Raw genomic sequence first — 57671 nt, forward strand, 5'->3', positions numbered from 1 at the left:
ACCAGCCCGAACCCGAAACCGCAAACCAGCCTCAACCATCCGAACCCCGCACACGCGGAACCACCACCCCCAGGAACACATCCCAGAAGCAGCGATTGGAGAACCACAACCATACCACCCCACACGCAGAACCCTCAAGCCCCAACATGTTGGACGATCAGCCATGATCCGAAGCACAACCAGCCCGGTACCGCTCCCGCGGCCCGCACTCTCGCGCTGACAAAGGAATACATTACGCACCCACCCCCCACCCCCGCAACACGAACCCACATCCCGGGCGTGTCCCCACACCACACCACCAAATCTCGGGTCTGCGCGTCGACTCCACAGCGCTCGCCCACGCTACTGGGCCCACCGAGATTGCCGGGTCGCTCGGCGCAGTCGCCCCGGCAGGCAGATCGCTGCAGAAGATCACGTCAACTGGCGATCCGCCAGATCAATCCGCTCCCGACTCCTGAGCTGCAGCCCACCGCACCTCAGCCGGATCCGTCAGTTCGGCGACGTCGACGATCTCACCGCCGTCGCATCGCAGCAGTTGAACGATGGCACGATCGGGTGTGATGCGGCCGATCTGCCACGCACCTCCCGCGTTCTCCCAGCGAGACACCACAGGGGGTGGTGTGTCCATTGCGTGGTCGCTCATGCTCTCACGCTACGCCTGCAGCGCCCTTTCAGACCAGCCGCACGCCCGCGAGGGTCTTCTTGCCACGGCGCAGCACCGCGAACCGTCCGTGCAGCAGGTCGCTCTCTTCGAGCACACGATCATCGGCTTCGATCTGCACGTTGTTCACGTAAATGCCGCCTTGCGCCACCGCACGACGGGCTTCACCGAGGCTCTGCACGAGACCGGCGTCGACGAGCAACTGAGTCACCGGAGCGCCGATCGTTCCCTCGGCCTGCGGCAGCTCACCGATCGCACCAGACAGGGTCGGTGCATCGAGCGCTGACAGTTCTCCACGTCCGAACAGCGCCCCTGACGCATCGATCGCTCCCTGCACCGCGGCGGCACCGTGCACCAGCGTTGTCACCTCAAGCGCGAGCCGCTTCTGGGCAGCACGCTTGAAGGGTTCCTCCTGGACTTGGCGTTCGTAGTCCTCGATCTCCGCCCGTGACAGGAAGGTGAAGACCTTCAGGCGGTCGATAACGTCGGCGTCGGCCTGATTCAACCAGAACTGGTAGAAGGCGTATGGCGAGCACATCTCTGCATCGAGCCAGATGGCGTTGCCTTCGCTCTTGCCAAACTTCGTTCCATCGGAGTTGGTGATGAGCGGAGTGCCGATCGCATGCGCCGAGTCGCCGGTCGTCCGGCGAATCAGGTCGGTGCCGCTCGTCAGGTTTCCCCACTGGTCGCTTCCGCCGGTCTGCAGCTTGCAGTCGTACTGGCGGAACAGTTCCAGGAAGTCGTAACCCTGCAAGATCTGGTAGCTGAATTCGGTGTAGCTGATGCCCTCCTCGGAATTCAGTCGCGCCGCGACTGCGTCCTTCTTGAGCATCGCCCCGACGCGGAAGTGCTTGCCGATCTCCCTGAGGAAGTCGATCGCGCTCAGCGGCTCGGTCCAGTCGAGGTTGTTGACGAGGCGTACACCGTTACCGCCATCACTCGAGAGGAACCGCGAAACCTGCGCCTGCAACCGCGTGACCCACTCGGCAACCGTGTCCCGGCTGTTGAGCGTACGCTCGGCCGTCGGTCGCGGGTCGCCGATCAACCCCGTCGATCCGCCAACCAGCCCGAGCGGCTTGTGCCCCTTGAGCTGGATCCTGCGCAGCAAGAGCAACTGCACGAGGTTTCCGAGGTGCAGGCTGGGCGCCGTCGGGTCGAAACCGCAGTAATAGGTGATCGGGTCGCCCTCGAGCAGTTCGGACAGCGCACCTTGATCGGTCGATACGTGAATCAGCCCGCGCCACTCCAGTTCGTCCCAGAGGGTCTCGAAGCTGTCATCGTTGCGCTGGGCCGCCATGATCTCGGCTCGCTCGTCACCATTCACGCATGACATCGTATCGCGCTCAGCACTAGAGCGACCTGTCCCCGATTCCGCTCCACAGCATGAACGCTCCTCCGAACAGGAGGAAGAGAACCGCTACCGGCTGTCAGCAGTCGATTCACTCGCCAACGGCCTCGTCACCCATGAGTTCGGCAATCACCTGCGCCGCCGACTTGGTCTCGGTGAGAAGCCCCACGCCTCTCCCGGCATTCACCGGCGCCACGTCGTGGTCTCCAGCCGCCGCCGCGGCACGGAACTCCTCCCGCGCAACCTCATCGCCTTCGAGGTCTGCCTCGTGCCCGTCCCACCGATCAACGAAGGCCGTACCCACGACGCGCTCGGGAAAGCGCTCGGGCCATGGATATCCGAGCGCCACATCAGCGACTCGAGTGACCGTTGTCTGCTCACCGTCAGCGGCCATCAGCACGCGTCGGGTGGCATCCGAGGTGAGCGCCTCGGGGCTGGCCGCGAACGCGGTGCCGACCCAGACGGCAGCGGCACCCGCTCCGAGCGCATCTGACACGTCCTTCGCGGTGCTCACCGCTCCGGCGCTCAGCACCGGCACATCGACGGCCTCCAGCACCTGGGCCAAGAGTTCGCGCCGCGGGTGCTGATGATCGCCATGCCCGCCACCTTCCAGACCCCTGGCGACTACGGCATCGACGCCGGCGTCAACCGCGGCCTTCGCCTCGGCGACGGTGGCCACCTGGGTTACGGTCTGCACACCTGCGGCGCGAGCTCGATCGATCCAGCGAAGATCGGGCATGCCTTCCCATTCCACGAAGCTCACGGAGAGTACCGCTGGGCCAGCCTCGAGCGCCATATCCAACATCTCGGGTACGCGGTCGAGCCCCCACTGCGCAAAGCCGATACCGAACGGGGCGCCCCCGGTTTCGAGGCGTGCGATCTCCCCGGCGAGCCTCTCTCGCGAAGCCGTACTGCCCATGCCGATCATGCCGAGTCCGCCCGCGCGAGACACCGCGCTCGCGAGTGCTCCGCCGGCGGTTCCTCCCATGGGCGCACAGACGATCGGAGCTCGAAGACCGAGCTCGGCAGCCCATTCGGTCACGGTCATCTCGCCCTCCAGCTGTTCTAGTGGTCGGTCTCGCGGAACTCCGCAATGCGCTCAGCGAGCACGGCGAGCTGCTCGTCGACCCGCACACGAGCGGTGCCGCCCGCACCGGTCCGGGAATTCACGGATCCCTCGATGGTGAGCACCTCACGCACTCGCGGAGTGAGGTGCTCGGACACGGTGCGGAGCTCATCGTCGCTCGGCTCATGCAGTTCGATTCCGCGTTCTTCGCAGAATCGCACCAGTTCGCCGGAGATCTCATGTGCGTCGCGGAAGACGACGCCCTGTTTGACCAGCCACTCGGCGACGTCGGTGGCCAGTGAGAAGCCCTGCGGGGCGAGCTGCGCCATCCGCTCGGTATCGAAGCTCATCGTGGCGACCATGCCGGTGAACGCCGGCAGAAGCAGTTCGAGCTGGAAGACGGAGTCGAAGATGGGCTCCTTGTCTTCCTGCAGGTCGCGATTGTACGCGAGCGGCAGCGCCTTGAGCGTGGCGAGCAGGCCCGTCAGATTGCCGATGAGTCGACCCGACTTCCCGCGTGCGAGCTCCGCAATGTCGGGGTTCTTCTTCTGCGGCATGATGCTCGAGCCGGTCGAGTATCCGTCGTGCAACCGAACGAAGCCGAACTCCTTCGTGTTCCAGACGATGATCTCCTCGCTGAAACGGGAGAGGTCGATACCGATCTGGGCGGCGATGAAGGCGAACTCGGCGACGACGTCGCGCGCCGAAGTGCCGTCGATGGAGTTCTCGAGCGGATCACCGAGGCCGAGCTCAGCGGCGACGATGCGGGGGTCGAGGCCGAGCGAGGAACCGGCGAGCGCACCGCCGCCGTACGGCGAGAACCGTGCGCGGGCGGCCCAGTCGCGAAGTCGCTCGATGTCACGGACGATCGGCCAGGCATGCGCCGCGAGCTGATGCGCGAGAAGTACTGGCTGAGCATGCTGGAGGTGGGTGCGTCCGGGCAGAATCGCTTCGGGGTGCGCTTCGGCCTGGGCGAGGATCGCATCAAGCAGTTGCAGCAACCGCTCTCGGATGACTGCGGCGTGGTCGAGCAGGTAGAGGCGCACGAGAGTCGCGATCTGGTCGTTACGGCTACGGCCCGCGCGAAGCTTGCCGCCGAGCTGCACTCCGGTGATCTCGATGAGCAGGCGCTCGAGAGCCGAGTGCACATCCTCGTCGTCCTGGGCCGGCACCGCACGGCCGTCGGCCACGCGCTCCGAGAGCTCGTCGAGGGCGGCGCGCATATCGCGCAGCTCATCCTCGCTCAGGTAACCGGCTGCGGCGAGCGCCGTGGCATGCGCCTTGGAGCCGCGGATGTCGTACTGGGCGAGTGCCCAGTCGAAGTCGGTGGACTTGCTGAGCGCGGCGAGCGACGGCGACGGGCCACTGGCGAAGCGTCCGCCCCACAGCGCGCCGGCCTCCGCCGCACGGTTGCCGACCTGATCCTGCGTGTTCTCGATGCCCTCAGTCACTCGTCCAGCCTACCTTTCGTGCCGCCCCTTGCAGACACCCGAGACCGGCACGTGCGGCATCACGCACCTCACGGATGCGTCAGGACTGCGCGAGCAACCAGGTCATGAGTGCCTTCTGCGCGTGCACGCGGTTCTCGGCTTCGTTCCACACGACGCTCTGGGGGCCGTCGATGACCTCCGGGGCCACCTCGTACTCGCGGTACGCGGGGAGGCAGTGCAGAAAGATCGCGTTTTCGGCGGCGTGCTTCATGAGTTCAGGGGTGACACGGAAGGCCCCGAAGGTCTGGATCCGCGCAGCCTTCTCGTCCTCTTGGCCCATCGAGACCCAGGTGTCGGTAATGACGGCATCGGCTCCGCTCACGGCATCGATGGGGTCGGTGAGGATCGTCACACTGCCGCCGGTGCGTTCGGCAATGCGCCGAGCATCCTCGACGACGTCGGCCCGAGGGTGATAGCCCTCTGGACCGGCGACTCGGATGTGCATGCCCGCCGTCGCGAAGCCGAGGAGATAGGAGTGCCCCATGTTGTTGGCGGCGTCACCGACATAGGTTGCGGTGAGTCCGGCGAGGTCGCCGTGCGACTCACGGATGGTCTGCAGGTCGGCGAGGATCTGGCAGGGGTGAAAGTCGTCGGAGAGGGAATTGATGACGGGCACAGTCGCGTGCGCGGCCATCTCCTCGAGCCCCGAGTGCGCGAAGGTGCGCCAGACGATGAGCGACACCATGCGTGAGAGCACGCGCGCCGTGTCGGAGATCGTCTCTTTCACGCCGAGCTGCGCCTCGCCCGGATTCACGATGATCGGGTTTCCGCCGAGTTCGGCAACACCGGCGGCAAAGCTGAACCGGGTACGCGTCGACGTCTTATCGAAGAACACGGCAGCGCTCTGCGGCCCCTCGAGCGGGCGTCGCGAGAAGGGTTCGCGCTTCAGTTCAGCGGCGAGGTCGAGCACCTCGCGCTGTTCGGCTGGCGTGAGGTCGTCGTCGCGGAGGAAGTGTCGGGTCACGAACTCAGTGTATCCGGCGCTTCGCACCGCCCGGATTCGCACGGGACCCAGATTCGTGCAGAGCCTCAGGCCGCGACCAGTTCAAGCGTCTGCCGTGCGATCTCAGCTTCCTCATCCGTGGGAATCACGAGCACGGCGACGCGCGAGTCCTCGGAGCTGATGATCCTCGCGGGTGCCGCAGCATGCTGCACGGCATTGCGGTCAGGATCGATCCGCACCCCGAACCATTCCAACTCGGCGCACACCGCCGCCCGGAGCGCCGGCACATTCTCACCGATTCCAGCGGTGAAGACGATCGCGTCTGCTCCCCCGAGCTCGAGGAGGTAGGCCCCGAGGTAGTGGCGGATCCGGTGCGCATACACGTCCAGCGCCAACTCCGCCGCCTCATCACCCGCTTCTGCGGAGGCACGCACATCACGCTGGTCGAGCGACCCCGCCAGACCGAGCAGACCCGACCGCCGGTTCAGCAGGTCATCGAGTTGATCGACGTCGAAACCCGACCGCAGGAGGTGCAGCAACGCCCCCGGGTCGATGTCACCCGAACGCGTGCCCATCATGAGCCCTTCGAGCGGTGTGAGCCCCATTGACGTGTCCACCGATGTGCCACCGTCGATCGCGCAGACCGATGCACCGTTTCCGAGGTGCAGCACCACCTGCTTCAGCTCAGCGAGTGGGCGATCCAGCAGTTCTGCGGCTCGGCGCGACACCACTTGGAAAGAGGTGCCGTGGAAGCCGTAGCGACGAATCCCATGCACGGCTGCCGTCTCGCGATCGATCGCATAGGTGTATGCGACAGGAGGCATGGTCTGGTGGAAGGCGGTGTCGAAGACGGCGACGTGCGGCGCCGTCGGGAATGCCTGCCGTGCCGCCACGATGGCCTGGTAGTGCCCTGGATTGTGCAGCGGTGCAAGACGCGACAGGTCGAGGATCTCCGCCTCGACCTCGTCATCGATGAGCGTCGGGGCGACGAAACGGTCTCCGCCCTGAACGACGCGGTGCCCCACCGCGACGATTCCGAGCTCGTCGAAGGGCGCTCCAGTGCGAGCAAAGGCAGCCACCATCTCGGCAAAGCCTGCGGAATGATCCGGGATCGGCAGCAGCGACTCATACTCGTCCACCGCCTCATCAGCACCGAAACTCCGATGCTCGATGCGCCCCTCCGACTGGCCGATCCGTTCGACAAGCCCGATTGCCAAGCGCTGTCCGGTCCCTCCGGCGATCAGCTGGTACTTGATCGAGGACGACCCGCTGTTGAGGACGAGGATGTTCTGCACCGATTACTCCTGCTGCTGATCGATGGTCTGCACCGCTGTAATGGCAACGGTGTTGAGAATGTCTTCGACGGTTGCCCCGCGCGAGAGGTCGTTCACCGGCTTCCGCAGTCCCTGCAGCACCGGCCCCACCGCAACGGCTCCGGCGGACCGCTGCACGGCCTTGTACGTGTTGTTCCCGGTGTTCAGGTCGGGGAAGACGAAGACGGTCGCCCGACCTGCGACCGCGGACCCCGGGAGCTTCGATTCGCCGACCTCGGGATCGCTCGCGGCGTCGTACTGCATCGGACCCTCGATCAGCAGATCTGGGCGCCTGGCCCGAGCGATCGCCGTCGCTTCGCGCACCTCGTCGACGTCGGCGCCCTGCCCTGAGGCGCCCGTGGAATACGAGAGCATGGCGATGCGGGGTTCCACCCCGAATCCAGCCGCGGTCTCGGCCGACGAGATCGCGATATCTGCGAGTTGCTCCGCGGTCGGGTCAGGAATCACCGCGCAGTCGCCGTAGACGAGCACGCGATCGGCAAGCGCCATGAAGAAGACGCTCGAGACGACCGAGACGCCCGGCTTGGTCTTGATGACTTCGAGGCTCGGGCGGATCGTATGGGCCGTCGTGTTCGCCGCACCAGACACCATGCCATCAGCGAGGCCTGCCTGCACCATCATGGTGCCGAAGTAGCTCGGATCGGCAACGACATCGTACGCCTGCTCGAGCGTCACACCCTTGTGGGCTCGCAGCTCCGCATACGTGTGCGCGAATTGCTCCCGAAGCGGCGATGTCTCGGGGTCGACTACCTCAGCCGCCTCGATGACGAGACCGAGCTCTGCGCCGCGCTGTCGCACCGTGTCAGTCTTGCCGAGGATCGTGAGCTTGACGGTGCCACGCGCGAGCAGTGTGCTGGCCGCGCGCAGAATCCGATCGTCCTCGCCCTCGGGCAGCACGATATGGGCATCGGCTTCGGCTGCACGCTCGAACAGTTCGTAGGCGAACATCGTGGGGGTGCGTGTACCGCCCCGATGCAGCTGCAGGCGCGATCTCAGTTGGTCGATGTCGACGTGCTCACGAAAGAGCGCGAGTGCGGTGTCGAACTTCGACGGCGAATCTGGGGTGAGCAAGCCACGCGCCGAGGTGATGGCGCGCACCGTATCGAAAGTGCCGTACGAAGTGCGCACGATCGGCAGCGCAGAGTCGATGCCGTCGAGCAGCTGCTCTACGGGATCCGGAGTGTCAAAGTCGCCGTTGAGCACGACCGCGGCGAGGGTCGGGAAGGTCGGGGCCTCGTGCGCCATCGTGACCGCGAGGAGCGTCTCTGCGCGATCCGCCGCGATAATCACGACCGCCCCCTCGATGAGCCTCGGCAGCACGTTCTCCATCGACATGCCCGCCACGACCACATCACGCACCTCGCGAGCGAGCAATTCGTCGGCACCGCGCACGCAGCGGCCATCGACCGCGTCGATCACCGTCGAGACCGGAGGAGCCACCAGCAGAACGTCTTCGGGGATCGCCCAAGTCGGCACACCTGAGGGCATCACCGCCGACACCGCAGTCACAATGTCATCGAGTGCCTCAGTATCTGCACGGTTCACCACTGCTGCAAGCAGCGTCGCATGTGCCGCGCGCAACTCTTGGGCGCTGAGCTCGGCAAGCGCCGCAATGTCGACGGCCGCTCGAGCAGGAGTGCGTCCGAGCGCCTCCGCCTCCGCCTGACTGCGCCCGCCGAGCACGAGCAGCACAGGGGTGTCGAGATTCGCCGCGATGCGGGCGTTGAACGACAACTCAGTGGGCACGGCGACGTCGCTGAAGTCTGATCCCACCACGAGCACGGCATCGCAGCGCGCGGTGAGTGCGCGAAAGGCAGAGACGATGCGGATCATGGCGGCATCAGGGTCGGCGTGCGCCTCCTCATAATTGACGCCGATGCACTCGTCGTAGGAGGCATCGGCCGTCGCGCGCTCCCGCAACATCTCAAGTACGCGGTCGCGTTCCGCGCCGGATCGGATCAACGGGCGGAAGACTCCCACCCGTGGCGCTCCCGCGAGCATCGCATCGAGCACGCCGAGGGCGACAGCGCTCTTGCCAGATCTTCCCTCGGCGGAGGTGAGGTACATGGAAGTGGCCACTGGGAACGTCCTTCGGAGTGTGCGGTCGCGGGGCGATCATGCTGCCGCCTCCATCATGCCGGATCCTGCCCGGCATGCCAGGGGCATCGTCGATCAACTGGGTTCCAGCCCGAGAGCGGGGCCCGGCAGCCCATACTCGTGCTGTAGCGCTGAGAGCGCCGCATACCAACCGCAGAGTCCGTGCACTCCAGGCCCTGGAGCTGCCGACGACGAGGCCAGATACACCCCGGGCGCAGGGGTGCGCCACGGTTCGGGCGACAGCGTGGGCCGAGCCAGCAGCTGACGCAGGTGCACCGCTCCAGCACTGATGTCGCCGCCATGATAGTTGCGGTTGTACTGCGCGAGCTCGGCCGCCGTGCGCTGCCGCATCGAGAGAATGCGATCCTGAAAACCAGGAGCGAAGCGCTCGATCTGTCTGATCACGGCGGCCCGCATATCGACGTGCGACCCTCTCGGCACATGCGTGTACGCCCAGATCGCGTGCACTCCTTCGGGGTTTCTCGCCTGGTCCCATCGTTCCGTCTGCGCGAGCATCACGAACGGAGCTTCGGGGTGCAGGCCCCGCGAGACCTGCAGCTCTGCATACGCGGTCTCGGCCCGCGACCCGCCGACGTGCACCGTCGGCGCCTCCGCCACTCGAGGATCGTTCCAGGGAATCGGCCCATCGAGTACGAAATCTACCTTGGTCGCGGCATCACCGTACGAGAATCGCTCGAGCTTGCGGCGATAGCGCTTCGGAAGCGCAGAACCTGCGATACGTGCGAGCCCGCGCGCCGAAGTATCGAATACTTTCACCCCATAGCCGCTCAGTTGACCGAAGTTCTCGATCGCAGTGCCGGTGCGAAGCTCACCGCCGTGGGCCAAGAGGTCGACGACGAGCGCATCGCTGATGGCTCGTGAACCTCCGATCGGCACCGGCCACCCACGCACATGCGCGAGTGTTCCGAGTACCACCCCGATGCCCGCCGACGCGAGGCGCGGCGTCGGTCCGATGCTGTGCGCGGCGGAGCCCGTCAAAAGAGCGGAGGCGGCCTCCTCTCGGAAGCGCAGCCCCCACAACGGACTCCCCTGTTCGAGTGCTCGGAGCGCCAACACCGCTGCCGCCCCGAGGTCGTTCGGTAGGCGCAGCATCGCGCCACCCAACGCACTGTCCACGATTTCGTTCGCCCGTGCGACGAGAGGCAGGTAGAAGCGCCGATACGCATCGCCGTCTCGGCCGAGCTCGTCGACCGTGCGCGCAAGGCTGCGGTACGCAATGGCTGCGCGATCCTGCCCGTGCCCTGCCCGCCGATCGAGTGGATTCGCGTACGACGCCTCCGGAACCGCAAATTGCATTCGCTTCTCGAGCTCGAAGGCCTGGAAGAACGGTGACGCAAGCGCCATGGGGTGGATCGCAGAGCACACGTCGTGGAACACGCCTTCGCGCACGAGCTCGTCGGTGCGCGTGCCCCCGCCTGGCGTCTCAGCGGCCTCGAAGACAGTGACGGGCACTCCGGCGCGGGCCAAGGTCACCGCGGCAGCCAGCCCATTGGGGCCCGAACCGATGACAGCGGCGGGCCGTTCGCTCATCGCGCTGCGTCTACTCCCCATGCTCCGAGCATAATGAACGGAAATACGTGAGGCCCGCCCCTCGTTCGGGTGCTCTCTGTTGACCGGCCCTTGCTTGCCCACCCTCCTCTTTCCCTGTTACCAAACCGTGACATACGATAAAGGTGTCGGGAGGGGCGGCGGAATCACTCAACGAACACCCGCGAAGCGCATGTCACGCATTGATGAGGACGCTCGAGGAGCAGGACCCGGTTCGGCCCGGTCGGGGTCAAGCCGATCCTCACACACGCCCCCCACAGGCCCCACCTCCGGGACGCGCGTGCGCACCGACATACAGGGTCTCAGGGCGATCGCCGTCGCCATCGTGCTCATCTACCACCTGACCCCGGACTCTCTTACCGGCGGTTACATCGGAGTCGACGTCTTCTTTGTCATCTCCGGGTTTCTGATCACCGGCCAGATTCTGCGCGAGCTGACTTCGCGAGGCACGATCGACCTGCCACGCTTCTGGGCTCGGCGAGCCCGGAGACTGCTTCCAGCAGCACTGGTCGTGCTGGGTCTCACACTGCTCGCGGTGCGGTTGCTCGCACCGGCCGGATTCGCTCCGTCCTTCCTCACGCAGATCGCGGCATCCGCGGCATACGTGCAGAACTGGGTACTCGCCGGCGAGGCCGTAGATTACATGGCGAACGACTCCCAGGTCTCGCCGGTGCAGCATTACTGGTCTCTCTCGGTCGAAGAGCAGTTCTACATCGTGTGGCCCGTCGTCGCGGTGCTCGCGGCGGCGATCGCGATGTGGATCGCGAAGCGCCGTCCGCGCGACGCTCACTCGAGTGCTCGGCGTGCCCCGAGTGCTCGGACAGTGCTCATCCTGCTGATCGGACTCGTCACTGTTGCTTCCTTCACGGCATCCATCGTCGTGACTGCTCAGGACCCTGCACGCGCGTACTTCGTCACGACGACACGGGCGTGGGAGTTCGCGATCGGTGGTCTACTCGCGGCGCTCGCGACCGCCCGTACGGATCCGCTGTCACGTCTTTCACCCGCCGTCCGGTCGATCCTGACCTGGGCGGGGCTCGCGGGAATCCTCGCTGCGGCTCTCCTCTACACCGAGGGCACGCCATTTCCCGGGTACACCGGCCTGCTACCGGTGCTCGCAACCGCGCTCGTCATCGTCGGCGGGGAACCCGAACTCCGTTGGTCGCCGCGAGCACTCCTCGCGGCTCGGCCGATGCAGTGGCTGGGTGATGTGTCGTACGGGATCTACCTGTGGCATTTTCCCCTCATCATCCTCGCGCCCTTCGCGCTCGGTCACACCATTCGACCGATCGACGCACTGCTGATCACTGCAGCAACGCTGCTGCTTGCGTGGGGCTCGAAGGTACTGGTGGAGGATCCGTTCCGCACCGGACAGGCACGCTCCTGGACCAATGCGCGCACGCTGGCGATCACGACCGCGGGAATGGTCGCACTTCTCATTGTCTCGCTCGTCGGCCTCGGCACCGCGAACCAACGCCTCGATTCGGCGCGGGCCGAGGTTTCAGCAGATCTCGAATCTCCGGCTCGGTGCGTCGGCTCGGGCGCACTCGATGATGTCGAGGAGTGCGAGCCGCTCGCAGAGGAGGAGCCGATCCCCGATCCGTCCCTGGCCGACCAGCCACCCGAGGACTGCCTGAGCCCCATCGCAGGGAATGAGATCAGGGTGTGCGAATACGGGGTCGGTCCGGAAGAGGCAGAACGCACAATCGCCTTGATCGGTGACTCGCATGCCGAGCAGTGGCTCATCACTCTCGATCGGGTGGCGCAGCGGCAGAAGTGGCGGCTGGTCGTCATGGCCAAGGCGTCATGCCCCTTTACTGCCGGCGAACGTGACTTCATCACGATGACGGACCTGGCCAACCAGGAGCTCAGGCAGGGCTGCTCCGAGTGGAATGAAGCCGTGCTGTCGGCGCTGGAGCAGGACCCGGACATCGACACTGTCGTGACGTCGGCGAAGTCTTCCAACCGGGTCGTTTCAGATGGCGAGGACTGGCGCCCTGCCGCTTCCACCGGCTACCTGGAACGCTGGGAGACACTCCCCGATTCAGTGGAACGGGTCATCGCCATTCGCGACACTCCGCAGCTTCGCGACGATGTCCTCGACTGCGTCGAAGAGCATGGAGCAACTGCCGCTCGAGAGTGTGCCAGCACTCTCGAAGACGCGATCCATCAGGATCCGCTGGCAGAGGCCGCAGTCGCGGCGCGAGGCGAGCACCCTCGACCGACTCCCGACCCCGGGCGGGATGTATCGCTCATCGATCTCAGCGCATACTTCATCGTCGACGATCAGGCCCCGCCGGTGATCGGCGGCGTACTCGCCTACCGCGATTCGCATCACGTGAGCTGGGCCTATGCGGAAATGCTCGTGGATCCCCTGGAGAAGCAGCTGACAGCGGTCATGCCGTCTCAGACTCCGTGAAGTATCGCGTCGCGATGACGAGAAAACTCGCCCGCCCTGCGCTGCGGGGTGAGTAGGACAGAAGACTCCCCACGCACCCGCCAGAGCCCAGGTACCCTTGCTTCGTTTCCGACCTGGGGGAGTTCCCTGAGATAGCGCCACGTGGGGAGCCAGTCCAGCTTAGCGGATCACAATCCGCCTCGCGTGCACCGATGGGCAGTGTTCAGTCATCGACGCGATCGGCATCAGGTTGATCAGCGTCAGCTCGATCAGCAGAATCAGCCTCGATCACCGAGACGGACCCCGTTACCGGCGCACCAGTGAGCAGTTCCTCCGCATGCGCTTCATCGACTTCACCGGCAAACTGCGACTGGTAAAGCTCGTAGTATGCGCCGCGTCGGGACAACAGCTCTTCATGAGAACCCTGTTCGACGATTCGACCGGCCTCCATCATGAGGATGGTGTCGGCGTCGCGGATTGTCGAAAGGCGGTGTGCGATCACAAATGAGGTACGGTCGCTGCGCAATGCTTGCATCGCGTGCTGCACGAGTACCTCGGTTCGAGTGTCGACCGAGGAGGTCGCCTCATCGAGGATCAGCAAGGACGGGTTCGCGATAAACGCCCGCGCGATCGTGAGCAGCTGCCGCTCACCGGTCGAAAGAGTCGACGCGTTCTCTTCGATGACGGTGTCGTAGCCATCCGGAAGCTGCCTGACGAATCGATCCACCATGGTCGCCTGAGCCGCTTCGATGACTTCCTCATCGGTCGCGGTGAGCCTGCCGTAACGAATGTTCTCTCGAATGGTCCCTTCGAACAAGAAAGCATCCTGCAACACCATGCCGACCTGACTGCGCAGCTCAGCGCGTGCCAGATGCGTGATGTCAACACCGTCGAGGGTGATCTTGCCCCCGTCGAGCTCGTAGAAGCGCATGATCAGGTTCACCAGCGTGGTCTTGCCGGCTCCAGTTGGCCCGACGATCGCAACGGTTTCTCCTGGAGAGGCCGTCAATGACAGCGCTTCAATGAGTGACTGCTCGGGGTCGTAGCTGAACGACACATTCTCGAACTCGACTCTGCCTGCGGAGCGCTGAGGCAGCGTCTCGAGAACAGTGTCTGATTCTTGCTCCTCGGCGTCGAGCAGTTCAAACGTCCGCTCCGCGGATGCAACACCCGACTGCAGCATGTTTGCCATACTGCCGAGCTCTGAGATGGGCTGGGCGAACTCGCGCGAGTACTGGATGAATGCGGTTACCTCACCGAGCGTGATCTGGCCCGCGGTCACTCGGAATGCTCCGACCACTGCAATGAGCACATACGTCAGGTACTGCACAAATTGCATTGAAGGCATGATGGTGCCTGACAGGGCCTGCGCCTTGTAAGCCGCCTGGAAGAGGGCCTCATTGCGCTCGTCGAACTCGCGCACCATTTCTTCGTCGCGGTTGAACACACGCACCAGTTCGTGCCCGGTGAATGACTCCTCGATGTGGCCGTTCACCGCTCCGGTTTGCTTCCACTGTGTGACAAAGAGACGCTGAGCCCGAACGCCGACGATGCCGATGATCACTCCCGAGAGCGGCAATGCGATCAACGCGATCAACGCCAACTGCCACGAGACGATGAACATCATTGCGGCGATGCCGATAACGGTGAGCACCGACTGCACCAGCTGCGAGAACGCCTGCTGCAATGCCTGCTGGATGTTGTCGACGTCATTGGTGACGCGCGAGAGTATGTCACCGCGTTGGCGGCTATCGAAGTAACGCAGCGGGATCCGATTGAGCTTGGCCTCGATATCTTCGCGCAGCTGGTAGATCACTCGCATAACGAGGTGATTCAAGATGTACCCCTGCCACCACATGAGGATCGAGGCGACGATGTAGAGACCGAGAACCGTCAAGATGAGTCGCGACAGCAGCACGAAGTCGATCGGCGCCCCGCCCTGCACGCCATCCCAGATCACATCGACGGCCTGGCCCAAGATCTTGGGGGCCAGGACTGTCAGGATCACGGAGAGCACCACAAGCACCACGACGAACGCGAAGAGCGCCTTCTCCGGTGCCAGGAGTCCGATCAACCGCTTGGCAGAGGGCCAGAAGTGCTTTGGTTTCTTCGTGGGTTGGTCGCCGAACCAATCGTCGCCGTCGGGAACATAGTCGTCGGGCAACTCAAAGTCGTCGGTCTTCGGTCCGCTGGCCTCTGCGGCCTTCTTGGTCTTCTCGGCCTTCTGTGCCATCAGACCTCACCCCCCTCTTGCTTCATTCCGGGGCTTGCTGCCGCCACGGCATCACCCGCATCGGCGGCTTCAAGTTGCGATTCGACAATCTGCTGGTAGACGGGACTGCTGCTGAGCAGCTCTTGGTGTGTGCCTCGTCCGACGATCTCGCCGTCTTCCATCACCAGGATCTGATCGGCCTCGGTGATCGTGGAGACGCGCTGGGCCACGATAATCGTGGTCGCACCTGCGGTGGCATTCGGCAGCGCTGCGCGCAGCCGGGCATCGGTCGCGACGTCCAGTGCGGAGAAGGAGTCATCGAACAGGTAGACCCTGGGCCTTGCAACGAGCGCGCGGGCGATCGAGAGCCTCTGGCGCTGACCACCCGAAACGCTCGTGCCGCCCTGCGAGACGGGCTCATCGAGACCATGTTCCTTGTCACGGACAAAGTCCTCGCCCTGAGCGACCCGTAGTGCATTCCAGAGTTCCTCGTCGCTCGCCCGCTCATTTCCGAATCGCAGATTTGTGGCGATTGTGCCGGAGAACAGATACGGACGCTGCGGTACGAGGCTGGCGGTGTCTGCGAGCTGCGCGCGCGTGAGCAGCTTCACGTCGACACCATCGATCGTGACAGTGCCCTGTTGCGGATCGAAGAGTCGCAACATCAGATTCAGCATGGTCGTCTTACCGGAGCCCGTCGACCCGATGATCGCGGTGGTGCGTCCGGGCTCAGCGGTGAAGTTCACGTTCTTGATCACCGGCACCTCAGCGCCGGGGAACCCGAAGGTCACGTCATTGAACTCGATCCGCCCGTTGGCGGGCGTCGGCGCAGTCGCGGTCTTGGCGAACGACAGCTCCGACTCCGTATGGAAGAGCTCGCGCAGCCGCTCCGCGCAGACCACGGCTCGAGGAATCATCATCGTCATGAAGACGCCCATCATCACGGCCATGAGAATCTGCAGCAGGTACTGCAGGAACGCTGTCAGCGATCCGATCTCGACGAGGCCCGCGTCGACACGATGGCCGCCGAACCAGAGCACGGCCCCTGTCGCAACGTGCAGCACCATCATGATCACCGGGAACATGAGCACAAAGATGTTGCCCACCCGAACCGACACGTTCGTGATGTTTCGGTTGGCCTGCTGATACCGACCGGCCTCAAAGCCCTCGCGAACGAAGGCCCGCACCACTCTGATACCCATGATCTGCTCACGCAGGACGCTGTTGATGTCGTCAACGCGATCCTGCATCTGCCGGAATAGTGGCAGGAGGAGCCAGACGAGCAGCGTCACGATCACCGCGAGCACCGCAACCGAGACCCAGACGAGCCAAGCGAGTCCGGCGTCCTCTCGCAGCGCCATCACGATGCCGCCGATCGCCATGATCGGCGCGGTCACCATGAAGTTGAACGTCATCATCGCGAGCATTTGAACTTGCTGGACATCGTTGGTGCCGCGTGTGATGAGTGTGCCGGCACCGAAACGACCGGCCTCAAGCGTCGAGAGGGAATCGACCTTGCGGAACACGCGGCGGCGCAGATCGCGTCCGATTCCCATGCTCGCGCGAGCCCCGAAATAGACGGCCGCGACGGCGGTGACGACCTGCCCGAGCGAGCCGAGCAGCATGAGACCACCCGTGTTCCAGATGAAGTCGGTGTCTCCGGTGGCGATACCGCGGTCAATGATCTTGGCGTTGAGGCTGGGCAGCCACAGCGCGGCGATGGTAGAGAGCAACTGCAGCACGAGTACGGCGGCGATGAATGGCCAGTACCGTTTCGCATGGTGCAGGGTCAGCTGAAGCAGAGCCACAGGATTCCTTCCAGGGTGGTGGGAGAGATGCGCACAGGCTACCTGCAACCTCAGACATCACGATCCAGAAAGTGCGATGACCGGGAGAAAGGCAGACGGAGCGGGAGAAGTGCTACTGATGACACAATGTTCGGCTCGGCAAAGCTAGCAGAAACCTTCTCCCAGCGCTACCAGATGAGCTTCCCGCGGCAGAAGTCTCTCAGCTGTAATGGTTCTCGAAGCTGCGTCTGTGAAGCCGGTGAGCATGCCCCTCACCGCACCCGGAACGAAAACAGCCCCGGATCCCTCACGGGATCCGGGGCCGTCACTTCGGACGTCAGGCCTGTTTAACGGCCCGTCTCGACCCGCTCGGGCTTCTTCGGCTGCTCCTGCTCGCCGCCGTTATCCTGATCGTCGGTGTTGTCGTCCCCATCGTCGTCACCCTCGATTGCGCGAATGTAGTGGTGGACGGTGCCTTCTTCGCCGGAGGCGCTGACCCGGAACTGGTCGCCGGGGGTCGCTCCGGTGATCCAGAGGGTGCCCTCGCCATTGCCGTTGCCGCCTACAGTGGCGGCGAAGTCGCCGACGGGTGACCACTCGCCGGAATCGGGATCGAGGACCTCGATGTCTCCAGTCAGCTTCTCATCGGGCTGGAAACCGCGGAACTGCAGATCGACGCCCTCGGCGAGCTGCGCTACGGTCGCCTCCTCTGGACCGGTAACCGCAAGACCCTCGAGGATCGTAAGGTCGATGGACTCCGCGAACACGTACTGTGTCTCGCCCGCCTCGTCATCGTAGGCATAGCTTGCTCCGGCGGAATAAACCGGGTATCCGTCTGCGTCGGGTGCAACCGGAGTCGTCTCTTCGAGCGCAAGGTGACCTTCGAAGACACCGTCTCCGTCGTCATCGGTAATCTCGGCGCTCTCGACGAGCCCGCCACCGTTCTGCCCCATCGAACCGACGCTGATCGTGACGGTGTCGACTTCCTCGGGCACGTTGTCGACGGTGAACGTGATCCCTTCGCCCCAGCTGCCGGCCTTGAACGTGTCGTTGTCGATCTCCAGACTCGGCGCATCGCCGAGTGCAGCGTAGGCCGGCGCGGCCGTGAATGCGAGGCCGAGCGTGAGCAGCCCGGCCAGTGCGGCCTTCCCGCGGGTCTTCGTGAGCATTAATTTTCTCCCCTCGCGCAGCGGGTTTCCGCAGCGCGCTTGTGCCTATCGAATCTGGCGGCGAAGCGGAACAAGGCAGGCTCGAAGACGCGTCGCAGCCTTTCTAGGCAAACACACAGCTGAGGCGAATTCAAATGAATCGGCTAAATTCCACGAGTGTCGAGGAGCTCAACACATGCCGGTCGCTACTTCGCCAGGCGGGCGACGACAATGTCGTTCTCGAACGAGTCGCCGTTCTCCTCGATGATGCAGGTGATCACGACGAGCATTCCTGCCTCGTGGTACCAGATGTCTTGGTCACCGATCGCGGACTTGTCGATCTCCATTTTCTGATCCACGAGGTAGCTCTCGCCGCGATATGTGAACTCATCGTCCTTCTCAAGGGTGCGCAATTGATCCCCGGCGCATTCACGCTCGGGGTCGTCGCATGCATGAGCAAGCACGTAGTCGGTTCCGCCGTCTTCCGGGTAACCGTTGGCCTCGTCCACGACCTGCCAGAAGCTCTCGCCCTGGTCCGGCGGGTTCCAGACCTCCGAGTAGGGCATGAACTCGGTCGACGCGATGTCGACCTCGGGCTCGGGCGTCGGGGTCGGCGTGGGAGTGGTCTCGGGGGTGACCTCGGTCGGGGTCGGCGACGGTGCCGCCTCGTCGCTCGCCGGCGAGAAAAGGCCCATGACCGCAGCGACGATCAGTCCGACGATGATGAGCGCACCGAAGCCCGCGCCTGCGATCCATGGCCAGCGCTTCTTCCGGGTCCCCTCACCCGGGATCTCCTCGTCGTTCGGCATCTCATCCATTGCGAGCACCCTTCTCCTTCGCACGCGAGAACGGCGGCCGCGGAACACCGCGACCGCCGTCACACTCTACAGAATGCAGAGCCTCGAACTCAGGCGTGATGAATCAGTACCTTCAGAGTCCTGTCTCGACGCGGGCGGGCTTGCGAGGCCCAATAGGCGCGTCCGTGTTTCCGTCAGAAAGCTCCGGATCTTCCTCAGGGTTGTCGTCACCGGGGGTCTCGTCGATCTCCTCCTCCGGCAGGCAATCTCCGGTACCGAAGGTGAAGGTGTCTCCGCCGAAGCTCAGCGACTCGACCTCGGTACCAGTAGCACCGGTGAAGCCGACTCCGAGGATCTCGAACCTATCGAGCTCTCCCAAGAACTCGATCAGCAGTGTCTTGTTACCGCCGCCGAGACCGGTGCTATCGAGGAGAGGGGTGTCATCGCTCCATGTCCCCGTGCCTGCACCGAACCCATCAACGTTGCGCACCGTTGTGAAGGTCCGGGTCTCCCGACCGTTCTCATCCTCCTCATACAAGAAGACGGGCAGCTGCAGCGTGACGCTTCCATCCACGACCTCGACCGAGAGCGAATCGATCAACGCTGAAGCCTCTTCGAGGGTGTCAGGGCGGCCATCAACCGGGAAGCCCTTGAGCACCTGGGTCACGGTGCGCTCCACCGGGGCGAGCGTCGTCACCGAGCACTCGTTGAACAGGAGGCTCGCAGAAGTCTCGGTCCCTGGAGTGTCCACGTTACCGACGTGCCACTGGTCGTAGTTGAAGCCGTCTTCGGAGCCGTTGCCTCCGATTTCGAAGCCGGCGACGTCGTCCGGCCCGAGCTGATAGTCGGCCGCATAGGCCGGCGTCATGCTGCCGAATGCCAAAGCAGCCGCGGCCGCGGTGGCGAGGCCGAGCTTGAGTGCGCTGAACTTCTTGGAGCCCATAGCAGTGATGGTCATGATCCCCCTCATGTAATGCGGGCCTGAGCAGCCCCCGATAACTGCCCTTGACCCATCACTACAGGTGAAGCGCAGACTATTCAACACTAGGGGAATTCACAGCAAACGACAACTGCAGCTCAGAAAGTTTCTGAGAAACGCAACAGGCGGGACCACCCGAAGGTGATCCCGCCTGATTCTCGCGAAATGCGAAAGCTGCTTAGACGAGCTTGACGGGCGCGCCCGCTTCCTCGAGCTTCGCCTTGGCTGCCTCAGCGTCCTCCTTGCTCGCGCCCTCGAGCACGTTCTTCGGAGCCTCCTCGACGAGAGCCTTCGCCTCGCCCAGGCCCAGGCCGGTCAGCTCACGCACGACCTTGATGACCTGGATCTTCTTGTCGCCAGCGCCCTCGAGAACGACGTCGAACTCGTCCTTCTCCTCAGCAGCGGCAGCCTCGCCACCGGCAGCGGGAGCAGCAGCAACCGCGACGGGGGCAGCAGCGGAGACGTCGAAGGTCTCCTCGAATGCCTTCACGAACTCCGAGAGCTCGATGAGGGTGAGCTCCTTGAACTGCTCGAGCAGCTCCTCGGTCGAAAGTTTAGCCATTGTGTTTCTCCTTGATGTTTGCCCTCACGCGAGCGCATGAAGAGCGGGTCTTGATGTGTACCGAACTCGAGCGAGTTCTAGGCGTCCTGCTTCTCCTGCAGCGCGCCGAGACCGCGAGCGACCTTGGCGGGCAGTGCGTTGAAGAGCTGGGCCGCACCGACCAGGGCAGCCTGCATGGCGCCGGCGGCCTTGGCCAGCAGCACCTCGCGGCTCTCGAGATCGGCAAGCTTGCCTACCTCAGCGGCGGTCAAGGGCTTGCCATCGAAGTAGCCAGCCTTCACCACCAAAAGAGGGTTTGCCTTGGCGAAGTCGCGCAGAGCCTTTGCGACGGCGACAGCGTCGCCGTCGGCCTTCACGAATGCGAGCGCCGAAGGACCGGTCAGCTCATCGTTGAAGGCATCGATTCCGGCGTTGTTTGCCGCAATCTTGGTCAGCGTGTTCTTCGCCACAGCATATGACGCGTGCTCACGGATGCTGCGACGCAGAGTCTGCAGCTCGGCAACCGTGAGACCGCGGTACTCGGTCAGCAGAACGGCGCTCGACTCTTCAAACTGCTTCTGAAGATCGGCGACCGTAGCTTCCTTCGTAGCCATGGCGCTCCCTAGCTTGTCGTACCCGGGTGACGGACGTCATCCGGGGGCCACGTCTTCCGCTCTCTTCTCATGGGAAACGAGAAAAGCTCCGGCGCGCACGCACGGAGCTTCATCAGTGTTCCGAATCGCAATCCATTACACCGGGAATTCGTACCTGCGCTGGTCCCAGATTCACTCTCGCGAGCGAAGCTGGCGTTCCGAGACTCTTGCGAGTCTTACCTGCGGTCTTGGGCCATCGAGAATACTAACACAGCACCGCGGACTACGCTCAACCCTCCGGCTTGAGCATGTAGCCCGCCGCCCCTCGCTCCGCTCCGTGGGCTGCCGCTGTAGCGGCACCGCGGACTACGCTCAACCCTCCGGCTTGAGCATGTAGCCCGCGCCACGGACCGTGTGAATCATAGGTGGGCGATCCTCATCGATCTTCTTGCGCAAGTAAGAAATGTAGAGCTCGACGACCGTAGTCTTGCCGGTGAAAGCGTAACTCCAGACCCGATCGAGAATCTGCGCCTTCGAAACAACCCTCCGCTGATTTCTCATGAGGAAGCGCAGAAGTTCAAACTCAGTGCTGGTGAGCGGGATCGGCTCTCCCCCACGTTCGACTTCATAGCTTTCTTCATTCAACGTCAGGTCGCCGACACGGATGACAGGATCCGGATGCTGTGCCAACTCGCGCTGTGAACGCCGCAGCAACGCACGCAGCCGAGCATTCAATTCCTCAAGGCTGAACGGCTTGACGACGTAATCATCTCCACCCGCGGTGAGCCCTCCAACACGGTCATCGACGGAGTCTCGCGCGGTCAGGAACAACACCGGGACATTCGAACCCGCGCTGCGGAGCCGTGAAAGCACCTGCAGCCCATCGAAGTCGGGCAGCATGATGTCGAGCACCACGACATCCGGATCAAAGCTCTCAAGCTGCTCGAGTGCCGCGGCACCGGTGTCAGCCGTGGCGACGTCCCAGCCTTCGTAGCGCAACGCCATCGAGAGGAGCTGCAGAATCGATTCTTCGTCGTCGACGACGAGAGCCCGAACGCTTCCACCATCGAGTCGCTGCATGACCTCGTCACTCAAGCCGCACCGTCCCAGATGCCGCACGCCGTACTCATATCGCAGAGATTACACCGACGAGGTGGGAGAATAGGCAGCGATGGCTCTGCGCACCTCCCACCTCGAACGCATCGTCACCGACGGCACCGACCGCTTCGCGTGGCTTCGTGCGCGGTCCCGCGGCATCACTGCCACCGATGTCGCCAAGCTTTCAACGCCACGATCCATCGAAGCTGCGGCTCGCGAGAAGTTGCACGGCAGCCGATTCACAGGCAACGCTTACACCGAGCACGGCAAGGCTCGGGAACCGGAGATCGCCTCATGGGTGCAGCAAGAGCACGGCATCGCACCCAGCCAGGCGCTCTTCCACGCACAAACCGACATCCGCCACCTCGCCACCCCAGACGGGATCGTGCAGCGAGAAGCTGGTCATCTTGAACTGGCGGAGATCAAGACCACCAACAAGGAATGGCGTTCGATCCCCCGCCACTATCTGCGTCAGATCTGGTGGCAGCAGTATGTGCTTGGCGCCGAACGCACGCTCATGGTCTGGGAGCGCCACGAGGAATTCGTCCCTGTCGGAGAGCCCGAATTTCGGTGGATCGACCGCGATGAGAATGAGATCGCGCGGCTCGTAGACCTCGCCGGCAAACTGATCGACACATTGATCGAGCGCACCAGCTAGGGTCGTTCCGCTCGGTCGAAGCGCTTGCTCGAAGCACCTGTGCTGATTCCGGCTCTGCAGGCCCGCGGTGTCTTTGGAGCGTCCTCAACAAGAGTCACCGGCGTGACGTTGTAGATTGCCGAGCGTGCGACCAACTCCTCCCAGGGAGGGGTAAACTCTGCCGGCCCGATCAGCGAACGCGCCGGATATGGACCCGATCAGCAGCCACGAGTTCCGCGGCTACGCTGCAATATGACGGCACGTCTCAGAGGCGCAGGACCCTTAAGCCCGCTTAGGAAGCGTCGCAGAGGAGCGGGTCAACGGCGAACGTATGAATGACTTCGTCGTTTGCGTCGAGTATATCGATCTGACTCAACGAAGCGCCGCTTGCGGCGTGCACTTGTAGCCTCTGAAAACCCGGAGGCGGGTTCAACAGTCTGACCCAAACGACGCGGTCGTCGAGAGCGACGCAACTGTACTCCGCCACGTAGCCATCAGAGGTCTCGGATTCTGAATCTGGCTCAGGCTCAGGCTCAGGCTCAGGCTCAGGCTCAGGTTCCTGCTCTGGCTCTGGCTCTGGATTTGGATGCGTATCCGGCTGTGGTTCTGGCTTCGGCGCTGGCACCGCTGCTGACCCTGCTTTGGTTCCGCTGCCCCGCCCCTGGGCTTCCTGAGAGAGTGCCTCCCAGCGCGGTGTCTCGTCCACCGACACCGGGTAATCCCCGGGTGCGCCTGAATCACCGAGGTCTTCAGAATTTCCCTGGTCCTCGAGATCTCCGGAGTCATCAGTGTGAACCTTGTCCGCATCTTCGCCGCTGTTCTGAGCGCTGTGAGTAACTTCCGGTGCGCCCTGGTCTGCCTCGGCCGGGGTCGTCCGCGATGTGTCCGGGTCAAATAGTTCTGGAAGTACGACGGCCGATGCACTGACGACCACGGCGAGCACTGTGGCCGCCGCAACTGCCATGAACGTCGGAGCCGCTGTCAGCGTCCCGGTAGCCGCTGCGGCACTTCCTGCGGCTGTGCTTGCGGAACCCGCGGTGCCCGCAGTACTTGCAGTACCTGCGGTACCGCCGCCCGCAGGCACTCCGGCACTGGACAACGCAGGCGAGAACGCCGCTGCGGCAGCCGGCGCCGCCGTTCCGAGCCCCGAGAGCAGGGAGCCGGCCGACCCGACTCCCACGACCAATCCGGCGATCACGAGCGCGAGTTGCCTGTTCAGGGTGCTGAGTTCTCCCGCGGCTCTCCGGCAAGACTCGCACCCGTCCAAGTGGGCCGCCACCGCGCGACTCGCGGCGGCGGGCAGCTTTCCGCGTTGATACCGCTGCAGGTCCCGGATCGTCTCGGCGCATTCTGCTGCCGCCAGCTCCCGGTTGACATGCGCCTCGACCCACGCCGAACGAAGCGCGGTACGGGCACGCGCAGCCAAGGCGGACACACTATTGGCAGAGATCCCCATGATGCGCGACACTTCGCGCGGTGGCATTCCCTCGACCTCCGTGTACCAGAGCACCGTTCGCCAGCGCTCTTCGAGAGAAGCGTATGCTTCCGCGGCTGCATTCCGATCAAATACTTGGTCCTCCCAAGGACCCACGACGTTGAGATCCGGAACAGAATCGAGCCCATCGCTCGGAGATTCCTGCTGTGTGCTCCAGTCAGACGAGAGGGACCGGATCACCCGGTATAAGTAGGGGCGGAAAGCGCCGCTTGGACCTCGCCCATCTGCAATCAGCGCGAATATCTTCAGAAACGATTCCGCGACGAGGTCCTGTGCTTCCAGGTGCGGCGCCATCCCATGAGCGGCGGCGAGACCTGCTCGATGGTGGCGATTCCAGAGTTCGGCGAACGCGAGCGAGTCGCCGTCCCTGCTGGCAGCAAGCAGCTCACTGTCTGTGTGCTTACCCCATCCAGAACGAGGAATCCCGATTTTATTCACGGCTGCCGCCCTTCACAGAGCGGCTCTGCAACCCCAAACTGCCGCTTCTACGTACGAGCCCTTCACGGGCTTCTACCGATTTCCCCATCCCCAGTATGCGCACTGGGGCCGAGATTTGCACATGCGATGGGAGTACTTGAGGAATTATTTGCAAACTCGCGTCACGATCTCCTGGTTCCCGCGTGTTATGTGTGTGCCCGGCCTCTGCGTAGATTCCCCCAACCCCATCGCAGAGGTCGGGCCCCTGCGCTCGTCAACATGACGCGTAGTTCACCAGGGGAGGAACCAATGGAATTTCAGGCGAATCGAAACAGAGGGACGAATCGCGGCCCGCTGTTGCGCCGAGTAGTCGCGGGACTACTCGGCTTCGCGCTCGCGCTTACAGGTGCGGTGACGCTGACGTCAGCTGCGCAAGCTGCTGCCGGCACGGTGAACAGCATAGACATCACCACCATCTACGACGGCGCTCAAGTGCCGAACAGCGTCGATGACGACGCAAACAACGGCATCGTTGCCAGCAATGACGTCGTGGGGTTCCGCTGGGATCTGAACGCCACTGATCTCACCGACGGGGTATTCACTCAGACACTCCCTGAAGGCTGGACCTGGGACTCGACTTCGCTAGGCTCGCTCGACAGTTCGAGCAGCGCCTACCAGGCCACCTACGTGGTCTCCGAGGATGGTCGGACGCTGACCGCGACGGTGAGCATCGGCAATGGTTCGGGTAATCCGAGCGTCGTCGGCTTCGGCACCCTCAAAGCGATTCCCTCGAGCGACGTGCCGAACGGCAGTGTGTACGAACCCGTGGTCACGGCCGCAGTGGACGACACCGTCGAAACAGGATCCACCGACCCGATCGAAGTGCGCAACACACCGATGGCGAACATGACCAAGGTTCGCGGCGCCAACAACGTTCTCTCCGAGTTCGACTTCGGTTCAGGAGCTGTTCCGGCACGGTACATCGATTTCACTGTCGGCATCAGCGACGCTCGAACGGCTGTCGGCGCCCGCAACACGGAGGTTGCCCAACCGGTCGTCATCGACGACAGCTACACAATCCATGCTCCGGAAGGGTTCGAGAACATCGAGTTCGTGGCCGAGGTCGCAAGCATCTCCGAAGCCGGTGCTTCGGTAGGAATCGATCAGACCGGGCAGGAACTCACTCTGACATTCGACGCGTTCTCCCGTATCCCGAGCGCGTCTGCTGTGATCCGCTTCTGGGTGCCCGACTCGGCGGTTCCGGTCGATTCCTTGGGCGCGGTGAGGCTCGTCAACACGGTGGCGCCCTCCGACTGGAGAGACGTCAACGGTGATCCCGTCGAAGAAGTACCGAGCGGCAACACCGCCGAGGGTACCGTGGTGAAGCCCCCGAGCGGGCCCGGTGCGATCAGCCGTGGCAAAGGCGTCTACCTCTTCAATGATCAGGAAAGCGACTTCTCGATCTCCGGCGATCCTGCTCGAAGCGGACAACCCTATACCGTCGTCAGCGGTAAGGAGGTCTCCGTGGGGAGCACCATCGCCGCTCGCACCCAGTTGCGCGCCGGAATCGACGCTTCGCTCAACACGGTCACCGGAGCCAGGGACCTCGTCGCTTACGACTTCTGGGACGCAACCGAACAGCAGATCGTCGATGGCGCAGACTTCTTCGTTGGCGCTAACGGCTCCGCCAACTCGCTCGACTCAAGCGACTACACGGTCCAGTACACCTCGGGAACCGACAGGGACAACCCGGCGAGCAACACGTGGGTGAACTCGATTGCCGCAGCCGGCGGCGTTACGAACGTTTCCGGAGTTCGCATCGCCTACACCGCCGGCGAATGGGCATCCGGCGGTGCACCCGGCTCGTCCTACTTCGTCGTCGCGCTCCCGTTCACGATCGTGGCCCCGAGTGGATCGAGCGCTCAAGACCACGCACGTTGGTCCTTCACCGATGTGGACGGCGCTTCGCGAACCGCCGCCGTCACCCAGTTCGTGAACGTGGGCCAGTTCGCCCTGTCGGTCGACAAGACTGCTGATCGCACCTCGATCGTCAGCGGCTCCGATGTGCAGTACTCCCTGAAGCCCGCGGTCGATCGCGCACTGGGTGCGATCGAAGACGTAGAGGTACGAGACCTCCAAATCGTGGACACACTTCCAGCTGGGCTCGTCGCAGTCGACACCGACGACGTGGATCCGCCCTGGCAGGTAACTCGCAGCGGCAGCGCTGAGTCAGGTCTGACGCTCACATTCACCTATGACGGGGTCGTTACGACAGGCACAGTCCTTCCTGAGATCGACTACACGGTCACGACCTCGGTGCTCGCACCTGCCGACGCCCGCCTCGTGAACACCGCAGTTATCGACGCACGTAGCGCCACGCAGACTGTCGCAGAGCGGTCGGATTCCTGGACCACCACGGTGTACCAGGCAGAGGTGATCACCGAGGAGAAGGTGGTCATGGGCGAAGAAGAGATCGAAGTAGAAGATCCGCAGGTCTCCTGGGAAACCCGATGGTTCAACTTCCAGACCTCGAGTCAGGGCGAGAGCTACTTCGTCGATGTGTTGCCGTACAACGGCGACGGGCGCGGCACCGACTTCTCAGGAACTGCGAAGCTCGCCTCCGCAATGGTCACTGATGGGACCGGGAACCCCGCGGCCGATGGGTATGGTTCTCTCCAGTACACGCTCGATCCCGCCGCGACGGTGTATGCCGCCGAGGCGAACGACGCATCCATCAACTGGATCGATGCTGACGGTGTTGACCTCAGCACCCTCAGCGACGTCACCGCTCTGCGGGTCGTCGTGCACGACTTTGAAAGCGGAGCACCCGGTATCGGCGGGCTCCTGGTGACCATGGACGTTCAGGGTCAAAAAGCCGGAGACCGCTACGTGAACAACACGAATGGTTGGCTCGGGCACAGTGGGCAGCTCGGCCTGAGCAATCCCGCCGAGGTCAATGTCGTAGCGTCTTCGATCAGCGGCGTCGTCTGGCACGACGTCAATGGAGACGGAGTGCTTGACGACGACGAGACTCGTCTCGGGTCGGTGGCAGTGAACCTCATCGATGCAGCGGACAACGTGATCGCCACCGTCGACACGGAACTGGACGGAACGTATGTGTTCGACCAGTTGCATTCCGGTGAGTACCGGACGGCCGTCGATGCGTCGACGCTCGGGTTCCCTGCGAATCACGTGGTGGCGAATACGTACGATCTCGACGGGGACCTGAACAGCGATTCAGGCGTGATCGAGCTCGGCAAGGCCACGGATCGCACCGATGTCGATTTCGGCTACGTCACCCGCGTCTCAGACATCGACCTCGTGAAGAGTGGTCACCTTGCAGGAGAGGCGCGTGCCGGTGAATGGGTGAACTGGGAGTTCGTCATCACGAACACCGGCCAGAACCCGCTGACGGCAGTCGAACTCACCGACCACCTCGACGGCGTGGTCGACCTCGAGGTCGATTGGCCGGGCGAGGCGGGCGTACTCGCCGCCGATGAGAGCGCGCCGGCAACCGCCCGGTACCAGTTGGTTCAGGCTGACCTCGACCGCGGGTACGTGCACAACACCGCGACCGTCACCGGCTTGGATCCGAACAGTACTCTGGTGGAAGATCCTGCCGATGCAACGGTGACGTTGCCGGAGGGAGGCTCGCTGCTCTTGGAGAAGGACGGTGAACTCGTCGGAGAAGCGATTGCGGGCGGTGAGGTGCAGTGGAACTTCACCCTCACCAATACCGGCAACGTCACACTCGATGAGATCGAGATCTTCGATGACCTCGAGGGCCTCCACGATATTGTCTGGGGCGACTGGCCCGCAGCTGATTTCGTTCTCGCCCCGAACGAGAGCGTAACGGCCACCGCCGGATACACCTTGACACAGGCGGACGTGGACGCCGGATTCGTGCACAATACTGCGACATCGCAAGGGACGACCCCGGGCGGCGACCCCGTCCCGAGCAATGAAGACGACGCCACGGTGACGTATACGCCAGTCTCTTCGATCAGCCTGGTCAAGAAGACCAACGGCGTCGAGTACGACAGCGCACCCGGAGCCGAACTCACGGTCGGTGACGAGGTGGTCTGGACGTATGAGATCACGAACACGGGCAATACCACGCTCACCGATGTCGTGCTCGTGGACGATCAAGAAGGCTCCATCGCAGCACCTGCTGGGTTCGATGGCGTGCTCGCCCCTGGAGAATCAGTCGAGTACCGGGCCACAGGCGTCGCGACTGCAGGCGACTATCACAACGTCGCGGTCGTGACGGCGCACACCCCGAGCGGCCTGGGCGTCACCGCGGATGACGAGTCGTGGTACCACGGGTCGCCCGCGGCCGCCCCGGGTGGTCTTTCGCTGACGGGCACCTCAGTGCTCCCCCTGCTACTGATGGGCGCGCTGCTCATTCTGGCCGGTGCTGCGGTGTGGCTGACACGACACCGTCGGGCATAGACGAGTAGGAACGCAGCAGGGTCCGGCGCGAAATGCGCCGGACCCTGCTGCGTCGGTGCCGGACTCCGCCCCGTCGGTGCGGTCACTCGTCGCGATTACGTACGATCATCGTCGTCGAGGTAAGCGTGATCCCGAGCACGAGCAGCACACCCGCCGGGACCAGGTCGCCGAAGATCCAGCGTGCAGTGACCGGCAACAAACGACTTGTCCCAGATTCGAAGCCGGCCTCGCTGCCTTCGGGGAAGACCGTCTTCCCACTCTCCGTCGCAGTGAACGGGAGCTCCGCTTCGAGGTGAGCACCGTCGGTCGCAGTCGCACGAGCGATGAGCGTGTACTCCCCGGCAGCAAGGTCACCGGGCAGCGCTTCCTCGAAGCTCAACCACGCATCGCGATCCACCGTAGCCGAAGAGACCGTCGCACCTTCCGGCTCCAGCATGAGTACGCCCTCGGATCCACGCTTGAGGTCCGACCCCCACACCGACACCTCCGGGTGCTGCATCTCCACGCTTCCGTCGGCAGTGTCGCTCTCCGCATCCCCGTCAGGTACTTCGCCCGCATACTCATCGCCGTACACCGAGATCATGAGGCTGGGTGCAATGTTCAGTCCGTAAACGGCCGACATGCCGTACCCGAGCGACATGCCGGTCACAACGACCGCGAACACGATCGACAGGACGAAGTTCAGGTTCTTGGCTCCCCGCGCCACCGACGAAGCAGGCAGCCCGATTCCGTCGCTTGGGCATGCGGAACGGGCAAGTAGCGCGCCAACGAGCACGCCCGCGCCAATGATGACCAGCACGACGACCCAGATCCAGACCTGCAGCGCGGTTCGGGTCAGGTCGTAGACGATGAGACCCAGCACGAGCGCGATCGCGGCGGCGATGATCGGCGTCGCATATGCGAAAGCCGTAGTTCGCTGCGACGCCGTGCTGTCCGGCGCTGAGGTGACCGGCGCGGCACCCATTGAATGGACTGACTCGTGGGCATCGGACTCCGCCACCACGGACGCCGGCAGGAATACGAAGCCGGCGAGGATCAGCCCCACGACGAGCACGGTGTACAACACAATCGGCAGGTACAGATTGACGATGCGCACCGACGCTTCAGGGGCCGACTCGTTCATGAAGAACCCGCTCATGAACATGACGAAAACTGCCCACGTAGCGAGCGATGCCGCGATGATCAGGGTGACGCTCGCGAGCTGCGAGACGGCATCGACGAGCCTGCTGCGCGAAGTATCTCCCGCCTTGATCTGCGCGAGTCGCCTCTTGGCGAAGAGTGCTCCGCCTCCGAGCAGCGTGATCGCCCCGACGGTGAGATAGTGACTCCACGTCATCCGCTCGATGGATCCGACATCGCCGAAGAGCTCGTCGACACCGGTGACGATCTCGGCGTACTGGCCTGCGACGAAGAGCAGCCACGCCACGATCGTAGAAATCATGATCAGTGCGAGAGCGCCGACCGCGATACGGCGTGAGTCATCGTTCAAGTACGTCATATCCACATCATACGAAGTGCTGTATGCCGTGGAACAGGTAGTTGACGGAGGCCTCTAGACCTCTGCCACTTCTAGACCTCCGCGACGTCGAGAACTGTCGGCTTGAGCATGTTCTTGCCGGCAGCGCGGGTCTCGGCCACGAGCGTTTCGATGATGCGATCGATGATCGCGTCGGAAAGAGGCCCGGGCAGCGTGAAACGGATCGCTGTGCGCGCGAGATCGGGGTCCAAACCGATCGCGAGCAGGGCGGGCGACGGTTCGTCCTTGCCTGCGGCGCAGGCGGATCCTGACGACACCGCGATTCCGGCAGTATCGAGCGCGACCAGCAGAGACTCCCCGCTGATTCCTTCCACGACGAACGAGGCGTGCCCGGGCAGCCGCTCGGAGGGATGACCGGTGAGACGTGTGCCGGGCACCTCTTCGAGCATGCGGGTGACGAGGTCATCGCGACAGCGCATGATGTCGAGTGCCCGACTGCCCACGACTTCATAGGCCGCGTCAACCGCTGCGGCGAACCCGACGATGCCGGCCACATTCTCGGTTCCGGATCTCCGCCCGCCCTCCTGCCCCCCGCCGTGCAGCAGCGGTTCGATCGGCAGCCGCCCGCGCACGAGCAAGGCGCCGACCCCCTGTGGGCCGCCGAACTTATGCGACGCCACCGTCAACGCATCGACGTCTTCCCCGGGCCACGCTCCGTTGCCCAGCGAGATCGGCAGCGCAGCTGCGGCTTGGACGGCATCCGAGTGCACCACCGCGGCTCCCCGAGCCTTCGCAGCGGCGGCCAGCGCCGGGAGATCCTGCACCGTACCGACCTCGCCGTTCGCGAGCCCGATACTGACCAAAGTGGTGTCCGATCGGACCGCCGCCGACAGCCGCTCAGGATCAACTCGCCCGTGCGCATCGACTGGAACGACAGCCACTTCGTACCCGTGGACGCGCTCGAGAAAGCGACAGCTCTCGGTGACTGAGGGATGCTCGATCCCCGTGGTGACCAGATGCCTGCCGCGCGGATTCGCGAGGGCGAGTCCGATCACTGCGAGGTTGTTGGCTTCCGTTCCCCCCGAGGTGAACACGACCTCTCCCGGTCGCACGCCGAAGGCCTCTGCCAGGCGTCGACGCGCCCCGTCGACCAGCCCAGCCGCCCGGTGCCCCGGGGAGTGCACGCTTGACGGATTCGCCGATTCGGTCTCGAGAACGTCCCGCATCGCCGCGAGCGCCTCCGGGCGCAGCGGCGCCGTCGCTGCCGCATCAAGGTAGCCGTCCGTGGGCACCGGCCGCGCGCTCATGCTGCATCCAGACCGAGATCGAGTGCGCGCACGCCGTGCGTGATCCTCCCCACCGAGATGACCTCGACCCCGGTACCTGCGATCGCCCCGACCGTCTCGAGATTCACGTTGCCGCTCGCCTCGGTGACAGCCCGACCGTCGACAAGCTGTACACCGGCGTGCAGGTCTTCGATCGAGAAGTTGTCGAGCAGCACACCCGTGACCCCGGCGGCCAGCACCGGTTCGAGCTGCTCGAGCCGATCAACCTCAACGATGATCGACGTCGTATGGCCGGCACGGTCGCGAAGCTCCGAGAGCACTGCCGTCGTGCTCTCGGCATCGACTGCCCCGAGCGCGGCCAGGTGATTGTCTTTGATCATGATCGCGTCGGAGAGGCCGAAGCGGTGGTTCGATCCTCCGCCGACTGCGACGGCATGCTTCTCGAACGCGCGCAGACCCGGAGTCGTCTTGCGTGTGTCGGCGATCTTCGCCCCCGTCCCGGCAACCGCCTCGACATACTGCGCGGTGAGGGTCGCGATCCCGCTCATGCGCTGCACGAAGTTGAGCGCGATGCGCTCTCCGGTGAGCACGCCGCGCGCGGGGCCCGTCACCCGGGCGAGCACCGTTCCCGTGTCGAAGCGCGTGCCCTCGTCTGCGAGTTCGGTCACTTCGATGCGGCCATCCGCCTGTGCGAAGCACTCCGTGAGTACCGCCCCTCCCGCGAAGACACCGGGCTCACGTGCCACGACAGCGGTCGAGAAGATGGTCTTCGCGGGAACGGCGAGCTCTGCCGTCAAGTCGCCCCAGGGCGCGTCTTCTGCAAGGGCCCTCCGTACAGCGGTGGTGATGGTCTGTTTCGTCAGCACGTCTGCGCCTCTTTCACTGTGGGGATCGTCATTGCGGCCTGGCCGGGCTCGTGCAGTGCGGCGACGCCGGCCTGTACTGCTGACGCAGCTGTCACGGCTGGCACGGCTGGTACCGAGAGCAGACGCATGGAGCGCCGCACCGCCTGGGCGGGATCCGTCTCGGGGTAGTCGAGGCGCTGGTGCGCGCCGCGGGATTCGGTGCGCGCCTCGGCGGCCGCGGCGATGAGGGTGCGCAGCTCCCCGTTCGGCTGACCGGGTGTGCTTCCGCTTCCGCTTCCGCTTCCGCTTCCGGGAGCATCTCCCCAGACCTCGAGGTGTTCGGGGAATGGGCGGGCTTCGGGCCAGTCTTCGCGTGTCACCGCCGCGCGCCCCGCCCGAGAACCGAACACGAGCCCTTCGAGCAGCGAGTTCGAGGCGAGCCGATTCGCACCGTGCACTCCCGTGCTCGCGACCTCGCCGGCGGCGAAGAGCCCCGGCACGCTGGTTCTCCCGCGCGTATCGGTGACGATGCCGCCCATGCTGTAGTGGGCGGCCGGAGAGACCGGGATCGGCTCCCGCTCCCAGTCGTATCCGCGCGCGGAGAGCGCGGCTGTGATGCCGGGGAACCGTGCGCTGAGACCGGAACTACGAAGACCGGAGCTATTCAACCCCGTCGCGTCGAGCCAGACTGTGTCCTCACCGCGCTCCTCGAGCACGCGCTGTATCTCGCGCGACACGACATCGCGCGGCGCGAGCTCTGCAGCGGGATGCGCGCCGAGCATGAATCTCCGTCCCGAACCGTCGCGCAGCACGGCGCCTGCGCCGCGTACCGCCTCCGATACGAGCACACCGGTGCCGTGCAGCACCGTCGGATGGAACTGAACGAACTCGAGATCTGCGAGCAGGGCCCCGGCTCGGCCGGCGAGCAGCACGCCGTCGCCTGTCGCGCCCGCCGCGTTCGTGCTGCGCGGGAAGACTCCGGCGTATCCTCCGGTAGCGAGGATCACGGCGTCGGCGCGGATCTCGGCGGAACCGGCCTCGGCCGCTTGCCCCTCGTCGGCGCCGGCCGCGTCGACCACGCCCGCCCGATCCGGGCGCACGACGACTCCTCGGACCTCGCCGTCTCGCACTACCAGGCGCTCGGCGATCCTCTCGGAGAGCACTCGGACCCTCCCCCGCCGCACCTCCTCAGCCAGCTGGGTGAGCAGAAAGTCGTGCAGCAGCGCCCCGCTGCGGTCGCCACCGAGGTGCACGATCCGAGCGATCCCGTGCGCGCCTTCGAGACCGAGCAGTGGTCGGCCGTCCGGGTCGCGATCCACCGGCAGGCCGGCCGCCAGGAGACGACGCACCTCGCGGCGTCCCTCATCGGCCAGCAAGGCGGCGACGGCAGGATCGACGAGACCGGCGCCCGCAGCAATCGTGTCGGCTGCGTGATGGGCGGGGCGATCTCCCTCGGCGAGCGCGGCCGCGATGCCGCCCTGCGCGAGCCGCGTGTTCCCTCCGCTGCGCAGAGACTGCGCCCCGTCCAGACGTTCTGCGGCATGCAGCAGCGGGTCGGGTCCCGGAACCACGAGCAGCACGTCGCCGCCGGCATCCGCCGCAGCGAGCGCGCTCGAGATACCGGCGACCCCCGCGCCGACGACAACGACCCCCGAGTGCGTTGCAGTCATCGCGGAAGAACTCATGGTCGTGCGGCCAGCATGCGCTCGAGCGCGATGCGCGAGTCTGTCGCGACGCTCTCATCGACGATGATGCGGTTCGGGGTTTCGCCGTTCACGAGCGATTCGAGCGTCCAGGCCAGGTACGCGGGATGGATCCGGTACATGGTCGAGCACGGGCAGACCACGGGGTCCAGGCAGAAGATCGTCAGTTCGGGATGCTGCTGCTGAAGCCGGTTCACCATGTTGATCTCAGTGCCGACCGCGATCACATCTCCGGGCGATGCGGCCGCGATCTGCTTGCGGATGTACTCGGTCGATCCCGACCCGTCAGCGGCTTCGACCACGGCGGCAGGGCACTCCGGGTGCACGATCACCCGCACGCCCGGGTACTCGGCGCGGGCTCGCTCGATCTGCTCGACCGTGAAGCGCTTGTGCACGGAGCAGAACCCGTTCCACAGGATCACCCGGGAGTCGCGCAGCTGCTCGGCGGTGCTCCCGCCGTTCGCGAGGTGCGGGCGCCACAGCGGCATCTCGCTTTCAGAGATCCCCATCGCCTTGGCCGTATTGCGACCGAGGTGCTGATCCGGGAAGAAGAGCACCCGCTGCCCTCGTGCGAACGCCCACTCGAGCACCGTACGCGCATTCGACGAGGTGCAGACGATTCCGCCGTTGCGTCCGCAGAACGCCTTGATCGCGGCCGACGAGTTCATATACGTGACTGGAACTACCGATTGCAGCCCCTCAGACGTACTCTCGTCCCCGAGCGCAGCGGTGAGTTCGCGCCAGCAGTCTTCCACCTGGTCGATCGTCGCCATGTCGGCCATTGAGCACCCGGCAGCAAGGTTCGGCAGGATCACCGCCTGCTCCGATCCCGAGAGAATATCCGCGGTCTCAGCCATGAAGTGCACTCCGCAGAACACGAAGGCCTCCGCTTCGGGATGCTGCTTCGCCGCCTGCGCGAGCATGAAGGAGTCGCCCACGAAGTCCGCGTACTGCACGATCTCATCACGTTGATAGAAATGGCCGAGGATCCGCACGCGCTCACCGAGCTCCGCCTTCGCGCGCGCTATCCACTCGTGCAGCTGCGCATCGCTCGCCCGAGTGTAACGATCAGGGAGAGGGCCCTGCCTGGGGGCGTCGCCCGGAATCACATCGTCTACCGACGCACCGGGGCCGTATCCGGGCGATCGGTCGATGCGCCACGGATCGGTCGCAAGCGCGGATCCGCACGCGCTGACGGTCTTGCCCGTCGCACGCAACGCGATCGGGCGGCGATGCGATGAGGTCTCCGTGCGCCTCGGGGCCGTACGGGTCTCCTCCTGCTCGGCCGCGGCACGGATGAGCTGTTGAACGCTGGTCATGATGTCCTCCTCAAGCTCGACAGGGATGAGTTGTCGGGCTCCTCGGCAAATCGGTAAAGCTTCGCAGGTCGGTGGGGTGTACCGGTCAGTAGTTCGCCGGTGTCGACGAGCGTGCCGCTCGCGAGCATCTGCCGGCGGAAGTTCGCGGGATCGACGGGTGTGCCGAGGATCGCCTCGTGCACTTGTCGCAGTTGCGCGAGCGTGAAGGTCGACCCGAGGAATCGGTGCGCCACCGAGGCGTACTCCGTCTTCACTCGTAGGCGCCACAGCGCGTAGGCGATGATCTCGGCATGGTCGAAGGCGAGTTCGGGGAGACGATCCGCTGAGAACCAGGCGACATTCGGATCATGGTGAGACGAGGCTTGTGCGTCTCCGGCAGTACCTGTTCCCCTCGTGTCGCCTGCGACCTGCCCGGCCTCGGAGTCTCGCCGTTCCTGGGCTTCGAGACGGGCACGGGTCTTCGCCAACCCGGTGCGCGGTGCAGTAGCCGGCGGTGCTGCAATCAGCAGTGCAGCGGCCGGCGGTGCGGCCTCGTCCCACCGAGCAGGTGCTGTCGCGGCCGCCTCCGCCGACATCTGCGGCGACGATGCCTCCTGATCCAGTTCCCGCTCGCCGTAGAGCGCCCAATAGGCGATCGTCACGAGTCGTTGCGCCTCTGCTGAGCGCTCGACCGCGCCGAACGCGTAGAGCTGCTCGAGGTAGCCGGGTTCTCTCAGTACCGCGTCGTGCACCGTGCGGAGCGCCGTGTCCGAGAGCGTCTCGTGCCACTCGGTCGGACCTCCCGGGAGCGCCCAGCGACCCTCGAACGGGGGCCGGGTGCGCCGCACGAGGGGAATCCACAGCGTGGTCCCGGGCTCCTGCTCGAACGGAGCAGTGCCGTGAAGCGCATGCCCGACATGCGCGTCCGCGGGCGGTCGAAGGGCGAAGGCGACTGTGGAGACGGCGATCGCCGGCGGCAGCGTGCGTCGCTCGCTCACGCTCAGCCGCTCGAAGATCATGCGTCTCGCTCCCGGGAATCAACTTATAGTCATTGTGACTATAAGTACAGGCACCATGATACCCGACGTGAACTGGAGCGCGGATCTGGCGAGTGCTCGCCATACCCAGGGGTCAACTGCCCCCGGGCATCAGAACTGGGAGAAGAAGCTCGTCGTGCTCGATCCTGAGCCCCCAGAGCCGGGTTGCACAGTACCCGCCGCACCGTCGCCCGAGAAGCGCCCGGTTGCGCCGGCCGAATACTGGAGACTCTCGGTGTAGTTGCGCTCGATGAGGGCCTGCAGTGCGTCGACCACGACTTCGACGCCCGGCACATCGGGGACGAGAATCGCGTCGGATCCCACCATTATTTCGATATCGCCCGAGCCGAGCATGCGCTGCACGATGCCGCGCCGCGCACGAACTTCGCGCACCCGACTGAGCGGCACTTCCGAACGGTACCGGACGAACACGCCGCGCCGCAGCACCACCCGTCGCGTCGTCACCGACACACGCTCCGTCGACCAGAACAGCAGCGGGAACGCGACGAGCAGCAGCAGCGCAAGCCCAGCTCCCACCGCCGCGAGCACGTTCTGCCAGCTCTGCGCGAACGATCCCAGCCAGATTCCCGAAGCTATCGCGATCGCGAAGAGAGCAAGCACCGGCAGCACGAGCCTGCGACCGTGCCTGCGGAGGCGCAGGACGACGACCTCCGGGCGCACAGGCGCATCGAGCTCCTCAAGTGCGTCGTTCTGGAGCCTCTCGTCTTGACGTGGACGGCGTGCCATGGAGACTATGCGTTCGACTGCTCGCCGGTGTCCGACTCAGCGGACGACGAGCTCTCGTTCGAGCGACCGACTACCCGACCCACAACGTCTTCGCCCTGAGCACGGAGCTCCTCAGCACGATCCCGGATCTCCGCGGCCCGTGCACCGAACGTCTCCGACTGGTTGGAGCGCTCGGAAGATTCTGAAGCTTCGGCACGGTCGGAAGGCTCGGCACCGTCGGTGCGCTCCCCGCTCGCCACGCGCTCTGCCCGCTCGCCACGCGAGGCCCGCCCTGCGGCGGAACCCGCGGCACTGCCCGCGACCGCGCCGTTGAGCATGCCGACAAGGTCGATGCCGACAGTGTCGCGCGCCATGTCGAGCAGTCCCTTGATGTTGCCCATCGCGTCGCCGGCAACCTTCGACGTGCCGTCGGCCGAGACGACCGTCATCGTGTCGATCGCGCTGATCGCGTTCGCGTACTCGCCCGCGATACTCGGCAGCAGCTGGATGAGCTCCTGCGCGAGGACCGCCTGGGACTGCACCTCGAGTGCACGCGCGCGAGCATCGATCGCGTCGGCTTCGGCAGTACCCTTCGCACGCAGCGCCTGCGCCTCGGCCTCGCCCTCGGCCGCGAGCGCCTCGGATGCCGCGATACGTGCAGCACGGCTCGCCAGACCCTCTCGCTCTGTCGCCTTCGCGCGTCCTTCAGCTGCGGAGACTGCGGCCGCGGCGTCTGCCTTGGCGAGCTGCTCGACTCGGTACGCCTCCGCCTCGGCGACGGCGCGCACATCGGCGTTCAGCTGCTCCTTCTTCAGTGCCACCTGACGTTGCGCGGTGAGCTCCTGCTGCTCGACGATGGCCTGCTGCTGGATCGCCTGCTCGAGCGGCTCGGCCGCGGACGCCTGCGCGCTCGCCTTGTCGGTCTCCGCCTGCACGGCGGCCTGGCGCAGCTTCAGTTCGCGGTTGCGGTCGAGCAGGTGCTGCTCGGCCGAGATCTTGGCCTCCTGCGATGCCTGGTACGCGTTGGTCTCGGCGATGTCTGCGGCCTGACGCACTTTGGCGGCCTCAGGGCGTCCGATGTTCGCGATGTAGTCGGCGCCGTCACGGATCTCCTGGATCTGCAGCGTATCGACCACGAGTCCCTGTTTCGTCAGGGCTTCCTCCGCGGCTTCGAGCACGCTCTGTGCGACGACGGCGCGATCCCGAATGATCTGCAGCACCGTGAGGCCACCGATGATCGAACGCAGCGAACCCGAGAGCACCTCCTGCGTCGACTCGTCGATCTCATCAGAGTTCGAGAGGAATCGCTGGGCGGCGGCCCGGATCATCTCCTGGCTGCCCCCGACCTTGACGACCGCGACCGCCTGGGCCTGCATCGTGATGCCATCGGTCGTCTGCGCCTCGGTCGTGATCGAGAGGCGACGCGAACGCAGCGAGATCGTGAACGACTTCTGCACGAACGGCAGTACGAACACACCACCACCGGTCACGACCTTCTGACCGGAGAGGTCGCGAGTCTTCTGTCCCTCGGGGCCCTCGACCTCCTTGCCCTTGCCGCCGGTGACGATGATGGCCTCATCGGGCTTCGCGATGCGGTATCGCTTGATAATGACGAGCGCGATCAGCACGAGCGCGATGACGGCTCCGAAGATGCCGACGATCGCCGAGCCGGCGAACAACATATGGTGCTCCGTTTCTATTCGGTGCGGAATGGTCAGTCTACGTCGACGAGCGGCACGACACTCACCGACGTCGCAGTGATAATGCTCTCGATGCGCACCTTGCTGCCACGAGGCAACGCCGTGTCACTGGTCGCGGAGAGCGACACGCGCTCTCCATGGCGGATCAGGGCAACCTCTCCCAGGCCACCCGCCGGGATCCCGAGCACGACGGCCGCCTCGGAGCCGACGAGTTCGTTACCGCTCACGGCGGTTGACGACTCCGCGCCACGAATCAGGCGCGAGAGCCACCAGGCCGCGGCGCCACCCACGAGACCTGCCAGCGCACCGAGCAATGAGGCCATCGAGGCCCCCATACCGGCGCCAGTACAGGCGAACGCGGTGAATCCGAAGATCGAAGTGAACGCCGCGATCGTCGTAAGACTCAGCGGACCGTCGCCGAAGTCGAGCACGTCGAAGATGCCGTCAAGCACGAGCGAGACGAGCAACAAGACGCCGCCGACGATGCCGATCGCGAGGAAGACGCCGCCCTCCACGAGGGTTCCGCTGAGGAGCTGGTCGAACCAGTCCAGCACTGCATCCATGCGCGCCTCCTCTCGTCGCCTACTTGAAGTGTATCCTCCGGTGCTCGCTCAGATCCGAGGAACCGAAGTGAGGAGCGCGCGCGTGTACTCCTCCCGGGGCCTCCGAAACAGTTCGCGTCCGCCCTGCTCGACGACCTCGCCGCCACGCATTACGAGCACCCGATCGCACACCTCGTGCACGACGGCGAGGTCGTGGGAGATGAGTACGAGAGTCAGACCGAGTTCGCGCCGCAGCTCGCGAAGCAGGTCGATGATCGCTGCCTGCACCGATACATCGAGGGCGCTCGTCGGTTCGTCGGCGACGAGCACCCGGGGTTCCACGGCGAGTGCCCGGGCGAGAGCCACCCGCTGGCGCTGACCCCCGGACAGCTCATGCGGGTACGCTCGGGCGATCTCCGGATCCAGGCGCACAGTCTGCAGCAGGGTGCTGATCCGAGACTTGACTGCCTCTCGTGGAACGAGTCGGTGCACGCGCAGTACCTCCCCGATCGTCTGCCCGACAGTCATCCGCGGGTCGAGCGAGGAATAGGGATCCTGCGGCACGAGCTGCAGCAGTCGACGCTGCTCTCGAGTGCGTCGCCGAGTGAGGAGAATCTCGCCCGGATCCTGACTCCCGAAGCGGATCTCGCCCCCCGCCGGAAGCTGCCCGATCAACGCACGGGCGAGCGTCGTCTTTCCTGACCCCGATTCGCCGACGATGCCGAGCGCTTCACCCTCCGCGAGATCGAACGTGGCCGATGCGACTCCGATTGCGGGCCCGTATCGAACGCTGAGGTTCCGCACGCGCAGCACCAACGGTCGGGGTGATACAGATGCGGATGGCAGTTCAGTGTTGCTCGACGGCACAGTCTCGTCTGGCAGCGCTGTCTCGCCCGGCAGCACCGCCTCGCCCGGCAGCTCGGGCAACCGCGGAACCGCCTCCAATAGACGTTGCGTGTATTCGGAGTCGGGCGTTCCGAGTACGAGTTGCGTGTCCCCCTGCTCGACGATCCTCCCGGCCCGCATCACGGCGATCCGCGAGCAGACGGAAGCGACCACTGCGAGGTCGTGGCTGACGAAGAGGAGTGTCAACCCATCCTCACTGCGGAGCTCATCGAGCAAGTCGAGCACCTGCCGCTGCACCGTCACGTCGAGCGCCGTCGTCGGCTCATCGCACAGCAGTACCGCCGGTTCTGCGGCGAGCGCCAACGCGATGACCACGCGCTGGCGCTGCCCGCCGGAGAGCTCGTGTGGGTATGAGCGGAAGATCCGCCGCTCCTCGCCCCCACCCGAAGCGAGATGCACGCGCCGCAGGAGGGCCCGGGCCCGGGCCTGTGTGCTTCGCTCGGACCTGGCTCTCGCGCCGGTCCGTGCCGTCGGTCCCATCTGTGCTGGCGCCCCCGATTGTGCTGACGCCCCCGACCGTGCTGGCATTCCAGTACGAGCTCGTCGAGCATCGGTCGCGCGAATCACCTCGACGAGCTGCGCACCCACGCGTGTGAGCGGATCGAGCGCCGTGAGCGGATCCTGAAAGACCATGCCTGCCGAGCCACCGACTGCGACAGAAGATCCTTCTGCGACCACGGTGCCCGTGGGCAGCATGCCCAGCACGGCGCGCAGTGTCAGACTCTTGCCGGATCCGGATTCACCCACGATGCCGACAGCCTCGCCGGGCTGCACGTCCAAGTTCACGCCGTCGACCAGCGGTGCAGCGTCGACGACGGCGTCACGGGCCTCGATGCGGAGGTTGCGGATCCGGATCTCACCCACCGCGGAACAATGAGGCGCAATCTGCTGCTCCGACGCTCGGATAGCAACCGATTGCGACGCATTGCCGCGGGGGCGGGAGCGGCGGCGGGGACTGTGCCGGGATCCGGAGCGGAGGTGGCGGGTACCGACGCGGGGGCGAGACACCGACCTCGCGGGCCCCGCAACCCGCAGCGCATCTCCGACCCCATCGCCCAGAAGCGACAACGAGATGCCCGTGACGACGACCGCGAGCCCGGGCAGCGCGCTCAACCACCAGTGGGTCGTGACGAACTGCTGCCCGTCGCTGATCATGGTGCCCCAGTCGGGGGTGGGCGGCTGCACGCCGAGCCCGAGGTATCCGAGCGTGACGATCGCGACCATGATGAGCACGATCTCGGTCGCAAGGAGAACGACCGCCTGTGGAAGCACGTTCGGCAGCATGTGCCGCAGCAGCACCCGGGCGTGCGACAGACCCGCCCCGCGGGCCGCCTGCACCCACCCGGCGTCGCACAGCGCCGCCACAGTCGCGGCGACGACACGCGCGTACCCGACCCAACCCACGAGTGCGAAAGCGACGATGATGCCGCTCTCACCGGCTCCCACGGCAAACACGATCGCGATCACGATGACGTAGAACGGGAACGCGATGACCGTGTCGATGACGCGTGAGGCCACCCAGCGAACCGGGCCGCCGAAGTATCCGGCGATGAGCCCCACAAGCACGCCCGTCACGAAGGGCGCGATCGCGGCGGCAATCGCAATGCGCAGGTCGGTACGCGCCGCAAACAGCACGCGCGACAGCACATCGCGGCCCAGCTGATCCGTGCCGAACCAGTGGGCAGCCGACGGTGGCTGGAGCCCACCGGAGAGATTCTGCGCGCTCGGCGAATGTGGCGCGATGAGGGGCGCGAACAGTGCGAGCAGCAGGATCGTGCCGAACAGCACGGCGCCCCAGAGCAACGCAGGGCTGATCCTGCGTCTCATGCGCATGCCGCGCATGCGCGCGACCCTCATGACCGCCCCCTCATCTGCGCCATCTTCATGCACACTCGCCTCATGCTCGCCGCCTCGCCCGAAGCCGCGGATCGAGCGCCGCCGACAAGGCCCCGACGACGAGGGTCACGATGACGACCATGAGCGCGCAGTACAGCGCCACCCCCTGCACGACCGGAAAATCGCGGTTGCTGATGGACTGAAACAGCAGCATACCGAGGCCGTTGATGCCGAAGACCTTCTCGACGACGAGCGTGCCGCCGATGAGATATGACACGTTGACGCTCAGCAGATTCAGCGTTGGCAGGGCGGCACCTCGCAGCACGTGTCCCAGCATGATGGAGCGCTCAGGCAGGCCTGCGGCGCGCAGCGTCGTCACGAAATCAGCCGAGAGCACCTCGAGCAACTGCGCCCGCAGCGACCGGATGAGCGGAGGAGCCATGCCCAGCGCCACAGCGAGGGCCGGCAGCACCAGACTGCGCAGCGTGCCGAAGGGTCCCGATCCGACGCCCCCAACCGGAAACCAACCGAGTCCGACCGCGAACACGATGATGAGCAGGAGGCCGATCCAGAAGAGTGGCATCCCCATGCCGATAGCGGGCAGGATCCGCACCGCCTGATCGACCCAGCCGTCCTTGCCGCGGGCGGCCGCGAGCGCGAGCGGCACCGTGATGAGCACCGCGAACAGCACCGCGAGGCCGACGATGCCGAGACTGACCGGCGCACGGTCGAAGATGAGCTCGCGGGTCGAGGTGCCGGTTGCGAGCGACGCCCCCGTGTCGCCGTGAGTGAGGAGACCGCTCACGAATGCGCCGAGCTGCTGGACGAGCGGCAGGTCGAGACCGAGCTCGCTACGCAGCTCCGCTACGGCTTCGGGTGTGGCCCGCTCGCCGAGAATCATGGCGGCGGGATCCCCCGGCACCAATCGCATGAGGAAGAACACGGCGAGAACGACCCCGACCATGACCGGGACGACGACGGCGAGCGTGCGAGCGATCGCGGGCAGCACTCTGGCGAGCGTGCGCAGAACGCTCAGCCCGATCCGCCGCAGCACGCCGCTCCTCTGCAGCACGTCGCCTCCTCACGTGTCCGCAACCGTGTCTGTCTCTGTGTGTCTGTGCTTGCACCTGCACCTGCACCTGCACCTGCACCTGCACCTGCACCTGCAGAAGATATGGGATCAGCACGTAGATATGCCGAATTTCCGATTTTTAGCATATCTAGGCGCTGATCCCATATCTTCGTGCAAGACCTCAGCATGCGAGACCCTGCACACTGCGGGCCGCAGCCGGCCAGAACCTTCGTACCGAGAGCCGCAGCAGGCCAGAACCTTCTTGCTGAAGTCTCAGCATGTCGAGCCCCGCGCCTACTCTTCGAGCCAGGCGTCCTCGAATCGGACGGAGTGGTTCGGCAGCACGGTCAGGCCGTGCACCTCCGTCGTCGTGCCAGTGAGCGAGGCGGGGAAGAACAGCGGGATGTACGGCACTTCGTCCGCGAGGATCTGCTGGATCTCAGCGTAGATCGCCGCGCGTTCGTCGCCCTGCGGAGTGGTGCGCCCCTCGTGCATGAGCTTGGTGACCCGGTCGTCGGTGAAGTGCGTCCAGTACGACTTGCTGAAGCCCTCCGGATCCGCCTGGAACGTGATGAACCCGTTGGGGTCGGGCGCATCCGACTGACCGCTGTTGATCATGAAGTCGTAGTCGTAGGCGAAGAAGCGCTCGCGGAATGCCGCGATATCGACCTGCTCGATTTTCACCTCGATGTCGATCTTGGCGAGCGACTCCTGGATGATCTGCGCGATCTGCGCCCGTTGCGAGTTGCCGCTCGCGATCAGCAGTGTGATCTCGAAGCCGTCAGGGAACTCGGACTCGGCGAGCTCATCTTTCGCAGCGTCGACATCGAAACCGAGCGCCTCGACACTGTCGTTCGCGGAGTACTGAATGGTCGGCGGCAGCAGCGCGTTCGCGACCTCGGCGGTGTCGAAGGTCGTCGCGGTCGCGATGCCCTCACGGTCGAGTGCGTGCGCGATGGCCCGGCGCACGTGGCGATCGGCGAAGAACTCGTTCTGCGTGTTGAAGAACACTTGCTCGGTCGACCACGCCTCACCCGAGTGCAGCTCGGTCGCAGCGTTCCCATCGATGTCTGACGCGTTCGCCGCCGGCACCGTCTCGATCGCATCGATCTGCCCGGCGATGAGTTGCTGCTGCAGCTGGTTGTCGTCGGCCACGAACTTGTAGACGAGGCCGTCGAGGGAGGGCTTTCCCTCCTGCCAGTAGTGCTCGTTCTTCACGAACGTCAGGTCGCCTTCCGGATCCCACTCGTCGACGACGAACGGTCCGGTGCCTACGGGATTTCGGAAGAAGTCCTCCTCCGAGACGCCGCCGAAATCGGCGGGCAGCACACCGTTCGAGAAGTTAGACAGCTCCGAGAGGAACGGCGTGTACGGTTCGCTCAGCGTGATCACGACCTCGCGATCACCGCTCGCCTCGACGGAGTCGACGGGCGCCCCGATCTCGAGCGGGCCCCCGAGTTCGAGGTGACGCTCGAGCGAGAACACCACGTCGTCCGCGGTGACCTCGGTCCCGTCCGAGAAGAGGAGACCCTCGCGCAGAGTGAAGGTGTAGACGAGGCCGGCGTCATCCACCGCGTACTCTTCGGCGAGCCAGGGCTGGATCTCACCCTCCGCGTCGAAGGAGACGAGCGGTTCGAAGATCTTGTCGATCGCGAACGCGTTGTTCGCCGTGATCTGCGTGTGCAGGTCGAGGTCGTTGACCGCAGCGGTGCGGCCGTAGGTGAGCGTGCCGCCGGCAACCGGCTCGCCGCCTTCCTCTGGCTGGTCGGTTCCGGAGCAGCCCGCCAGCAGCAGCGCAGCTGCGGCGAGCACGGCGACGGCGCGGAAGCGCGGCGCCTTCTTCGGGATCGGGGTCACTGGTGTTCCTCTCGGTTGGGGTGTGCGTGAATGAGTCTGGGAGGATCCGGAACGATCGTCTCGCCTCCGAGCAATATCGCGGAGATCGCGTCAGTACTGCGGGTGGCATCGGGCTCGGATGCAGCGGTGCGGGTGCTCGCGGCGCTGCTGAGTGCGCCGGGGCCCCAGGGGTTCTTGCGCAGGATCAGCGCGTCGGCGATCTCCCCGACCGCGATCCGGCCGCTCGGCGCTGAGGGATCCGCTCGGCGCAGAAGCTCGGCTCCGCCGCGTGTGGCCGCGAGCAAAGCCTCGCCAGGGGTGAGCCCGGTAGCAGGGAGGAGACGAGTAGCAGAGATGGCTCCAGGTGCGGGATCAGGACGTTCAGGAGCGTCAACCCCACCGAGATGACCAATATCGCCGACGAGTGCGTCGAATTCGAGCAGATTGGTTCCGTGTTGCTCGGTCGTGCCGTAGTCCGTTCCGAGCGCGATGTTCAGCCCTGCATCCCGAGCGCGACGGACAGCTTCGGGGTGGGCGCCGACGGCCTCGTCGACCCTGGCGCGGAGCGCGGCAGGCAGCTGACCCCGGGCGATCATTTGCTGCACGAGACGGTAGATGCGCAAGGTGGGCACGAAGGTCATGCCGTGTGCGGCAGCGGCGCTCGCCTGCTCGTCGGTCAAGAAGATTCCGTGCTCGATGCTCCAGGCCCCGACTTCGATCGCGTGATCGATAGCGGGACCGCCCCACGCGTGGACCATCACACCGGCACCCGCTGACGCAGCGGTGCGCACGGCCTCGCGCATCTCATCTTGCTCGAACACCGGCTCCAGCCCCGCCCCGGGAGGCGACGTCACCGATGCGGTTGCGACGAGCTTCACCCACTGCGCTCCCGCGTCGAGCACCTGCGCGACAGCGCGCGCCATGCTGCCCGCCTGATCGACGGCCGCGCGATCCAGCATCGAAACCGAGGTTTGCACCCGCGGCCCCTCTCCGAGAGGCGAACTTCGGGTGAGCGCAGGCGTAAGCCCACCGGCATCGCGGCAACTGGTGACGCCGGCGTGGAGCGTCGCACGCAGCGCACGGCGCGTCTCACGTTCAAGAAGGTCAGGATCGCCGCTCGGGCGATGGGGCGCATCGAAGCGGTGCCATGCAGCGTGCAGGTGCGCGTCGACGATGCCTGGGATCAGCCAGCGAGGCTCCTCGACGGACTCCGTGGTGGGCGTGATCGAGGTGAATCGCCCGCGGTCCCACTGCACGTCGCACGGTGCCGAGAACCCTCCGAGTGCGTCGAGCACGCGAACACCGCGGATTGCTCCGCTCGCGCCCACCAATTGGTCCATGCAAAAACAGTACGTCCAGGCCCAGCAATGGACCATTCTGTGTGACTTCGAGTGGACCACTCCGGCCTCGCGCGCGGTCAGAGCGCCGTCCGACCGCCGGTAGAATATCGGGGTGACCAGCCCTCAGGAACTCCCCCAGTCCTCGCGCAGCGCGACGGTTCTGCTGCTGCTCCGCTCCGCCTGCCACCTCGCGGCCTTCATCGCGATCACGGTCTGGGGCTTCGTCTCGTGGCCACTGCCCTTCCCGGGCGTGCTCACCGGCCTCGGATTCCTTGTCGCGACAGTGATCATCTGGGCGCTCTTCCTGTCACCCCGCCCCGTGCTGCGCACCGACCGCTTCGGCCAGGCGCTTGTCGAGCTGCTGCTCATCGCAGCCGCCGTCGCCGCGGTGCTCGACTTCGGCTGGAACTGGATCCTCGCCGCCGTGCTGGGGCTGTTCGCCGCAACCGTCGGCTACCTCGCCTCCACGGCTCCGCGCTGAGCCGCGCTCAGGCGGCTCAGCGCACCGACACTCTCAGCGCACCAACACGTTCAGCCCGCGCAAGCGCACACGCGCGGAATCATGATCAGTGCACCGGCGCGGGCCGTTGGTGCAGGAGGATGTGCTCGTAGTAGTCGCGCAACTCGAGTCGCGAAGCAGCTGCCCGGTCGACGATGACGGTCACCGCCGGATGGAACTGCAAGACCGTCGCCGGACAAATGCTCGTCACCGGGCCCTCCACCATGCGCGCCACGGCGTCGGCCTTCTCGAGCCCCTGCGCGACGAGCAGTAGCCGCTTGGCATCGCGGATCGTCCCGAGTCCCTGCGTGATGCAGTGCGTCGGTACTTCTTCGAGGGAATCGAAGTGGCGCGAGTTGTCGATACGGGTGCGCGGCGCGAGCGTCTTCACGCGCGTACGCGAGTCGAAGGCCGAAGCCGGCTCGTTGAAGCCGAGATGCCCATTTCCGCCGATGCCGAGCAGCTGCAGGTCAACGCCGTCGACCTCGGCTATCAACCGCTCGTAGTCGGCGCAGGCCGCGTCGAGGTCTTCCGCCGTGCCATCGGGCACGTGCACCCTCGCGGGGTCGAGACGGAGCGGCTTCGTGACGCGCTGCTCCACGAAGGCTCGGTAGCTTGCCGGGTGATCGGCGGAAAGACCCGCGTACTCGTCGAGGGCGAAGGCCTGGACCCCTGCGGTATCGAGCGATCCGTCTTCAACGCGACGCGCCAATTCCGCGTACGTGCCCTCTGGGGTGGATCCAGTGGCGAGCCCGAGTACTGCCGGGATACCCTCGGCTGCGCGTTCCCGAATGACCGAAGCCATCAGGTCGGCTGCGGTGCGTGCCACCTCGGCCGGGTCTTGAACGATGACGACGTGCATGGGTTTCTCCTTCGTCGATCCGTCGCGGCACGACCCGCGGTGCGTCTCCACAATATCGCGGCCGGGAGGGCCTTGCGGTCAAGGGGCTTGCGGTCGGGCGCATGAGCGCTAGCCTTAGGTTATGACTGATCTGCGACTCGAAGAGCTCTCCGCGACGACGATCGTCGCCGTCAACAGCCTGGGCATGAAGCCTGGCCAGGAGCAGTTCATCACGCCGGTCTCATATGCGGCAGCCGCGGCAGTCATTCGTCCGCATACCGCTTGGCAGCGTGTCGTGCTTCGCGGCGACCGTGTTGTCGGTTTCATCCACGGCAACTTCGATCCGGAGGCGCCGCAGGAGGAGTTCCGCGCAGCGCTCTGGCGTATCAATGTCGATGCCGAAGCACAGGGCGCGGGCGTCGGGCGTTTCGCGGTCGAATCGCTGATCGCAGAAGCCCGCAGCCGCCAAGTGGGGCGCCTGACGGTGCTCTGGGAGCAGGGTGACGACAGCCCCGAGCCATTCTTCCTGCGCATGGGATTCGCACCGATCGGCGAGACCCCCTACGGGGAGGTCATCGGCGCGATCGACCTCTAGTCGTTGGCGCCTCCGAGAGGGGCGGTCGCATCGTTCAGCGGACGAGGCATTGCGATCTCCCTCATTTCGTCTGTGCTCTTCGCGGGCATGTACTACGCGACGCCTCGTCTCTCACCGCTGCCGGCAGACACGATCTGGGCGGTGCGCAATCTGATCACCGTGCCATTCGTGCTGCTCGTGATCTTCGCGACACGGCAGCAGATGCACGCCACGGGGCTCCTCTACCGGATGCGCCGACGCCCCGCTCTCATTCCTGTCGTGGTGCTCTGCGGTTTCATCGTCTCGACACAACTCTGGCTCTTCGGCTGGGCGCCCTTGCACGGACGAGGCATGCAAGTCGCCCTCGGATACTTCCTGCTGCCCCTCGTGCTCGTCGTCGTCGGACGCTTCCTCTACCGAGATCGAATGGTCTGGTGGCAGTGGTTGGCCTGCGGGATCGCGGCCGTGGGCGCGGGTTTCGAGATCGTGCGCGTCGGCGGCATCTCATGGGAGACCCTGGTCGTTGCGCTCGGCTATCCCCTGTACTTCGTGCTGCGTCGCGCGATCTCCTCCGAGCACATCGGCAGCATGCTCTGGGAGTTCGTGGCCATGTCACCCATCGCCGTGTACTTCCTCATAGTCGAGCTGACGAGCGGTTCTGCGTTCGAGCAGAACTCATCACTCGTCTGGTTCGCCCCGCTCTTCGCAGTGTGGTCTGCGGTGGCGCTGCTGTGCTATCTCATCGCTTCGCGCCTGCTCGCTATGAGCCTGTTCGGCCTTCTCAGTTACGTCGAACCATCGCTGCTCGTCGTCGCCTCGATGCTGAATGGCGAACGGATCTCCTCGGCCGAAATGCCGATCTATCTCGCGGTGTGGAGCGCCGTACTCGTGCTGATCGCAGGCGGCGTTTCGGTGCTGATGCGTTCACGAAGACGCGGCTCGGGGGGAGGCAGTATCGGCGAAGCTCCTCCGGAGTCCTAGGACGCTGCAGAGCTGCAAGAAACTATGACGCCGTGGGAACCGATAGAGCCGAGCCCCGGTCTCAGATCACGGGAAAGGTGCCGGTCGATGCCTCCCCCTCGTCGTAGATCGCGCGGGGAGACCCGATGATTTTGGGGTCGGGTGTTCCGACAACCTTCTCGTCTTTATCGGGGTAGTCGAAGCTCGCGAGCACCCACCGCATCGCTTCAAGGCGCGCCCGCTTCTTGTCGTTGGACTTCACGACCGTCCAGGGCGCCGTCGCGGTGTCGGTATAGAAGAACATCGCTTCCTTCGCGGCGGTGTACTCGTCCCACTTGTCGAGGCTCGCAAGGTCGGTGGGCGACAGCTTCCACTGCTTCACCGCGTCGCTGCCGCGCGCGACGAATCGCTCGTGCTGCTCGGCCCTGCCCACCGAGAACCAGAACTTGAAGAGATGGATACCCGAGTTGATGAGCATGAGCTCGAACCCCGGGGTCGAGCGCGTGAACTCCAAATACTGCTGGGGCGTGCAGTAGCCCATGACCCGTTCGACTCCGGCCCGGTTGTACCAGGATCGATCGAACATCACGATCTCACCCGCGCTCGGCAGATGCGCGACGTACCGCTGGAAGTACCACTGACTCCGCTCGCGGTCGGTCGGTATCTCGAGCGCGACAACGCGAGAACCACGAGGATTCATGTGCTCGGTGAAGCGTTTGATCGCCCCGCCCTTGCCGGCCGCATCACGACCTTCGAAGAGCATGACGATCTTCTGTCCGCTCTCCTTCACCCACGCCTGCAGCTTGAGCAGTTCGATCTGCAGCTTGCGCTTCTCCTTCTCGTAGACGCGACGCGAGAGCTTCGTGTCGTACGGGTAGCCCTGACGCCAGGGAGCATCGGGCCCGTCATCGCGCTTCGCGCCGGCCTTCGCGCCCTTCCGTCGCAGCTCCGCGATCTCGTCGATCTCGGGGGTGACGTCGACCTCGCCCGGGGCGGCGTGCTGGAACTCGTCTTCGACCGGGGTGTCTTCTGCCATGCGGACTCCTTCATACGATGGTCGGCGCGCGAAGCGGAACACCGGGAAATCAACCGCTTCGTCGACTCATCCAGTCTATTGCGGCGGCTCTGCCCGACAGATCTGTCTGAAAGATTCGTTCGGCAATTATCGCCGGTGATTCACCGCACGAGTCGCGCGATCGCGTCAGAGGCTTCCTTCAGCTTCGCCGTCGCGTACTCGCCGCCCTCCTCAGCAGCCGCGGCCACGCAATGACCGAGGTGGTCGTCGAGCAGCTGGAGCGCGACCCGCTCGAGCGCCTTCGTCGCAGCTGACACCTGGGTCAGAATGTCGATGCAGTACTGCTCCTCCTCGACCATGCGGTGCACTCCGCGCACCTGCCCCTCAGCACGACGCAGGCGCTTGAGCAGCTCGTCCTTGTGCCCGATATAGCCATGCTGATGCTCGCCCTCTGGCAGGCCCGACCCGGTATCGCTCATGCGAGAATGATACACCCCCAGGGGGTATCATGCTCGGGAGATCACAGGCCGGAGTAGGCGTGGAGCCCTTCGAAGAAGACATTCACGATCGTGAAGTTGAAGACCACCGAAGCGAAAGCGATGACGTTCAGCCAGGCGGAGCGGGTGCCGCGCCAACCGCGCGTGGCTCGTGCGTGGATGAATCCGGCGTACAGCACCCAGATCACGAACGTCCAGACTTCCTTGGTATCCCAGCCCCAGTAGCGGCTCCAGGCCGCCTCAGCCCAGATGGATCCCGCGATGAGCGTGAAGCTCCAGAACACGAAACCGACGATCGCCATGCGGTAGGCGACGTCTTCGAGCCGCACGGCGCTCGGCATGGACGCGAGCCAGCGCAGTCCGTCGTTGTCGGAGTTCTCGCGACGCGTCTGCAACAGCTGCACCACGGAGAGCCCGAAGGACAACGTCAGGAACGCGGTTCCGAGCACCGCGACGAGAATGTGGATGACCAACCAGTAGGAATCGAGCGCCGGCGGGAGCGGCACGATCTCGACGTAGTAGTTGATCTTCGTGACCCCGAGGAACAACACAGCCATGCCCGTCACCAGCGCACCCAGGAAGCGGACGTCTACGAAGAACTGCGCGATGAGGAAGACGAGGATGATCGCGAGCGTCGCGGTCAGCGCGTACTCGTACATGTTGGCCCACGGCACTCGCTCGGCGCCGATACCACGGGTGACCGTCGCCGCAAGGTGCAGCAGGAAGCCCAGGACAGTGAGCGAGAAGCCGATTCGCAGAGCGCGCGAACGCCGCGCTTGGGGAGCGCCCTCTGCGGTGGCGAGTGCTCGATCTCCGCTGCGATTCGCGAGATCCACCACGTAGAAGACGAAGGCGATCGAATACACGATCATCGCGGAGTACAGAGCGATTGTCGAGTATTCTTCCAGCGAGTTCAGCACAGTCTCGCAGTCTAACCCGCTCGTGTCAGAGACGCCTGTGAGCGACCATCCAGGCTACAGCTGTTCACGATGGCGTTCACGCAGTTCTGCCACGGCCCGCTCAAGCGTCGGATCGTCACCGCGTGCCAATGCGGCGTACTGCAGCACGAGCCCGCTTTCCTCCGGCACGGCCTTCACCCACATCCGTCGCCGCGGCACGAAGAGCGACCACAGCAACCCGCCAAGCGCGAGCAGTGCGAACACCAGGATCCAGGTCTGCGCCGGGTTGCGCATGACATCGAACGAGGCGAAACGCGGCACCGATTCGAACTCGATGGTTCCGAGCCCGTTCGGCAGATCGACGGTCTCACCGGGAGCAAGCTCCAGGGAATCCTTGCCGATCGCCCGCCCGGTAAGCTGTTCCATCGCATCGGTGTCGAGCGAATACACCGACTGCGGCACGCCATCGTCGATACCGAGGTCACCGACGAACACGTCGAGTGTGAGCAGCGGGTTCTCGAGATCGGGGTACGACGAACTGAACGCTCCTGTGTCGAGGTCGGACTTCGTCGGGTAGAAGAACCCGCGCAAACCGAGCTGCGTCTCCTCTCCGTCGGCCGTTTCGATACCGAACGGCACCTTCACAACGCCGAGCGACGTCAGATTGTCGTCCTGCGGAATGAAGGGCATTGCCTCGCTGTAGACGATCTCACCGTCAGCGTTGCGCACGGTGAGCTTGGGTGCATAGCCGTTCGAGATGAGGTAGACGGGCGCCTGGTGCGTGCGCAACGGATGATTGACCCGGATCACCTCGTCTGACTCGGAGCCGTCAGCATGGATCAGCTTCATGTTGGCAGTGAAGTCTTCGACCTGTCCGATCGCGGAGGCGTTGCCGCTCTCCGGGGTGATGTAGGTCACTTCGAAACTCTCGAGCTTGAGCCCGAAGGGCTCGAGAGTCGACGAGTCGAAGGCGTTGCCCGAGGTCACGGTGTCGTAGTCGATGAGCTGATTCACCATGGTCTCGCCTTCGACGAGCACCTTCTGGCCGTTGAACGAGAATGCTCCGCCGATACCGACGCTGATGAGCACCCCGAGCAGCGCGGTGTGGAAGAGCAGATTGCCGGTCTCGCGCAGGTAGCCTCGCTCGGCCGACACCGAGATCTCCTCGACCGTGCCGCTGCGGCTGCGCCGCTTGGTCCGCTGCACCTCGACTCGGTACCGCTGGCCGCGCAACAGCTCGGCCGCCGCCTCGATCGCACGCTCCGCAAATGTCGCTCGCTCCACGTCGCTCGCGTTCGGGTTCTGCAACCGGATCTCGCTGTATCCCGCCATACGGGCCAGTCGCGCGGGCGTCTTCGGCGGGCGCCCGCGCCAGGCGATCCAGTGGTGCTTGATGCGTGGCAGCACGCAGCCGATCAATGAGATGAAGAGCAGCAGGTAGATCGCCGAGAACCACACCGACCCGTAGACGTCGAAGGCCTGTATGGGGAACGCGTCGAGCACCGGGAACAGGTCGGGATGCTCCTGCTCCCACTGCACCACACCATTCGGGTCTGCGCTGCGCTGCGGCAGCAGGGACCCGGGAATTGCGGCGACGGCGAGCAGCAGCAGCAGCACGAGCGCGACGCGCATACTGGTGAGCTGCCGCCAGAACCAGCGCAGCCAACCGACGAAGCCGAGCTCCGGTGACTGGGGTCGCTCGGGCGCGGGTCCGTCCGCCCCGACGTAGTCGTCGGGGCGATCACCGCGTGCCTCGGGCGCGGACCGTTCAGAGGATCGTGCCGAAGCCACCGATCACCGCCTGCAGTGAATACATCATCCGACTCCATAGCCCGGTCACCATCAGGAGACCGATGAGGATCAGCAAACCGCCGCCGATCAGGTTCACGACACGAATATGCCGTTTGAAGAATGTCATGGTGTGGGTCATCCAGCCGAAACCGAATGCAGCCAGAACGAAGGGGATCCCGAGCCCGAAACAATACAGCGCGGCGAGGATCGCTGCCCGGCCCACCGAACCCTGCTGCACGCCGAGGCCCATGATCACGGCGAGTGTCGGCCCCATGCACGGCGTCCACCCGACAGCGAACACGGCACCCAGCAGAGGCGCCCCGGCAAGACCGAAGCGCGGCTTGATCCGGAGCTTCTTCGTCGACTGCAGACGACCGAACAGTCCCATGAAGACGAGCCCCATGACGATCACGACGGCGCCGACGACCCGAGTGATCACGTTCTCCCACTCGAGCAACCAGACCCCGACGGTTCCCGCTGCAGCGAGGAACAGCACCAGCACGGCGCTGAATCCCAGCACGAAGAACGATGCCCCCAGCACGAGTCGCCCGCGCGGGGCCCGCTCGACGGGCGCTCCGGGACGAGAATCCGCGTTCGCCGAAACATAGGCCAGATACCCGGGAACGAGCGGCAGCACGCAGGGAGAGAGGAATGAGACAAGCCCTGCGGCGACCGCGATCAAGCCGGCGACGAGCAGCTGCCCATCGGCGACGAGATGCTGTACGTCCACGGCTGCTCCTCACGCTGCTTACTGAATACTGCTTACTGGTGACGCGACTTGCCGGTCGCGCGGCTAGTCGGGACGGGTGCCGCCGCGTTGCGGCGACCCATGATCGCTGAACACTGGCTACCGGGCATTCTCCGCAAGGGTCTCCTTCACGAGTGTTCGCAACTGCGACGCTCCCGCGAGCTGCCCGAGTACCCGGTGCGCCACCCGCCCCTCAGCATCGAGTACGAGCGTTGTCGGCACCGCATTGAGCGGCACTTCACCTGCGAAGGCCCGCTGCACGGCCCGACCCTCCGCGCTGTCCATGATCGACGGGTACTCGACCCCGAACTCCTCGGCGAACTGCGTCGCCTGCGCGGCCTGGTCTCGCGTGTTCACCCCGACGAATTGGACGCCCTCAGGGGCGAACTCGTCGTAGACCTCCACGAGATCCGGAGCTTCCGCTCGGCACGGGGCGCACCCGGCGTACCAGAAGTTCACGACGGTGACAGAGCCGAGCGTGTCGTCGGACCCGATTGCGCCGCCGTGCTCGGTCTCACCCGAGAAGGTCACGGGGTCACTGCGATCTTCGGGAACGATGGTCAGCGTCGAACCATCGCCTTCGATGAACCCCTTGTCGCTGCCTTCGTTCCATTGGGCCTGCAGGTCGTCACCGTCGCTGCTGCATCCCACGAGTGCGAGCCCGAGTGCGAGCGGCACCGCGAGAAGGGCGAGTCGACGGCGCCGCTGAGCGCGTCCTGCGGTACTGCTCACACCGCCCCCACGTCGACAGCATTATCGAGCAGACCTGCCGCAGGGGTGCGGTAGTCGACCTCGAACCAGCGCTCGCCCCGACGCTCGAACGTCGTGATGCTCGACAGGTCGCAGCGACGCGTCGCGGGGTTGTGGAAGAGCTGCTTACCCGTGATGTCGAGGTGCGCCATCCAGATCGGCGACTGGTGGCTGACCATGACGATGTCGCCCTCGCGGGTCGAGTCCCAGGCGTCGTTCATTGCGGCGCGCACCCGGTTCGCGACCTTGCGGTAGGGCTCCCCCCAACTCGGACGGAACGGATTCCAGAAGCGATACCAGTACCGCGGCTTCTTGAATGCCGCGTCGGGGCCGGAGTTCACCTTTCCCTCGAAGAGGTTCGTGGGCTCGATAATGCGATCCTCGGTCTGGATCTCGAGATTGAGCGCACTCGCGATGGGTCGCGCCGACTGCTGCGCACGTTCGAGCGGCGAAGCGAACAGCTTCGCGACGATCCGGTCGCTACCGGCGAGTTCCAGCGCCGCAGCCTCGGCCATGGCGTGTCCGCGCTCCGAGAGTCGGAACCCGGGCAGCCGACCGTACAACACCAGGTCGGGATTATGGACCTCGCCGTGGCGCACGAGGTGCAGGAGTTTATCGCTCACCCTCTCATTCTACGTTCGACACAGCTGAGAACCCGATGCTGACCGTGCGGACGCAGGTCACGGCGCGATCCGCTGTGCCCGCACCGCCCAACCGATACATAACGTTATCGAATGCAATTTATTAGATGCTCCACAGCAAAGTCCGCGCGCGACGAGCCGGTAGACTACCGGAGTGACTGAGCGTGTATTGATCAAGGATCTGGCCGCCCGCGAAGACGGCCCCGTACGTGTTTCCGGCTGGGTCGAGAAGGTGCGCGACCAGCGCTACGTACAGTTCGTGGTGCTGCGCGACGAGAGCGGCGCCGTGCAGCTGGTGAATGGCGGCGTTCTTCGCGAGCCCAATCCCGAGAACCCGCGCTCAGATGTGCTCGTTCCCCGCACCCGCACCATCAGCGATCTCACCCACGGCACATTCGTGACCGTGTCGGGCGAACTGCAGCACAACGAGCGGGTGAAGCTCGGCGGCGTCGAGATTCAGATCGACACCATCGAGGTCGTCACAAGCGCCCTGCCAGACAACCCGGTCGCAGACGACTCGAACATCGACGTGCGTCTCGACTGGCGCTTCCTCGACTTGCGTCGCCCCGAGCAGAACCTCGTCTTCCGGGTGCAGACCACCTTCCTGAACGCCCTCCGTCAGGTCTGGATCGAGCACGATTTCATCGAGATCCAGACGCCGAAGCTCATGGCGAGCGCCTCCGAGTCGCGCGCCGAGCTCTTCGAGGTCGAATACTTCGAGGGCCAGGCTTTCCTCGCGCAGAGCCCTCAGTTCTTCAAGCAGATGGCCCAGGCCGCCGGCTTCGGAGGCATCTTCGAGGTCGGCCCCGCGTTCCGCGCCGACCCCTCCTTCACCTCGCGCCACGCGACCGAGTTCACCTCCGTCGACTGCGAGTTCAGCTGGATCGACTCCCACGCAGACGTCATGGAGCTGCACGAGGAACTCATCGTGGCAGGTCTTGCTGCGGTGCAGGAGAAGCACGGCGAGGAAATCCAGAAGCGCTTCGGCGTCGAGGTGCGCGTTCCTGAGCGTCCGTTCCCCCGCATCCCTCTCGCTGAGGCGAAGGAGATCGTGAAAGCCGAAGGCTACGAGATTCCTCGTGCCGACGCCGACATGGACCCCGAGGGTGAGCGCCGTATCGCCGCACATGTTCAGAAGAAGTACGGTCACGACTTCGTCTTCCTCACGGACTACGACGCGTCGATCCGCCCCTTCTACCACATGCGTGACGCCGAGCACCCGCAACTCACGAAGAGCTACGACCTCATCTACAACGGGACCGAGATCTCGACGGGTGCCCAGCGCGAACACCGCATCGAGGTGCTCGAGGCGCAGGCACGTGAGAAGGGGATGGATCCGGCAGAACTCGACTTCTACCTCGATTTCTTCCGCTACGGCGTTCCCCCGCACGGCGGGTTCGGCATGGGCCTCAATCGCGTGCTGATGCTGATGCTGAAGCAGCCGTCGATCCGTGAGACCACCTACCTGTTCCGCGGACCGAATCGCCTCACGCCGTAGGCTTCGGGCTACGGACGCGACGCCTCGGAATCAGCCCGATGCGCAGCGAGCCCAGCCCGCGGCGAGTCTGCGATTTCCTGTACTTGCGCACCGGATAGTACAGGGAATCACGGACTCCCGAGGAGTGCGCGAGCGGATCATCCGGGCGGCGGCGTGACGACGCAACTCGGTGCTCCGAGACCGAGCAGCGGCCACGTGCCCGTCGCGACGAGATCCTGGGATTGCCAACCGCTCGCGTCGACGATGCGGATCGTCAGCGTGCGGGTTCCACCGAGCACGGCGCTCAGCAGAC

General features: G+C 64.9%; 46 protein-coding genes and 1 other RNA gene (1 of these 47 running past the window's edge). 7 read left to right on the forward strand and 40 right to left on the reverse strand.

Features of this window, described 5'->3' with window-relative positions:
- Positions 1-436: 436 nt before the first annotated feature.
- The 8 genes from ACUYV6_RS08540 to ACUYV6_RS08575 form a co-directional block, all read right to left on the reverse strand.
- Positions 437-643 (reverse strand): hypothetical protein, encoded by a 207-nt coding sequence (locus tag ACUYV6_RS08540; RefSeq protein ID WP_449278240.1) that lies wholly within the window; start codon positions 641-643, stop codon positions 437-439.
- A gap of 28 nt (positions 644-671) precedes the next feature.
- Positions 672-1994, reverse strand: coding sequence for a tyrosine--tRNA ligase (tyrS, locus tag ACUYV6_RS08545; protein WP_449278241.1), 1323 nt, complete (start codon positions 1992-1994; stop codon positions 672-674).
- Between the two features lie 106 nt (positions 1995-2100).
- Complete coding sequence (locus tag ACUYV6_RS08550) at positions 2101-3057, reverse strand: NAD(P)H-dependent flavin oxidoreductase (RefSeq protein ID WP_449278242.1); 957 nt, start codon at positions 3055-3057, stop codon at positions 2101-2103.
- Positions 3058-3074: 17 nt separating this feature from the next.
- Entirely contained in the window at positions 3075-4526 is a 1452-nt protein-coding gene (gene argH, locus ACUYV6_RS08555) for an argininosuccinate lyase (protein WP_449278243.1), read from the reverse strand.
- A 79-nt stretch (positions 4527-4605) separates the two neighbouring features.
- On the reverse strand, positions 4606-5529 hold the full coding sequence (argF, locus tag ACUYV6_RS08560; protein WP_449278244.1) for an ornithine carbamoyltransferase: 924 nt from the start codon (positions 5527-5529) through the stop codon (positions 4606-4608).
- A 65-nt stretch (positions 5530-5594) separates the two neighbouring features.
- Positions 5595-6803 carry an acetate/propionate family kinase gene (locus ACUYV6_RS08565; protein ID WP_449278245.1) on the reverse strand — a complete coding sequence of 403 codons (1209 nt, stop codon included), beginning with the start codon at positions 6801-6803 and terminating at the stop codon, positions 5595-5597.
- A gap of 3 nt (positions 6804-6806) precedes the next feature.
- Entirely contained in the window at positions 6807-8921 is a 2115-nt protein-coding gene (gene pta, locus ACUYV6_RS08570; RefSeq protein ID WP_449278246.1) for a phosphate acetyltransferase, read from the reverse strand.
- A gap of 93 nt (positions 8922-9014) precedes the next feature.
- Positions 9015-10490 carry a phytoene desaturase family protein gene (locus tag ACUYV6_RS08575; RefSeq protein WP_449278247.1) on the reverse strand — a complete coding sequence of 492 codons (1476 nt, stop codon included), beginning with the start codon at positions 10488-10490 and terminating at the stop codon, positions 9015-9017.
- 298 nt (positions 10491-10788) lie between these two features.
- Here ACUYV6_RS08575 and ACUYV6_RS08580 point away from each other — a divergent pair, with 298 nt between their 5' ends.
- A complete protein-coding gene (locus tag ACUYV6_RS08580) occupies positions 10789-12927 on the forward strand; it encodes an acyltransferase family protein (RefSeq protein ID WP_449278248.1) in 2139 nt (712 codons plus the stop codon).
- A 57-nt stretch (positions 12928-12984) separates the two neighbouring features.
- Here ACUYV6_RS08580 and ffs read toward each other — a convergent pair.
- The 9 genes from ffs to ACUYV6_RS08625 all read right to left on the reverse strand — a co-directional run bounded on the left by ffs (position 12985) and on the right by ACUYV6_RS08625 (position 22043).
- An RNA gene (gene ffs, locus ACUYV6_RS08585) (signal recognition particle sRNA small type) lies at positions 12985-13081 on the reverse strand.
- A 48-nt stretch (positions 13082-13129) separates the two neighbouring features.
- Positions 13130-15139 (reverse strand): ABC transporter ATP-binding protein, encoded by a 2010-nt coding sequence (locus ACUYV6_RS08590; protein WP_449278249.1) that lies wholly within the window; start codon positions 15137-15139, stop codon positions 13130-13132.
- Positions 15139-16926, reverse strand: a complete 1788-nt coding sequence (locus ACUYV6_RS08595; RefSeq protein WP_449278250.1) for an ABC transporter ATP-binding protein — start codon at positions 16924-16926, stop codon at positions 15139-15141. The genes ACUYV6_RS08590 and ACUYV6_RS08595 overlap by 1 nt, the downstream gene beginning before the upstream one ends.
- 326 nt (positions 16927-17252) lie before the next feature.
- Positions 17253-18074, reverse strand: coding sequence for a hypothetical protein (locus ACUYV6_RS08600; protein ID WP_449278251.1), 822 nt, complete (start codon positions 18072-18074; stop codon positions 17253-17255).
- Positions 18075-18259: 185 nt separating this feature from the next.
- The gene (locus ACUYV6_RS08605) at positions 18260-18871 is read right to left on the reverse strand and encodes a hypothetical protein (protein ID WP_449278252.1); all 612 of its coding nucleotides are present in this window, start codon (positions 18869-18871) and stop codon (positions 18260-18262) included.
- Between the two features lie 112 nt (positions 18872-18983).
- Positions 18984-19808: a hypothetical protein gene (locus ACUYV6_RS08610; RefSeq protein ID WP_449278253.1), complete on the reverse strand. Its 825-nt coding sequence runs from the start codon at positions 19806-19808 to the stop codon at positions 18984-18986.
- A 199-nt stretch (positions 19809-20007) separates the two neighbouring features.
- Positions 20008-20391, reverse strand: coding sequence for a 50S ribosomal protein L7/L12 (gene rplL, locus ACUYV6_RS08615; RefSeq protein ID WP_449278254.1), 384 nt, complete (start codon positions 20389-20391; stop codon positions 20008-20010).
- Between the two features lie 77 nt (positions 20392-20468).
- Positions 20469-20984, reverse strand: a complete 516-nt coding sequence (gene rplJ / locus ACUYV6_RS08620; RefSeq protein WP_449278255.1) for a 50S ribosomal protein L10 — start codon at positions 20982-20984, stop codon at positions 20469-20471.
- Positions 20985-21335: 351 nt separating this feature from the next.
- The gene (locus ACUYV6_RS08625; RefSeq protein WP_449278523.1) at positions 21336-22043 is read right to left on the reverse strand and encodes a response regulator transcription factor; all 708 of its coding nucleotides are present in this window, start codon (positions 22041-22043) and stop codon (positions 21336-21338) included.
- 91 nt (positions 22044-22134) lie between these two features.
- On the opposite strand from ACUYV6_RS08625, the gene ACUYV6_RS08630 reads away from it, so the two are divergent.
- Complete coding sequence (locus ACUYV6_RS08630; protein WP_449278256.1) at positions 22135-22719, forward strand: YqaJ viral recombinase family protein; 585 nt, start codon at positions 22135-22137, stop codon at positions 22717-22719.
- 271 nt (positions 22720-22990) lie between these two features.
- Here the strand turns inward: ACUYV6_RS08630 and ACUYV6_RS08635 are convergent, their stop codons facing one another.
- On the reverse strand, positions 22991-24631 hold the full coding sequence (locus tag ACUYV6_RS08635) for a sigma-70 family RNA polymerase sigma factor (RefSeq protein WP_449278257.1): 1641 nt from the start codon (positions 24629-24631) through the stop codon (positions 22991-22993).
- A gap of 288 nt (positions 24632-24919) precedes the next feature.
- On the opposite strand from ACUYV6_RS08635, the gene ACUYV6_RS08640 reads away from it, so the two are divergent.
- Positions 24920-29062, forward strand: coding sequence for a DUF7507 domain-containing protein (locus ACUYV6_RS08640; protein WP_449278258.1), 4143 nt, complete (start codon positions 24920-24922; stop codon positions 29060-29062).
- 82 nt (positions 29063-29144) lie between these two features.
- Here the strand turns inward: ACUYV6_RS08640 and ACUYV6_RS08645 are convergent, their stop codons facing one another.
- The 13 genes from ACUYV6_RS08645 to ACUYV6_RS08705 all read right to left on the reverse strand — a co-directional run bounded on the left by ACUYV6_RS08645 (position 29145) and on the right by ACUYV6_RS08705 (position 46666).
- On the reverse strand, positions 29145-30560 hold the full coding sequence (locus tag ACUYV6_RS08645) for a hypothetical protein (RefSeq protein ID WP_449278259.1): 1416 nt from the start codon (positions 30558-30560) through the stop codon (positions 29145-29147).
- 71 nt (positions 30561-30631) lie between these two features.
- Entirely contained in the window at positions 30632-31846 is a 1215-nt protein-coding gene (locus ACUYV6_RS08650; RefSeq protein WP_449278260.1) for a cysteine desulfurase family protein, read from the reverse strand.
- On the reverse strand, positions 31843-32691 hold the full coding sequence (gene nadC, locus ACUYV6_RS08655) for a carboxylating nicotinate-nucleotide diphosphorylase (RefSeq protein WP_449278261.1): 849 nt from the start codon (positions 32689-32691) through the stop codon (positions 31843-31845). Before nadC ends, ACUYV6_RS08650 begins: the two co-directional genes overlap by 4 nt.
- Positions 32685-34340, reverse strand: coding sequence for an L-aspartate oxidase (locus tag ACUYV6_RS08660; RefSeq protein ID WP_449278262.1), 1656 nt, complete (start codon positions 34338-34340; stop codon positions 32685-32687). Before ACUYV6_RS08660 ends, nadC begins: the two co-directional genes overlap by 7 nt.
- A gap of 11 nt (positions 34341-34351) precedes the next feature.
- Positions 34352-35692, reverse strand: a complete 1341-nt coding sequence (gene nadA / locus ACUYV6_RS08665) for a quinolinate synthase NadA (protein ID WP_449278263.1) — start codon at positions 35690-35692, stop codon at positions 34352-34354.
- On the reverse strand, positions 35689-36690 hold the full coding sequence (locus ACUYV6_RS08670; RefSeq protein ID WP_449278264.1) for an NUDIX hydrolase: 1002 nt from the start codon (positions 36688-36690) through the stop codon (positions 35689-35691). Before ACUYV6_RS08670 ends, nadA begins: the two co-directional genes overlap by 4 nt.
- A gap of 129 nt (positions 36691-36819) precedes the next feature.
- Complete coding sequence (locus ACUYV6_RS08675) at positions 36820-37455, reverse strand: PH domain-containing protein (RefSeq protein WP_449278265.1); 636 nt, start codon at positions 37453-37455, stop codon at positions 36820-36822.
- A gap of 5 nt (positions 37456-37460) precedes the next feature.
- Positions 37461-39116 (reverse strand): flotillin family protein, encoded by a 1656-nt coding sequence (locus ACUYV6_RS08680; protein WP_449278266.1) that lies wholly within the window; start codon positions 39114-39116, stop codon positions 37461-37463.
- A 32-nt stretch (positions 39117-39148) separates the two neighbouring features.
- The gene (locus ACUYV6_RS08685; protein ID WP_449278267.1) at positions 39149-39697 is read right to left on the reverse strand and encodes a hypothetical protein; all 549 of its coding nucleotides are present in this window, start codon (positions 39695-39697) and stop codon (positions 39149-39151) included.
- A gap of 48 nt (positions 39698-39745) precedes the next feature.
- On the reverse strand, positions 39746-42439 hold the full coding sequence (locus ACUYV6_RS08690) for an ATP-binding cassette domain-containing protein (protein ID WP_449278268.1): 2694 nt from the start codon (positions 42437-42439) through the stop codon (positions 39746-39748).
- 40 nt (positions 42440-42479) lie between these two features.
- Positions 42480-43490: an ABC transporter permease gene (locus ACUYV6_RS08695; RefSeq protein WP_449278269.1), complete on the reverse strand. Its 1011-nt coding sequence runs from the start codon at positions 43488-43490 to the stop codon at positions 42480-42482.
- Positions 43491-43784: 294 nt separating this feature from the next.
- Positions 43785-45347, reverse strand: a complete 1563-nt coding sequence (locus tag ACUYV6_RS08700) for an ABC transporter substrate-binding protein (RefSeq protein ID WP_449278270.1) — start codon at positions 45345-45347, stop codon at positions 43785-43787.
- Positions 45344-46666 (reverse strand): amidohydrolase family protein, encoded by a 1323-nt coding sequence (locus ACUYV6_RS08705; protein WP_449278271.1) that lies wholly within the window; start codon positions 46664-46666, stop codon positions 45344-45346. The genes ACUYV6_RS08700 and ACUYV6_RS08705 overlap by 4 nt, the downstream gene beginning before the upstream one ends.
- 112 nt (positions 46667-46778) lie before the next feature.
- On the opposite strand from ACUYV6_RS08705, the gene ACUYV6_RS08710 reads away from it, so the two are divergent.
- Positions 46779-47147, forward strand: a complete 369-nt coding sequence (locus ACUYV6_RS08710; RefSeq protein ID WP_449278272.1) for a DUF2568 domain-containing protein — start codon at positions 46779-46781, stop codon at positions 47145-47147.
- A gap of 85 nt (positions 47148-47232) precedes the next feature.
- Here ACUYV6_RS08710 and nagB read toward each other — a convergent pair whose 3' ends face one another.
- A complete protein-coding gene (gene nagB / locus ACUYV6_RS08715) occupies positions 47233-48027 on the reverse strand; it encodes a glucosamine-6-phosphate deaminase (RefSeq protein ID WP_449278273.1) in 795 nt (264 codons plus the stop codon).
- A gap of 121 nt (positions 48028-48148) precedes the next feature.
- On the opposite strand from nagB, the gene ACUYV6_RS08720 reads away from it, so the two are divergent.
- Positions 48149-48601 (forward strand): GNAT family N-acetyltransferase, encoded by a 453-nt coding sequence (locus ACUYV6_RS08720; RefSeq protein ID WP_449278274.1) that lies wholly within the window; start codon positions 48149-48151, stop codon positions 48599-48601.
- Between the two features lie 3 nt (positions 48602-48604).
- The gene (gene rarD / locus ACUYV6_RS08725; RefSeq protein WP_449278275.1) at positions 48605-49561 is read left to right on the forward strand and encodes an EamA family transporter RarD; all 957 of its coding nucleotides are present in this window, start codon (positions 48605-48607) and stop codon (positions 49559-49561) included.
- Between the two features lie 61 nt (positions 49562-49622).
- Here the strand turns inward: rarD and ppk2 are convergent, their stop codons facing one another.
- The 7 genes from ppk2 to ACUYV6_RS08760 form a co-directional block, all read right to left on the reverse strand.
- Entirely contained in the window at positions 49623-50576 is a 954-nt protein-coding gene (gene ppk2 / locus ACUYV6_RS08730) for a polyphosphate kinase 2 (protein WP_449278276.1), read from the reverse strand.
- A gap of 140 nt (positions 50577-50716) precedes the next feature.
- Positions 50717-51034, reverse strand: coding sequence for a metal-sensitive transcriptional regulator (locus tag ACUYV6_RS08735; protein WP_449278277.1), 318 nt, complete (start codon positions 51032-51034; stop codon positions 50717-50719).
- 41 nt (positions 51035-51075) lie between these two features.
- Positions 51076-51924: a c-type cytochrome biogenesis protein CcsB gene (ccsB, locus tag ACUYV6_RS08740; protein WP_449278524.1), complete on the reverse strand. Its 849-nt coding sequence runs from the start codon at positions 51922-51924 to the stop codon at positions 51076-51078.
- Positions 51925-52026: 102 nt separating this feature from the next.
- Positions 52027-53742, reverse strand: coding sequence for a cytochrome c biogenesis protein ResB (gene resB / locus ACUYV6_RS08745; RefSeq protein ID WP_449278278.1), 1716 nt, complete (start codon positions 53740-53742; stop codon positions 52027-52029).
- Positions 53720-54472, reverse strand: coding sequence for a cytochrome c biogenesis CcdA family protein (locus ACUYV6_RS08750; RefSeq protein WP_449278279.1), 753 nt, complete (start codon positions 54470-54472; stop codon positions 53720-53722). Before ACUYV6_RS08750 ends, resB begins: the two co-directional genes overlap by 23 nt.
- 117 nt (positions 54473-54589) lie before the next feature.
- Positions 54590-55222 carry a TlpA family protein disulfide reductase gene (locus ACUYV6_RS08755; RefSeq protein ID WP_449278280.1) on the reverse strand — a complete coding sequence of 211 codons (633 nt, stop codon included), beginning with the start codon at positions 55220-55222 and terminating at the stop codon, positions 54590-54592.
- Positions 55219-55863 carry a histidine phosphatase family protein gene (locus tag ACUYV6_RS08760; RefSeq protein WP_449278281.1) on the reverse strand — a complete coding sequence of 215 codons (645 nt, stop codon included), beginning with the start codon at positions 55861-55863 and terminating at the stop codon, positions 55219-55221. Before ACUYV6_RS08760 ends, ACUYV6_RS08755 begins: the two co-directional genes overlap by 4 nt.
- A gap of 172 nt (positions 55864-56035) precedes the next feature.
- Between ACUYV6_RS08760 and aspS the strand changes: the two genes are divergently transcribed.
- Positions 56036-57379, forward strand: a complete 1344-nt coding sequence (gene aspS / locus ACUYV6_RS08765) for an aspartate--tRNA(Asn) ligase (RefSeq protein ID WP_449278282.1) — start codon at positions 56036-56038, stop codon at positions 57377-57379.
- Positions 57380-57516: 137 nt separating this feature from the next.
- Here the strand turns inward: aspS and ACUYV6_RS08770 are convergent, their stop codons facing one another.
- On the reverse strand, positions 57517-57671 hold the 3' end of the coding sequence (locus ACUYV6_RS08770; protein WP_449278283.1) for a hypothetical protein. It continues 523 nt past the right edge of the window; the window shows 155 of its 678 coding nt (coding positions 524-678); its start codon lies beyond the right edge, outside the window; its stop codon occupies positions 57517-57519.

The organism is Leucobacter sp. GX24907, from assembly GCF_053567335.1.

Excerpts from the sequence above, each read along its gene's own strand:
- ACUYV6_RS08550 (WP_449278242.1), bottom strand. The coding sequence starts at position 3,057 with ATGACCGTGACCGAATGGGCTGCCGAGCTCGGTCTTCGAGCTCCGATC.
- rplL (WP_449278254.1), bottom strand. The coding sequence starts at position 20,391 with ATGGCTAAACTTTCGACCGAGGAGCTGCTCGAGCAGTTCAAGGAGCTC.
- tyrS (WP_449278241.1), bottom strand. The coding sequence starts at position 1,994 with ATGTCATGCGTGAATGGTGACGAGCGAGCCGAGATCATGGCGGCCCAG.
- ACUYV6_RS08625 (WP_449278523.1), bottom strand. The coding sequence starts at position 22,043 with ATGCAGCGACTCGATGGTGGAAGCGTTCGGGCTCTCGTCGTCGACGAC.
- nadA (WP_449278263.1), bottom strand. The coding sequence starts at position 35,692 with ATGACCAGCGTTCAACAGCTCATCCGTGCCGCGGCCGAGCAGGAGGAG.
- ACUYV6_RS08735 (WP_449278277.1), bottom strand. The coding sequence starts at position 51,034 with ATGAGCGATACCGGGTCGGGCCTGCCAGAGGGCGAGCATCAGCATGGC.
- ACUYV6_RS08630 (WP_449278256.1), top strand. The coding sequence starts at position 22,135 with ATGGCTCTGCGCACCTCCCACCTCGAACGCATCGTCACCGACGGCACC.
- ACUYV6_RS08610 (WP_449278253.1), bottom strand. The coding sequence starts at position 19,808 with ATGACCATCACTGCTATGGGCTCCAAGAAGTTCAGCGCACTCAAGCTC.
- ACUYV6_RS08705 (WP_449278271.1), bottom strand. The coding sequence starts at position 46,666 with ATGGACCAATTGGTGGGCGCGAGCGGAGCAATCCGCGGTGTTCGCGTG.
- ACUYV6_RS08720 (WP_449278274.1), top strand. The coding sequence starts at position 48,149 with ATGACTGATCTGCGACTCGAAGAGCTCTCCGCGACGACGATCGTCGCC.
- ACUYV6_RS08680 (WP_449278266.1), bottom strand. The coding sequence starts at position 39,116 with ATGTTGTTCGCCGGCTCGGCGATCGTCGGCATCTTCGGAGCCGTCATC.
- ACUYV6_RS08575 (WP_449278247.1), bottom strand. The coding sequence starts at position 10,490 with ATGAGCGAACGGCCCGCCGCTGTCATCGGTTCGGGCCCCAATGGGCTG.
- ACUYV6_RS08645 (WP_449278259.1), bottom strand. The coding sequence starts at position 30,560 with ATGACGTACTTGAACGATGACTCACGCCGTATCGCGGTCGGCGCTCTC.
- nagB (WP_449278273.1), bottom strand. The coding sequence starts at position 48,027 with ATGCACGTCGTCATCGTTCAAGACCCGGCCGAGGTGGCACGCACCGCA.
- rplJ (WP_449278255.1), bottom strand. The coding sequence starts at position 20,984 with ATGGCTACGAAGGAAGCTACGGTCGCCGATCTTCAGAAGCAGTTTGAA.
- ACUYV6_RS08640 (WP_449278258.1), top strand. The coding sequence starts at position 24,920 with ATGGAATTTCAGGCGAATCGAAACAGAGGGACGAATCGCGGCCCGCTG.
- ACUYV6_RS08600 (WP_449278251.1), bottom strand. The coding sequence starts at position 18,074 with ATGCTCACGAAGACCCGCGGGAAGGCCGCACTGGCCGGGCTGCTCACG.
- ppk2 (WP_449278276.1), bottom strand. The coding sequence starts at position 50,576 with ATGGCAGAAGACACCCCGGTCGAAGACGAGTTCCAGCACGCCGCCCCG.
- ACUYV6_RS08650 (WP_449278260.1), bottom strand. The coding sequence starts at position 31,846 with ATGAGCGCGCGGCCGGTGCCCACGGACGGCTACCTTGATGCGGCAGCG.
- ccsB (WP_449278524.1), bottom strand. The coding sequence starts at position 51,924 with ATGATCGTGTATTCGATCGCCTTCGTCTTCTACGTGGTGGATCTCGCG.
- ACUYV6_RS08605 (WP_449278252.1), bottom strand. The coding sequence starts at position 18,871 with ATGGATGAGATGCCGAACGACGAGGAGATCCCGGGTGAGGGGACCCGG.
- ACUYV6_RS08675 (WP_449278265.1), bottom strand. The coding sequence starts at position 37,455 with ATGGCACGCCGTCCACGTCAAGACGAGAGGCTCCAGAACGACGCACTT.
- ACUYV6_RS08590 (WP_449278249.1), bottom strand. The coding sequence starts at position 15,139 with ATGGCACAGAAGGCCGAGAAGACCAAGAAGGCCGCAGAGGCCAGCGGA.
- ACUYV6_RS08690 (WP_449278268.1), bottom strand. The coding sequence starts at position 42,439 with ATGAGGGTCGCGCGCATGCGCGGCATGCGCATGAGACGCAGGATCAGC.
- ACUYV6_RS08685 (WP_449278267.1), bottom strand. The coding sequence starts at position 39,697 with ATGGATGCAGTGCTGGACTGGTTCGACCAGCTCCTCAGCGGAACCCTC.
- ACUYV6_RS08660 (WP_449278262.1), bottom strand. The coding sequence starts at position 34,340 with ATGACTGCAACGCACTCGGGGGTCGTTGTCGTCGGCGCGGGGGTCGCC.
- ACUYV6_RS08540 (WP_449278240.1), bottom strand. The coding sequence starts at position 643 with ATGAGCGACCACGCAATGGACACACCACCCCCTGTGGTGTCTCGCTGG.
- ACUYV6_RS08670 (WP_449278264.1), bottom strand. The coding sequence starts at position 36,690 with ATGATCTTCGAGCGGCTGAGCGTGAGCGAGCGACGCACGCTGCCGCCG.